The 57,671-nt window shown below is 48.6% G+C and carries 49 protein-coding genes and 6 tRNA genes (1 of these 55 running past the window's edge); 37 read left to right on the forward strand and 18 right to left on the reverse strand.

The genetic code is table 11. From position 1 onward, the window contains the following. Nucleotides 1–239 (forward strand): IS66 family transposase (locus F566_RS0122965; protein ID WP_020405052.1); only part of this gene is annotated, 239 nt, incomplete at its 5' end. A gap of 296 nt (nt 240–535) precedes the next feature. Here the strand turns inward: F566_RS0122965 and acnB are convergent. Further along, complete coding sequence (gene acnB / locus F566_RS0122970) at nt 536–3,124, reverse strand: bifunctional aconitate hydratase 2/2-methylisocitrate dehydratase (RefSeq protein ID WP_020409383.1); 2,589 nt, start codon at nt 3,122–3,124, stop codon at nt 536–538. 471 nt (nt 3,125–3,595) lie between these two features. Between acnB and F566_RS0122975 the strand changes: the two genes are divergently transcribed. After that, entirely contained in the window at nt 3,596–4,225 is a 630-nt protein-coding gene (locus tag F566_RS0122975; protein ID WP_020409384.1) for a MiaE family protein, read from the forward strand. A 20-nt stretch (nt 4,226–4,245) separates the two neighbouring features. Here F566_RS0122975 and F566_RS0122980 read toward each other — a convergent pair whose 3' ends face one another. Beyond that, a complete protein-coding gene (locus tag F566_RS0122980; protein ID WP_020409385.1) occupies nt 4,246–4,980 on the reverse strand; it encodes a UDP-2,3-diacylglucosamine diphosphatase in 735 nt (244 codons plus the stop codon). Nucleotides 4,981–5,072: 92 nt separating this feature from the next. Then, complete coding sequence (locus tag F566_RS0122985; RefSeq protein ID WP_020409386.1) at nt 5,073–5,567, reverse strand: peptidylprolyl isomerase; 495 nt, start codon at nt 5,565–5,567, stop codon at nt 5,073–5,075. A 223-nt stretch (nt 5,568–5,790) separates the two neighbouring features. Between F566_RS0122985 and F566_RS0122990 the strand changes: the two genes are divergently transcribed. Continuing rightward, nucleotides 5,791–7,476, forward strand: a complete 1,686-nt coding sequence (locus tag F566_RS0122990) for a glutamine--tRNA ligase/YqeY domain fusion protein (RefSeq protein WP_020409387.1) — start codon at nt 5,791–5,793, stop codon at nt 7,474–7,476. 55 nt (nt 7,477–7,531) lie between these two features. Then, nucleotides 7,532–8,944 (forward strand): cysteine--tRNA ligase, encoded by a 1,413-nt coding sequence (gene cysS, locus F566_RS0122995; protein WP_020409388.1) that lies wholly within the window; start codon nt 7,532–7,534, stop codon nt 8,942–8,944. A 55-nt stretch (nt 8,945–8,999) separates the two neighbouring features. Here cysS and folD read toward each other — a convergent pair whose 3' ends face one another. Beyond that, nucleotides 9,000–9,860: a bifunctional methylenetetrahydrofolate dehydrogenase/methenyltetrahydrofolate cyclohydrolase FolD gene (gene folD / locus F566_RS0123000; protein WP_020409389.1), complete on the reverse strand. Its 861-nt coding sequence runs from the start codon at nt 9,858–9,860 to the stop codon at nt 9,000–9,002. Between the two features lie 365 nt (nt 9,861–10,225). Between folD and F566_RS0123005 the strand changes: the two genes are divergently transcribed. The 15 genes from F566_RS0123005 (at nt 10,226) to F566_RS0123075 (ending at nt 24,668) form a co-directional block, all read left to right on the forward strand. Further along, nucleotides 10,226–10,302: transfer RNA gene (locus tag F566_RS0123005), tRNA-Pro, on the forward strand. A 56-nt stretch (nt 10,303–10,358) separates the two neighbouring features. Next, nucleotides 10,359–10,435 (forward strand) — tRNA-Arg (locus F566_RS0123010). A 143-nt stretch (nt 10,436–10,578) separates the two neighbouring features. Next, nucleotides 10,579–10,654: transfer RNA gene (locus F566_RS0123015), tRNA-His, on the forward strand. 76 nt (nt 10,655–10,730) lie between these two features. Beyond that, nucleotides 10,731–10,815 (forward strand) — tRNA-Leu (locus F566_RS0123020). A gap of 116 nt (nt 10,816–10,931) precedes the next feature. After that, nucleotides 10,932–12,266, forward strand: coding sequence for a trigger factor (tig, locus tag F566_RS0123025; RefSeq protein WP_020409390.1), 1,335 nt, complete (start codon nt 10,932–10,934; stop codon nt 12,264–12,266). Between the two features lie 136 nt (nt 12,267–12,402). Then, the gene (gene clpP, locus F566_RS0123030; RefSeq protein ID WP_026180259.1) at nt 12,403–13,020 is read left to right on the forward strand and encodes an ATP-dependent Clp endopeptidase proteolytic subunit ClpP; all 618 of its coding nucleotides are present in this window, start codon (nt 12,403–12,405) and stop codon (nt 13,018–13,020) included. Nucleotides 13,021–13,093: 73 nt separating this feature from the next. Then, entirely contained in the window at nt 13,094–14,377 is a 1,284-nt protein-coding gene (clpX, locus tag F566_RS0123035; RefSeq protein WP_020409392.1) for an ATP-dependent Clp protease ATP-binding subunit ClpX, read from the forward strand. A gap of 189 nt (nt 14,378–14,566) precedes the next feature. Continuing rightward, entirely contained in the window at nt 14,567–16,999 is a 2,433-nt protein-coding gene (gene lon / locus F566_RS0123040) for an endopeptidase La (protein WP_020409393.1), read from the forward strand. Nucleotides 17,000–17,208: 209 nt separating this feature from the next. After that, nucleotides 17,209–17,481 carry a nucleoid-associated protein HU-beta gene (gene hupB, locus F566_RS0123045; RefSeq protein WP_020409394.1) on the forward strand — a complete coding sequence of 91 codons (273 nt, stop codon included), beginning with the start codon at nt 17,209–17,211 and terminating at the stop codon, nt 17,479–17,481. 31 nt (nt 17,482–17,512) lie between these two features. After that, nucleotides 17,513–17,589, forward strand: a tRNA-Asp gene (locus tag F566_RS0123050). Nucleotides 17,590–17,770: 181 nt separating this feature from the next. Beyond that, nucleotides 17,771–19,627: a SurA N-terminal domain-containing protein gene (locus F566_RS0123055; protein ID WP_020409395.1), complete on the forward strand. Its 1,857-nt coding sequence runs from the start codon at nt 17,771–17,773 to the stop codon at nt 19,625–19,627. Between the two features lie 280 nt (nt 19,628–19,907). Beyond that, nucleotides 19,908–20,717 carry a C39 family peptidase gene (locus F566_RS0123060; RefSeq protein WP_020409396.1) on the forward strand — a complete coding sequence of 270 codons (810 nt, stop codon included), beginning with the start codon at nt 19,908–19,910 and terminating at the stop codon, nt 20,715–20,717. 30 nt (nt 20,718–20,747) lie between these two features. After that, complete coding sequence (locus F566_RS0123065; RefSeq protein WP_020409397.1) at nt 20,748–21,761, forward strand: pilus assembly protein FilC; 1,014 nt, start codon at nt 20,748–20,750, stop codon at nt 21,759–21,761. Between the two features lie 26 nt (nt 21,762–21,787). Continuing rightward, nucleotides 21,788–23,407: an OmpP1/FadL family transporter gene (locus F566_RS0123070; RefSeq protein ID WP_020409398.1), complete on the forward strand. Its 1,620-nt coding sequence runs from the start codon at nt 21,788–21,790 to the stop codon at nt 23,405–23,407. A 1-nt stretch (nt 23,408) separates the two neighbouring features. Continuing rightward, nucleotides 23,409–24,668: a MalM family protein gene (locus F566_RS0123075; RefSeq protein WP_020409399.1), complete on the forward strand. Its 1,260-nt coding sequence runs from the start codon at nt 23,409–23,411 to the stop codon at nt 24,666–24,668. Nucleotides 24,669–24,675: 7 nt separating this feature from the next. On the opposite strand, the gene F566_RS0123080 is transcribed toward F566_RS0123075, so the two are convergent. The 3 genes from F566_RS0123080 to F566_RS0123090 form a co-directional block, all read right to left on the reverse strand. After that, on the reverse strand, nt 24,676–25,755 hold the full coding sequence (locus tag F566_RS0123080; RefSeq protein WP_020409400.1) for a polysaccharide deacetylase family protein: 1,080 nt from the start codon (nt 25,753–25,755) through the stop codon (nt 24,676–24,678). Between the two features lie 18 nt (nt 25,756–25,773). Beyond that, nucleotides 25,774–26,406 carry a DNA-J related domain-containing protein gene (locus tag F566_RS33800; RefSeq protein WP_169334460.1) on the reverse strand — a complete coding sequence of 211 codons (633 nt, stop codon included), beginning with the start codon at nt 26,404–26,406 and terminating at the stop codon, nt 25,774–25,776. 97 nt (nt 26,407–26,503) lie between these two features. Then, nucleotides 26,504–26,737 carry a hypothetical protein gene (locus F566_RS0123090; protein ID WP_020409402.1) on the reverse strand — a complete coding sequence of 78 codons (234 nt, stop codon included), beginning with the start codon at nt 26,735–26,737 and terminating at the stop codon, nt 26,504–26,506. A 72-nt stretch (nt 26,738–26,809) separates the two neighbouring features. On the opposite strand from F566_RS0123090, the gene ttcA reads away from it, so the two are divergent. Continuing rightward, nucleotides 26,810–27,679: a tRNA 2-thiocytidine(32) synthetase TtcA gene (ttcA, locus tag F566_RS0123095; RefSeq protein ID WP_020409403.1), complete on the forward strand. Its 870-nt coding sequence runs from the start codon at nt 26,810–26,812 to the stop codon at nt 27,677–27,679. A 189-nt stretch (nt 27,680–27,868) separates the two neighbouring features. Here ttcA and F566_RS0123100 read toward each other — a convergent pair whose 3' ends face one another. From F566_RS0123100 to F566_RS0123115, 4 genes are all read right to left on the reverse strand, one after another. Continuing rightward, nucleotides 27,869–28,594 carry a sulfite exporter TauE/SafE family protein gene (locus tag F566_RS0123100; RefSeq protein ID WP_020409404.1) on the reverse strand — a complete coding sequence of 242 codons (726 nt, stop codon included), beginning with the start codon at nt 28,592–28,594 and terminating at the stop codon, nt 27,869–27,871. Between the two features lie 119 nt (nt 28,595–28,713). Continuing rightward, a complete protein-coding gene (locus tag F566_RS0123105; protein WP_020409405.1) occupies nt 28,714–29,280 on the reverse strand; it encodes an NUDIX domain-containing protein in 567 nt (188 codons plus the stop codon). Nucleotides 29,281–29,291: 11 nt separating this feature from the next. Continuing rightward, the gene (locus F566_RS0123110; RefSeq protein ID WP_020409406.1) at nt 29,292–29,900 is read right to left on the reverse strand and encodes a lytic transglycosylase domain-containing protein; all 609 of its coding nucleotides are present in this window, start codon (nt 29,898–29,900) and stop codon (nt 29,292–29,294) included. A 23-nt stretch (nt 29,901–29,923) separates the two neighbouring features. After that, nucleotides 29,924–31,645, reverse strand: a complete 1,722-nt coding sequence (locus F566_RS0123115) for a proline--tRNA ligase (protein WP_020409407.1) — start codon at nt 31,643–31,645, stop codon at nt 29,924–29,926. A gap of 261 nt (nt 31,646–31,906) precedes the next feature. Here F566_RS0123115 and F566_RS0123120 point away from each other — a divergent pair, with 261 nt between their 5' ends. Both F566_RS0123120 and F566_RS0123125 read left to right on the forward strand, forming a co-directional pair. Continuing rightward, nucleotides 31,907–32,341 (forward strand): PaaI family thioesterase, encoded by a 435-nt coding sequence (locus F566_RS0123120; RefSeq protein ID WP_020409408.1) that lies wholly within the window; start codon nt 31,907–31,909, stop codon nt 32,339–32,341. Between the two features lie 201 nt (nt 32,342–32,542). Then, nucleotides 32,543–33,184, forward strand: coding sequence for a TetR/AcrR family transcriptional regulator (locus F566_RS0123125; protein ID WP_033416781.1), 642 nt, complete (start codon nt 32,543–32,545; stop codon nt 33,182–33,184). A gap of 77 nt (nt 33,185–33,261) precedes the next feature. On the opposite strand, the gene F566_RS0123130 is transcribed toward F566_RS0123125, so the two are convergent. Then, nucleotides 33,262–34,155 carry a TIGR01777 family oxidoreductase gene (locus F566_RS0123130; RefSeq protein ID WP_020409410.1) on the reverse strand — a complete coding sequence of 298 codons (894 nt, stop codon included), beginning with the start codon at nt 34,153–34,155 and terminating at the stop codon, nt 33,262–33,264. A 29-nt stretch (nt 34,156–34,184) separates the two neighbouring features. Further along, nucleotides 34,185–34,616, reverse strand: coding sequence for a sirohydrochlorin chelatase (locus F566_RS33805; RefSeq protein WP_020409411.1), 432 nt, complete (start codon nt 34,614–34,616; stop codon nt 34,185–34,187). Between the two features lie 202 nt (nt 34,617–34,818). Between F566_RS33805 and F566_RS0123140 the strand changes: the two genes are divergently transcribed. The 6 genes from F566_RS0123140 (at nt 34,819) to F566_RS0123170 (ending at nt 40,817) form a co-directional block, all read left to right on the forward strand. Then, a complete protein-coding gene (locus F566_RS0123140) occupies nt 34,819–35,424 on the forward strand; it encodes a DUF924 family protein (RefSeq protein WP_026180262.1) in 606 nt (201 codons plus the stop codon). 176 nt (nt 35,425–35,600) lie between these two features. Continuing rightward, nucleotides 35,601–35,676 (forward strand) — tRNA-Gly (locus F566_RS0123145). A 479-nt stretch (nt 35,677–36,155) separates the two neighbouring features. Further along, nucleotides 36,156–37,082 (forward strand): chemotaxis protein CheV, encoded by a 927-nt coding sequence (locus F566_RS0123155; protein ID WP_020409413.1) that lies wholly within the window; start codon nt 36,156–36,158, stop codon nt 37,080–37,082. Between the two features lie 154 nt (nt 37,083–37,236). Next, on the forward strand, nt 37,237–38,034 hold the full coding sequence (locus tag F566_RS0123160) for an MOSC domain-containing protein (RefSeq protein WP_020409414.1): 798 nt from the start codon (nt 37,237–37,239) through the stop codon (nt 38,032–38,034). Between the two features lie 52 nt (nt 38,035–38,086). Next, on the forward strand, nt 38,087–39,997 hold the full coding sequence (locus F566_RS0123165; RefSeq protein WP_020409415.1) for an ATP-binding cassette domain-containing protein: 1,911 nt from the start codon (nt 38,087–38,089) through the stop codon (nt 39,995–39,997). Nucleotides 39,998–40,124: 127 nt separating this feature from the next. Further along, nucleotides 40,125–40,817, forward strand: coding sequence for a DUF6901 family protein (locus F566_RS0123170; RefSeq protein WP_020409416.1), 693 nt, complete (start codon nt 40,125–40,127; stop codon nt 40,815–40,817). A 47-nt stretch (nt 40,818–40,864) separates the two neighbouring features. Here the strand turns inward: F566_RS0123170 and F566_RS0123175 are convergent, their stop codons facing one another. Then, nucleotides 40,865–41,293 carry a universal stress protein gene (locus F566_RS0123175; RefSeq protein WP_020409417.1) on the reverse strand — a complete coding sequence of 143 codons (429 nt, stop codon included), beginning with the start codon at nt 41,291–41,293 and terminating at the stop codon, nt 40,865–40,867. A gap of 159 nt (nt 41,294–41,452) precedes the next feature. Here F566_RS0123175 and F566_RS0123180 point away from each other — a divergent pair, with 159 nt between their 5' ends. Further along, nucleotides 41,453–41,902 carry a hypothetical protein gene (locus F566_RS0123180; RefSeq protein ID WP_020409418.1) on the forward strand — a complete coding sequence of 150 codons (450 nt, stop codon included), beginning with the start codon at nt 41,453–41,455 and terminating at the stop codon, nt 41,900–41,902. Between the two features lie 23 nt (nt 41,903–41,925). On the opposite strand, the gene F566_RS0123185 is transcribed toward F566_RS0123180, so the two are convergent. Then, nucleotides 41,926–42,750 (reverse strand): hypothetical protein, encoded by an 825-nt coding sequence (locus F566_RS0123185; RefSeq protein ID WP_020409419.1) that lies wholly within the window; start codon nt 42,748–42,750, stop codon nt 41,926–41,928. 612 nt (nt 42,751–43,362) lie between these two features. On the opposite strand from F566_RS0123185, the gene fadB reads away from it, so the two are divergent. Together fadB and fadA are read left to right on the forward strand one after the other, a co-directional pair. Then, the gene (gene fadB, locus F566_RS0123195; RefSeq protein ID WP_020409422.1) at nt 43,363–45,507 is read left to right on the forward strand and encodes a fatty acid oxidation complex subunit alpha FadB; all 2,145 of its coding nucleotides are present in this window, start codon (nt 43,363–43,365) and stop codon (nt 45,505–45,507) included. 31 nt (nt 45,508–45,538) lie between these two features. Further along, nucleotides 45,539–46,714 carry an acetyl-CoA C-acyltransferase FadA gene (fadA, locus tag F566_RS0123200; RefSeq protein ID WP_020409423.1) on the forward strand — a complete coding sequence of 392 codons (1,176 nt, stop codon included), beginning with the start codon at nt 45,539–45,541 and terminating at the stop codon, nt 46,712–46,714. 117 nt (nt 46,715–46,831) lie between these two features. Here fadA and F566_RS0123205 read toward each other — a convergent pair whose 3' ends face one another. Further along, on the reverse strand, nt 46,832–47,563 hold the full coding sequence (locus tag F566_RS0123205; protein ID WP_020409424.1) for a hypothetical protein: 732 nt from the start codon (nt 47,561–47,563) through the stop codon (nt 46,832–46,834). A gap of 461 nt (nt 47,564–48,024) precedes the next feature. Here F566_RS0123205 and topA point away from each other — a divergent pair, with 461 nt between their 5' ends. Beyond that, nucleotides 48,025–50,643 carry a type I DNA topoisomerase gene (topA, locus tag F566_RS0123210; RefSeq protein ID WP_020409425.1) on the forward strand — a complete coding sequence of 873 codons (2,619 nt, stop codon included), beginning with the start codon at nt 48,025–48,027 and terminating at the stop codon, nt 50,641–50,643. 123 nt (nt 50,644–50,766) lie between these two features. Here topA and F566_RS0123215 read toward each other — a convergent pair whose 3' ends face one another. Continuing rightward, a complete protein-coding gene (locus F566_RS0123215) occupies nt 50,767–51,681 on the reverse strand; it encodes an NAD(P)-dependent oxidoreductase (protein WP_020409426.1) in 915 nt (304 codons plus the stop codon). 155 nt (nt 51,682–51,836) lie between these two features. Then, entirely contained in the window at nt 51,837–53,111 is a 1,275-nt protein-coding gene (gltA, locus tag F566_RS0123220) for a citrate synthase (protein WP_020409427.1), read from the reverse strand. A gap of 522 nt (nt 53,112–53,633) precedes the next feature. On the opposite strand from gltA, the gene sdhC reads away from it, so the two are divergent. From sdhC to F566_RS0123245, 5 genes are all read left to right on the forward strand, one after another. Next, nucleotides 53,634–54,008, forward strand: a complete 375-nt coding sequence (gene sdhC / locus F566_RS33810; protein ID WP_033416774.1) for a succinate dehydrogenase, cytochrome b556 subunit — start codon at nt 53,634–53,636, stop codon at nt 54,006–54,008. Beyond that, entirely contained in the window at nt 54,002–54,349 is a 348-nt protein-coding gene (gene sdhD, locus F566_RS0123230) for a succinate dehydrogenase, hydrophobic membrane anchor protein (protein WP_020409429.1), read from the forward strand. Before sdhC ends, sdhD begins: the two co-directional genes overlap by 7 nt. Nucleotides 54,350–54,352: 3 nt before the next feature. After that, complete coding sequence (gene sdhA / locus F566_RS0123235; RefSeq protein WP_020409430.1) at nt 54,353–56,125, forward strand: succinate dehydrogenase flavoprotein subunit; 1,773 nt, start codon at nt 54,353–54,355, stop codon at nt 56,123–56,125. A gap of 20 nt (nt 56,126–56,145) precedes the next feature. Next, nucleotides 56,146–56,850, forward strand: a complete 705-nt coding sequence (locus tag F566_RS0123240; RefSeq protein ID WP_020409431.1) for a succinate dehydrogenase iron-sulfur subunit — start codon at nt 56,146–56,148, stop codon at nt 56,848–56,850. 304 nt (nt 56,851–57,154) lie between these two features. Then, a protein-coding gene (locus F566_RS0123245; protein WP_020409432.1) for a 2-oxoglutarate dehydrogenase E1 component crosses the window boundary here: on the forward strand, nt 57,155–57,671 show its 5' end (the start). The gene runs 2,327 nt beyond the window's last position; the window shows 517 of its 2,844 coding nt (coding positions 1–517); its start codon is at nt 57,155–57,157; its stop codon lies off the right edge, out of view.

Genomic DNA, 57,671 nt, shown 5'->3' on the forward strand with positions numbered 1-57,671 from the left:
ATTGGGTGGAAAACCAGATCCGGCCTTGGGCGCTGGGTCGTTCCAACTGGTTGTTTGCCGGATCGCTGCGCAGTGGTCAGCGGGCAGCGGCAGTAATGAGTCTGATCCAATCGGCCAAACTGAACGGACATGATCCCTATGCTTATCTGAAAGATGTACTGGCGCGTCTGCCGACGCAGAAGAACAGTGCCATTGCTGAATTACTGCCTCACAACTGGAGCGGTCCGGTCAACCTGTGATAGCCGGACGCTTACGTTTAATTTTTTCTATGACTTCTTCATTTTTGAGTTGGCTTTTTTGCGAAGATTGGAGTGTGGTATCCACTCGGTATTGAGGTCGGAAATGTACATGCCTATCCTGGGCTCTTCGACGGAGTTGTGCTTAATCATTAGATTTGTTACTTGGGCGTCGAAAAAAAATCAATCCTTGATACTCAAATGTAGATAATTCAGGTTTGTTCTTCCAGTGATTCACTGCGGAAGGTTGGAGGCAAAAAAAAGCCCCGGTTAACCGGGGCTATTGGATGCATTTTGAATCAGGCGTCAACTGAGGCCTTGGAAGCTTTCTCGGTGTAGTCTTCCATTTTGTCAAAGTTCAGGTAACGGTATATATCTGCAGACATACTGTTGATATTGTTTGCGTATTTCATGTACTCATCAACTGAGGGTAGCTTGCCGAGTACTGCGCCGACGGCGGCGAGTTCAGCAGAGGTCAGATAAACGTTTGCTCCATCTCCCAGACGGTTAGGGAAGTTTCTGGTCGAGGTGGACAGAACAGTTGTACCTGGTGCGACTCGTGCCTGGTTACCCATGCATAGAGAGCATCCTGGCATTTCGGTGCGGACACCGGATTTGCCATAGACGTTGTAGTAACCTTCTTCCATCAGCTGGGCTTGGTCCATCTTGGTTGGAGGAGACATCCAGAGACGGGTTTTCAGCGGATCTTTGTTCTGCTCAAGAAGTTTACCAGCGGCGCGGAAGTGGCCAATATTGGTCATGCAGGAGCCGATAAACACTTCGTCTACTTTATCGCCAGCAACATCTGACAGAAGTTTTGCGTCGTCAGGGTCGTTCGGGCAGCAAACGATAGGCTCTCTGATTTCGGACATGTCAATCTCAATGACATGTGCGTACTCGGCATCTGCGTCGGCGCGCATTAATTGCGGATTCGCCAGCCATTCTTCCATTGCTTTGGCACGACGTTCCAGTGTGCGAGGGTCGCCGTAGCCTTCGCTGATCATCCAGCGCAGCATAACAATATTGGACTTCAGGTACTCAGCTACCGAATCTTCGCTCAGGGTAATGGTGCACCCGGCGGCAGAACGTTCGGCAGAGGCGTCGGAAAGCTCAAATGCCTGCTCAACGGTGAGATCTTCCAAGCCTTCAATTTCCAGAATGCGACCGGAGAATTCGTTGATCTTGCCTTTCTTCTCAACAGTCAGGATGCCTTGCTTGATGCCGTAGTAAGGGATTGCATGGACCAGGTCCCGCAAAGTGATGCCGGATTGTCTTTCACCTTTGAAACGTACAAGAATCGATTCCGGCATATCCAGTGGCATGACACCGGTTGCCGCAGCAAATGCGACCAATCCGGACCCGGCAGGGAACGATATGCCCATCGGGAAGCGGGTGTGAGAGTCTCCGCCGGTTCCGACTGTGTCAGGCAGAAGCATGCGGTTCAGCCAGGAGTGAATGATACCGTCTCCTGGGCGCAGTGCGACACCGCCACGAGTTCGGATGAAGTCGGGAAGAGTGTGTTGCATTTCTACGTCAACAGGCTTCGGATAAGCTGCTGTGTGGCAGAAAGACTGCATAACCAGATCGGCAGAGAAGCCCAGGCAGGCCAAATCTTTCAGTTCATCTCTGGTCATCGGTCCAGTGGTGTCCTGAGAGCCAACAGTGGTCATCTTTGGTTCGCAGTATTGACCGGGGCGAACACCGTCAACGCCACAAGCCTTGCCGACCATCTTCTGGGCCAAGCTGTAGCCTTTGCTGCTGCCTGCTGGGTCAACCGGGCGACGGAAAGCGTCAGAAGCGCCAAGGCCCAGTGCTTCGCGAGCCCTGTCTGTCAGTCCGCGGCCGATGATCAGAGGGATACGACCGCCTGCTTGTACTTCATCAAGCAGAACATCTGATTTGAAGCTGAACTCAGATAGAACTTCGCCGGACTCGGACAGAATTTTTCCATCATATGGACGAATTTCAATAATGTCGCCCATGTTCAGGTTGTCAACAGGTGCTTCGAATACCAGTGCGCCGGCATCTTCCATTGTGTTGAAAAAAATTGGAGCGACTTTGCTGCCGATACAGATGCCGCCAGAACGTTTGTTGGGCACTCCAGGAACATCTTCGCCGAAGAACCAGAGAACAGAGTTGGTGGCGGATTTCCGGGAGGAGCCGGTGCCGACAACATCACCGACAAATGCAACGGGAATGCCTTTGGATTTGACTTCTTCAATTTGCTTCATTGGCCCAACAACACCAGGTTCTTCAGGTGTCAATCCTTCGCGAGGCATTTTGTACGCTGCGCGTGCGTGCAAAGGAATATCCGGGCGTGACCATGCATCCGGAGCAGGTGAGAGGTCATCAGTATTGGTTTCCCCTGAGACCTTGAATACTGCAACTTTGATGCTTTCAGGAACTTTTTTGCGGTTGTTGAACCATTCGGCGTTGGCCCATGATTCCAGAACTGCTTTAGCATTGGCATTCCCGGCGTCTGCTTTCTCTTTAATGTCGTGGAAAGCGTCAAATACCAGCAGGGTGTGTTTCAGTTCTTCTGCGGCCAGTGAAGAAAGTTCGCTGTCATCCAGTAGTTCAACCAGAGTGGCGATGTTGTAACCGCCTTGCATCATACCAAGTAACTGAACGGCTTTTTCTTTGGAGATCAGGGGAGATGAGTCTTCGCCTTTTACAATGGCGGAAAGAAAGCCCGCTTTGACATATGCTGCTTCATCCACACCGGGGGGAACGCGGTTTTCAAGGAGATCCAGAATGGTTTGCTCTTCACCGGCAGGAGGATTTTTCAGCAGTTCAACAAGACCGGCGACTTGTTCTGCATTCAGGGGTTTGGGAGGTACGCCTTCAGCGGCGCGTTCTTCTACATGTTTACGATATGCTTCAAGCACAATTTAAACCCTCATCAGTTACGATAGCCGTCCTTTTGGGACAATGTTGTAAGTAGGGTGGCCACTAAGGAGCCACTGCACAGCACATGAGCGCTTTTGGCGAGTCGATCTTATAGTAATAATTCAGTTTTTATCTGAATTTCAGTGACATAGGCTTTGCAGTAACCCCTATATGTGCACCAGAAATTGGGACCCGTATTCTACGGCATCAGGCAGGTAAAGTTAAGTTGAGAACTTCGATAAGTAATTACACTAACGTCGCAATATGGCCTGATGAAAACGGGGTGCTGGAAATTTAGCCGTATGCAGGGCTATAAAGCAAATAAATGATGGAAATGGGTGGAATAAACATAATCAATAAAGGTCGGAGGTTTTTCCTGTAGGCTGGTTTTGATGTTGGATCTGTTATACTGCGCGCCTTCTACAAACCCTAATGATTTAAACCTGAATAGAGAATGACGGCTGGTAACGATGACGGTTGAAGTGCCCCTGGATATTGAGCAGTTTTTAGGATGCAAGACACCTGTAGCCTGGTTGGAAATGGCAGCGGGTCGTTTGCCCGAGCTTTTGGTGGATCATGCTCAGTGTGAGAAAAAAGCGGCATCGTCAGCCATGCAGTTGATGTTTCGTTATCCGGACGATGAAGAGATGGCGAAGCGTATGTCGAAGCTGGCCAGGGAAGAGCTGCGCCATTTCGAACAGGTGCTGAAACTGATGCAGGCCAGAGGTGTTCGTGATCAAAAGCAGACCGCAGCCCGTTATGCTGCCGGTCTAAGGGAGCATGTCAGAAAAGGTGAGCCGCAGAAGCTGGTGGATATGTTGATCATCGGCGCTTTCATCGAAGCGCGTTCATGTGAAAGATTTGCCGGCTTGATTCCCTATCTGGAATCCCAGGATATGGAGTTGGCTCAATTTTATCGTGGGCTTCTGGAATCTGAAGGACGTCATTACCAAAACTACCTTAAGCTTGCTGAGGGGCGTTTTAATAAAGCTAGCGGTGAGGATTTTGCCGTCAGAGTTGAGTATTTCCGCAAGGTGGAAGCGGAATTGATTTCATCACCGGACAGTGAATTCAGGTTTCATAGCGGCTGTCCGGTCTGATCGCTGTCTGAAAAATCGGGTTACTGCAAATCTGATATTCGAAGCTTAATCAGGCCAATTTTGTCTTCTGTGGCAATAATATAATGAGTGGTATCGTGCCAGTCACCCAAGACAATGCGTTGCGCCGTTTTGTTTCCGAGGTCAATCTCGTGTGTCTGAGGTCGGTGCGTGTGGCCGTGAATCATCAGGTCCACATCGTATTGGTCTAGTACTTTCTCTACTTCTTCCTGGTTAACATCCATGATTTCTGCGGACTTCTGCTGATTTTTCGCCATGCTTAACTGACGCATCTGTTCGGCCATTTTCTTGCGCTCATCAAGGGGGCGTCCCAGCACTTGTTGTTGCCAGGCCGGATTGCGGGCAAAGCTGCGAAATTTCATGTATTCCTTATCGTCGATACAAAGGTTGTCGCCGTGGGAAATTATTGTCCTGCGGCCATTGATATCGATAATTGTCGGGTCGTCCAGAAGCTTGGCTTCACACTGTGCCGCAAACTGCTCCCCCAGCAGAAAGTCTCTGTTACCGTGCATCAGGAAGATTTCCGTTCCCCTGTTGGCCTGGTTTGCGAGACAGTCGGCGACCTTTACCTGTAATGGTGTTTGCTCATCGTCGCCTATCCAGGCTTCAAAAAAGTCCCCCAGAATAAAAAGTCGATCCGCATCAGAGGCGATCTTATTCATAAACAGAAAGAAAAACTCTGTGATTTCAGGGTGGCTTTCATCCAGATGAAGGTCGGAGATAAATAGTTGCTTCATGTGTGTCTGCAAATTATGAGTTGAGGTTTGTTGGCAGGTGGTGTGAACCGGAAGCCTTCAAAGCAGGCGGCTTCCGGTGTGTGTCGCTGGAGTTAATCTTCAATTGTTGCGGACTGGATGATGACGTCATCTTCAGGTACGTCCTGATGCATACCTTTGAATGTCGTACGCACCTGTTTGATCTTGTTGACGATATCCATGCCTTCGACAACTTTGCCGAATACTGCGTAGCCCCAGCCTTCGGTTGTTTTTGCGGTGAAGTCCAGGAATCCGTTGTCTGCAACATTGATAAAAAACTGCGCGGAAGCGGAGTGTGGGTCCATTGTGCGGGCCATCGCAACGGTCCCGGTCATATTGCTGAGACCATTGTCAGCTTCGTTTTTGATTGGGTCGCGCGTTTGTTTGGGGATAAGGCCGGGTTCGAAGCCGCCTCCCTGAACCATAAAGTTGGAGATTACCCGGTGAAAAATAGTGCCGTCGTAGAATCCGTCTTTGACGTACTGTTCGAAGTTTTGGGCAGTGTTGGGGGCGTTATCATGGTCCAGTTCGATTTTGATATCACCAAAATTGGTTTTTAAAACGATCATCGAGTTTCCTGTTATTAATTCCTGATGGATGGGTGTGCGCCACAGGTCGTTTAATCAATCTATTGCGATAAAGGGATTTTAATGCAATACCGGTGTTTGCCGAAAGGAAGAATTGATATGGTTTTCCGGTTGGCTAAAAATTGGCGTAGCCAATATTATTGGTTCTGCCAATATTCTATAATTGCGCGTTTTTAAATCTCTGTTTCATAACCTTAAGGCTATTATGACTGTGTCGGACACAAAACTGCCTCCAAGTTTTATTACTCAAGTTGTTCAGGATGATATTGCTGCTGATGTTCATGGTGGAAAAGTGCTTACTCGTTTTCCGCCAGAGCCCAATGGCTATTTGCATATCGGCCATGCCAGATCCATCTGGCTGAACTTTGGTATTGCTGAAATGTTTGGCGGAGAGTGTAATCTTCGCTTTGACGATACCAATCCGGAAAAGGAGGAGCAGGAATATGTCGATGCTATTAAGGAGGACGTTTCCTGGCTGGGGTATCAGTGGGCAGGAGATGTTCGTTACGCGTCTGACTACTTTGACCGCTTTCATGAGTGGGCGCTATATCTGATAAAGGCTGGTAAGGCCTACGTTTGTCATCTAACTGCTGAGCAAGCCAGTGAGTATCGTGGTTGGGCGACTAAACCGGGCAAGGAAAGTCCGTATCGCCAGCGTTCAGTAGAAGAAAATCTGGAATTGTTCGAGAAGATGCGGCTCGGAGAGTTTGCTGAAGGGGAGTGTGTTTTACGGGCCAAGATCGATATGACCTCTCCCAATATGAACATGAGAGATCCGATTCTTTACCGGATTCGCAAGGCGTCCCATCATCAGACTGGCGATAAGTGGTGTATCTATCCCAGTTACGACTTTGCGCATGGTCAGGAAGATGCGATTGAAGGGGTGACCCATTCGATCTGTACACTTGAGTTTCGGGATCATCGGCCACTGTACGATTGGTTTATCGAGAATCTGCCTGTCCCGAGTCGGCCTCGCCAATATGAGATGGGGCGTCTCAATCTCAGCTATACAGTGACCAGTAAGCGAAAATTGAAGCGATTGGTGGATGAAAATATCGTTGCCGGATGGAACGATCCTCGTATGCCGACTATTTCAGGCATGCGTCGCCGAGGGTTTACGCCTTCTTCGTTACGCAAATTCTGTGAAATGGTACCGGTTAGCGATAAGAACAACAGTGATGTTGATCTGGCGATCCTTGAACGGGCCATACGTGATGATTTAAATGAGAGTGCGGCTCGCGCCATGTGTGTCATGGAGCCGCTGAAAGTCACGATTTTAAACTTCCCGGAAGGTGAGGTTGAAACCATGACGGCACCCTGCCATCCGAATAAACCGGAGATGGGGGAGCGGAAGTTGTCATTTACGCGAGAGATTTATATTGAGCGTGATGACTTTAATGAGGATAGCTCACTGTCCCGTAAAAAGTTCAAGCGTCTGGTGCTTGGTGAATGGGTGAGGTTGCGAAGCGCGTACATTATCAAAGCCGAGGAAGTGGTGAAGAATGAGCAGGGTGAGATCGTGGAAATCAAAGCGACACTTGTCCCGGATACCGTCGGGGCAGATGCGCCGGAAGGTGTGCGTCCACGCGGCGTGATTCACTGGGTGTCTGCAAGTCAGTGTGCCGAGATCGAAGTTCGCAAATACGACCGTCTGTTCAGAACTGAGTCGCCGGATAGGGCCGAAGGAGAGTTTAGTGACCAGATTAACCCGGAGAGTCTGAAGATTATGAAGGGATATCTGGAGCTTGATGCGGCAAATGCCGAGCCGGAAACGCATTTTCAGTTTGAGCGGGAAGGTTATTTTGTAGCGGATCAATATGATCACTCGGCAGAGACCCCGGTGTTTAACATGACCATCGGGTTGAAAGACACCTGGAGCTCGAAGGAATAATTAAAGACAGTCTTTGCGGCAAGGCACGTAAAGACTGCCAATCTTAGGTAATAGCATGGCGTTAAAAATATATAATTCTTTGAGTGGGCAGAAAGAGTTGTTTGTTCCCAAAGAAGATAAGAAGGTAAAAATGTATGTCTGCGGGATGACGGTGTATGACTACTGTCACCTTGGGCATGCCAGAGTTCTGGTGTCCTTCGACATAATTACCCGCTATCTGCGTGCCAGTGGATACGATGTCACCTATGTGCGCAATATTACGGATGTGGATGATAAAATTCTTGCCCGTGCAGCGGAAAACGGAGAATCGGTGGATGCGCTGACGGAGCGTTTTATCAATGCGATGCATGAAGATGAGGCGGCGTTGGCAGTTTTAAGGCCGGATATCGAGCCCAGGGCCACCGCGTATATTCAGCAGATTATCGATATGACGGCGACCCTGTGCGATAAGGGGTATGCTTATCATGCACCCAACGGAGACGTCTATTATGCTGTCGATCAGTTTGCAGATTACGGCAAGCTGAGTAAAAGGAAGCTGGACGAACAACAGGAAGGTGCCCGGGTAGAGGTCGATGAGAATAAACGGAATCCATTCGATTTTGTGCTCTGGAAGTCGGCAAAACCTGGTGAGTTGAGTTGGGAGTCCCCCTGGGGAGCTGGTCGTCCTGGCTGGCATATCGAGTGTTCAGCTATGTCCACCAATTGTCTGGGGGATTCTTTTGATATTCATGGTGGTGGGCCGGATTTGAAGTTTCCGCATCATGAGAATGAGATCGCGCAATCTGAAGCGGCAACCGGGTGTCAGTATGTCAATTACTGGATGCATGCTGGAGCTGTGCGGGTTGATAAGGAAAAAATGTCAAAATCGCTGGGTAATTTTTTTACCATTCGCGAAATCCTTGAGGAATACCCGGCTGAAGTGGTGAGGTACTTTATTGCTTCCAGCCATTACCGCAGCTCCATTGATTACTCCAAGGATGCTTTGGTTGAAGCTCAAAGCTCCCTCGAGCGCCTTTATACGGCTATCAGGGGAGTGGAGTCGTCATCTGATTCTGTGCTCGATTCATCTGAGCTTCAGGATTACGTGGTGCGATTTAATGACGCCATGGATGATGACTTCAATACTGCGGGTGCAGTGTCTGTGCTGTTTGAGTTGGCTAAAGCTGTGAATCTGGCAAAGCGTTCTGACTCGGAGGCTGAGCGCCTGAAGGCGGCTGGATTGGCTCGTGGATTGGTGGAGTTGGGGAATGTGTTGGGTGTTCTGCAGGATCGTCCTGATGATTTTCTGCAGGGCGGAGAATCTGAAGGTGAGATCTCTGCTGCTGAAATTGAACAGATGATTGCTCTCAGATATCAGGCACGTCAAAACAAGGATTGGGCGGAATCAGACCGGATCAGGGATGAATTGAAGGTGAAAGGAATAGTGCTGAATGACTCAAGAGAGGGGACGACCTGGCAGAGAGGTTGAGGTCGTTGGTATGCTGCAGGGCCTCGCATAAAACGCGCAGGCCCTGCATTAACCGTTATTTTTTATGTAGATGGTTGGCTGCGTAAAGGGTATTTTCCATAAGAGTGGCGACCGTCATCGGTCCTACGCCGCCAGGTACTGGGGTGATCCAGCCGGCCCGTTTTTCTGCTTCTTCGAACTCTACATCCCCAACCAGATGCCCGTCTGGTAGCCGGTTAATTCCCACGTCAATAACTACGGCTCCAGGTTTGATCCATTCCCCTTTTACCAGGCCGGGTTTTCCGGCGGCAACTACGACTATATCCGCTTGGCTCACTTTCTCAGGAAGGTTTAGAGTGAACCTGTGCGTGATTGTTACTGTGCAACCGGCCAAAAGCAGCTCCATGGCCATCGGTCTGCCAACGATGTTGGAGGCGCCTACAACAACGGCTTCCTTTCCTCGCAGCTCGATACTGGTGGTGTTGAGGAGAGTCATGATCCCCTTCGGGGTGCAGGGTCTGAGAAGTGGCATGCGCTGTACAAGCCGGCCAATATTGTAGGGGTGAAAACCGTCGACATCTTTGTCTGGGAGAATTTCTTCCAGAATGGACTCTGCATCTATATGGCTGGGAAGTGGAAGTTGTACCAGAATGCCGTCGACTGCTTCGTCCTGGTTGAGCTCTTCTATTAATGCCAGAAGTTCGTTCTGGCTGGTGCTGCTGCTCAAGTGGTGTTTGACTGAATGGAAGCCCACTTCTTCGCAGGCTTTCGTCTTGTTTTTCACATAGACTTCAGAAGCGGGATCTGTTCCCACCAGGATGACAGCCAGGCCTGGTGGCCGAAGTCCTTGTTGTATTCTCTTCTGGACGCCGAGAGAGACATGTTTGCGGACATCTGCTGCGACTTGCTTGCCGTCAATGATCTTAGCCGTTGTCATAATAGTAGAAGCCTGTATATGGACGGGTGAGGGCGTTAAGTTTCTGCTACCGGAAATATAGTGGCATTTTCCGGATGCTTCCCCTTTTTGTCTTCGAATAGTGACCTGACCGGCCTGTTTGGTGACCAGATCTTGCCTGCAGTCAGGATATATGTCGAAGGCTGGGGGCTTTGTCAGTAGTTACTGATGAAGCGAGGGCGCATATTTTACTTAATTTGCGATAAGTCTCAATGTATACACTATAAACAGTGTGAGGCGGCCGTTATTATCCAAATGAATTATTTCAGGAAATGTGGTTGACGCCTCCAAAAACCGCGGGTATTATTCGCGCCAGCTTTCGCTAGAGACTCCTGGTCTCGATAAGGCGGGGTATAGCGCAGTCTGGTAGCGCGCCTGCTTTGGGAGCAGGATGTCGGGAGTTCGAATCTCTCTACCCCGACCACTTTTTGATCTTGTAAAAGGTTGGGAGTGGTGGTCGATGTCGCAGCAGTCTGAAGAGCGCTCGTAGCTCAACCGGATAGAGCATCGGCCTTCTAAGCCGAGGGTTGCAGGTTCGAGTCCTGCCGGGCGCGCCATTCGATGTGTGAGTGGCTGGTGGAAGTTTGCGGTTGATATAAGGTTTGTTAGGTCTAGCATTGCTTTGTTGTGATGCAGGTTTTAGGGTGAGGCCCTAAGATGAAAAGGCTATAATGGGCTTGAGTCATTGCATAGTATAGTGGTGGGCGTAGCTCAGTTGGTAGAGCTCAGGATTGTGATTCCTGCGGTCGAGGGTTCGATCCCCTTCGTCCACCCCATTTTCAACTTGTGGTCTTAATGAGTTGAAAATAAAAGCAAATATCTGAAAGAGGATATTGCGGTCTTTTTTAAAGTGCGAAAGTGGCGGAACTGGTAGACGCGCTGGATTTAGGTTCCAGTACCGAAAGGTGTGAGAGTTCGAGTCTCTCCTTTCGCACCATCTTTATCATCGATTAAAATCCCTTTTTTGTTCCTATCTCTTGCGCATGAGGCCAACGCTACGTAATATTTGCGTCCTCTTTTTTTTAAGTCGCGTTTCAGAACCGAGGATAATTCATGCAAGTTTCTGTTGAAACCACTTCCCCAATTGAACGTCGAATGACTATCGGCGTGCCGGCTTCAAAAGTTGATTCTGAAGTTGAAAAGCGTTTGCAGAAAACCGCTCAGACTGTGCGTATGAACGGATTCCGCCCAGGTAAGGTTCCTATGAGTGTTGTTCGTCGTCGTTATGGCGAAGGGGTGCGTCAGGAAGTGATCGGTGAGGTGATGCGCGATGCATACATCGATGCACTGCAGCAGGAAAAACTAAATCCTGCAGGCTACCCGAAATTTGAGCCTCAGCAGATGGATTCCGGACAGGATCTTGAGTTTACGGCCATATTTGAGATTTATCCTGAGATCCAGGTCGGGGATCTTGGTTCGCTGACTCTTTCCAAAGAAGAAACTGAAGTTGTTGATGCAGATATCGATAATATGATCGAAATGCTTCGTAAACAGTCTCAGGGTTGGGAAGAGAAGGACGCTGCTGCTGAGGATGGTGATCGCCTCACGGTGGATTATAAAGGTACCTTGGACGGTGAGGCTTTCGAAGGCGGGAGCGCTGAAGATGCCACCATCCAGATTGGTTCGAATAGGATGATTCCAGGGTTTGAGGAAGGTCTGGTTGGGGTGAAAGCGGGTGAGGAGAAAACTCTTCAACTGACTTTCCCAGAGGACTATCACGCTGAAAACCTGAAAGGAAAAGCGACAGAGTTCGCTGTTACCGTCAAAAAAGTTGAAGAGCCTAAGCTTCCTGAAGTTGATGAAGAGTTCTTTGCTCAATATGGCGTTCAGGAAGGTGGTATGGATGCTTTCCGTGCCGAGCTCAAAAAGAATATGGAGCGTGAAGCTAATTTTGCTGTGGCCAACAAGGTTAAGCAGCAAATCGTTGATCAATTGATTGGGCTTCACGAAATCGAAATTCCAGCAGCTTTGACTCAGCAAGAAGTTCAGAAAATGAAGCAGGACGCCTTACAGCGTTTTGGTGGAGGTCAAATGGACCCTTCCCAACTGCCGGATGAGCTTTTCAAGGACCAGGCTGAAAAACGCGTAAAAACCGGTCTTATCTTTGCTCAGATTGTGAAAGAGCAGGAGCTGAAAGCCTCTGATGAGCAAATTGAAGAAAAGATTCGTGAGCTGGCGGCCAGCTACCAGGAGCCAGATCAGGTTGTAAACTGGTACATGAACAATGCTGAGCAGAAGGCGCAGATTGAATCTGTTGTACTGGAAGATGTTGTTGTTGACTTCGTTCTGGATAAAGCCAAAGTGGAAGTTAAATCCGTATCTTATGATGACGCGGTAAAACCGGCTGCAGCCTCAGCGGCTGAAGAGAAAGAGTCAGGCGACGAATAAGAAAATATTCGCAGGTTTAGGCTGAGAAGGGCTTAAAACTACGCTAGACTGATAAACAGCCGGTATTCCCGGCTGTTTCTTTTTATACCGTTGATGGAGAATGTTTGAGACTATGGTCCGTGATGCCAGCACTGAAATGAAGAAGAATTTGGAAGTGGCGAATGCTCTGATTCCTATGGTTGTTGAGCAAACTGCCCGAGGTGAGCGTTCTTACGATATTTATTCCCGTCTGCTAAAAGAGCGGATCATTTTCCTGGTTGGTCCTGTTGAGGATCATATGGCCAATCTGGTGGTTGCGCAGATGCTGTTCCTGGAGTCGGAGAATCCAGACAAAGATATTCATCTGTATATTAATTCTCCCGGGGGATCTGTAACCGCAGGTTTGTCGATTTACGACACTATGCAGTTTATTAAGCCGGATGTTTCTACCATGTGTATTGGGCAGGCTGCCAGTATGGGGGCGTTGCTGCTTGCCGGTGGGGCTGCCGAAAAGAGGTTCTGTCTGCCACATTCTCGGGTCATGATTCACCAGCCTCTGCTGGGCGGATTGCAGGGCCAGGCGTCAGATATTGAGATTCATGCCAAAGAAATTCTGACTTTACGTGAGCGTTTAAACACAATTTTGGCCAATCATACTGGTCAAACCATTGAAAAAATTGGTAAAGATACCGATAGAGATAATTTCATGGATGCCAACGCGGCAAAAGCGTATGGCTTGATTGATGACGTGTTGGATAAACGTGTAACTGGTTAGGTTTTGAGAGTTGTGGTATAGATAAGCCGAGTGGTTTTTCAGACCTGACGAAACGAATTTTAGGGGTAATTTAATGGCTGATGATAGAAACGGAAAAGGAGAAGACGGCGGTAAGCTGTTGTACTGCTCCTTTTGCGGAAAAAGCCAACACGAAGTTCGCAAACTGATTGCAGGGCCGTCCGTATTTATATGTGATGAGTGTGTGGACTTGTGTAATGACATCATTCGCGAGGAAATTCAGGAAGCGACAACGACTGACAGCAGTGATCGTCTGCCTACGCCACACGAAATCAAGGAAACGCTTGATGAATATGTCATCGGGCAGTCTCGTGCCAAACTGGCTCTGGCTGTTGCCGTGTACAATCATTACAAGCGTCTGCGCTATGAAGACAAGAAGGGAGATGTTGAGCTTGGTAAAAGCAACATTCTTCTGATCGGTCCTACCGGTAGTGGTAAGACCTTGTTGGCAGAAACGCTGGCCAGGTTGCTGGATGTGCCATTTACCATTGCGGATGCCACAACTCTGACAGAAGCCGGCTATGTCGGTGAAGATGTCGAGAATATTATTCAGAAACTGTTGCAGAAGTGTGACTATGATGTCGAGAAAGCTCAGCGCGGTATTGTCTATATCGATGAGATCGACAAAATTTCACGCAAGTCTGACAATCCCTCTATTACCCGTGATGTGTCTGGTGAAGGGGTTCAGCAGGCCTTGCTGAAATTGATTGAGGGTACTGTTGCATCGGTTCCTCCACAGGGCGGCAGAAAGCATCCGCAGCAGGAGTTCCTGCAAGTGGATACCAGCAATATTCTGTTTATTTGTGGTGGCGCATTTGCAGGGCTTGAGAAGATTATTCGAGACAGGTCTGAGAAGGGTAGTATCGGGTTCTCCGCTGTAGTTAAGAGCCAGATCAGCTCGAAGTCCGTTGGGGAGACTCTGAAGGACGTTGAAACCGAAGATTTAATCAAGTTCGGCTTGATACCTGAGTTTGTCGGGCGTCTGCCTGTGATTGCGACTCTGGATGAGTTGGATGAAGAGGCTTTGATTCAGATCCTGACTCAGCCGAAAAACGCTCTTACCAAGCAGTATGAGAAGCTGTTTGATATGGAGGGAGTTGAGGTCGACTTCCGTGAAGATGCCTTGCTGGCAATCGCCAAGAGGGCTATGGAGCGCAAAACAGGTGCGCGTGGTTTGCGGTCGATTCTTGAATCTGTGTTGCTGAGTACCATGTATGACATTCCTTCAGAAAATGATGTCTGTAAGGTAGTTATTGATGGTGGTGTGATTTCGGGTGAATCAGATCCAATTAAGATTTACAAAAACAATGATCAGGCGAAGGCGGCGGCTGAAGACTGATCAATGTGAGTGATATCTGAACAGCTTTTGTTGAGAAGGGGCGTATGCCCCTTTATTTTTTTGGGTTGGCGCCTCTTTATTTAATTTTTTTAATTGTAATTTGTGGCCATTGTCCCCATGTTGCTGTTTAGTAGAATGTATATGTATTAGACGTTACTTTTGTTTCGTCGATTCAGTCTGAGGTGTTTTATGTCAGAACCTTCTGTGGTTTCAGAAATTCCCCTGCTGCCGCTACGGGATGTGGTGGTGTTCCCGCATATGGTCATCCCGTTGTTCGTAGGGCGGGCAAAATCAATAGAGGCATTGGAGCAGGCGACTGGGTCGAGCAAAGAGATTCTTCTGGTGGCGCAGAAAGATCCCGCTGATGAAGATCCAGAGCAGGATGCAATGTACACCGTGGGTACTGTTTCCACGATCCTGCAAATGCTCAAATTGCCTGATGGCACGGTTAAAGTGCTGGTCGAGGGTAATTACAGAGCCAAGATCGAGCATATAGAAACTTCAGGCTACCATCGGGCCCGTATTACGCCCATTCGGGAGGATGATCAGGTCGCAGGTGGGTCTGACGCTTTGGCGCGATCTCTGCTTTCTCAGTTCGAACAGTATGTCAAGCTGAGTAAGAAGATTCCCAGCGAGCTTTCCGAATCATTGGGAAATATCACAGAAGCAGGCCGTTTGGCCGATACCATTTCAGCCCATCTAGAGCTTAAGCTTGAAACTAAGCAGGAGTTGCTGGAGGTTCTGGATGTCAAAGAGCGCGTAGAAGCGCTTATGCAACGACTGGAAAACGAGATAGATATTCTTCAGGTAGAGCAGCGGATTCGCGGCCGCGTGAAGAAGCAGATGGAAAAAAGTCAGCGTGAGTACTATCTGAATGAGCAGATGAAAGCTATTCAGAAGGAAATGGGAGACCTTGGAGAAGGCGCTAACGAAGTTGAAATGCTTGAGCGCAAGATCAAGGAAGCGGGCATGCCGGAAGAGGCTCGGAAAAAAGCTGAGTCTGAATTGTCCAAGCTGAAGATGATGTCGCCAATGTCAGCTGAGGCGACGGTTGTGCGTAGCTACATCGACTGGATGGTCAGCATTCCCTGGAAAAAGCGCAGTCGTGTGAAGCACGATCTACAGGCAGCCAGGAAGATCCTGAATGAGGACCACTATGGGCTTGAGGAGGTCAAAGAGCGCATTCTTGAGCACTTGGCGGTACAAAGCCGAGTGAAGAAGATGAAAGGGCCTGTGCTTTGTCTGGTGGGGCCTCCTGGTGTCGGTAAGACCTCTCTGGGGCAGTCAATAGCCAAAGCCACTAACCGCAAGTATGTCCGTATGGCGCTTGGCGGGGTGAGGGATGAAGCAGAGATTCGTGGTCACAGAAGAACCTACATCGGCTCATTGCCTGGTAAGTTGATTCAGAAGCTGGCAAAAGTTGAGGTTAAGAACCCGCTGTTTCTCTTTGACGAAATAGATAAGATGGGAATGGACCATCGTGGTGATCCTGCTTCAGCATTATTGGAAGTACTTGATCCAGAACAAAATCACACCTTCAATGATCATTATCTTGAAGTGGATTATGACCTTTCTGAAATCATGTTTGTTTGTACCTCGAACACCATGAATATTCCGCCTGCACTTATGGACAGGATGGAAATCATTCGTATCCCCGGATACACGGAAGATGAGAAGGTCAATATAGCAGCCAAGTATCTGATTCCAAAGCAGATGAAGAATAATGGGCTGCGCAAGAATGAGATGTCTCTTGAAGAGGATGCGGTCAGAACTATTATCCGTTACTACACCAAGGAAGCAGGTGTTCGTGGTCTCGAGAGAGAGATTGCGAAGGTGTGCCGGAAGGTGGTAAAAGAGAGCATTCTGGAAAAAGATTCCTCAAAAGCCACAATAGAGGTTGAAAGTTCCACGCTGGAGAACTACCTTGGTGTACGCAAGTTCAGTTACGGTAAGGCTTCCGAGCAGGATCGGGTTGGTCAGGTTACCGGACTTGCCTGGACGCAGGTTGGTGGTGAACTACTGACAATTGAATGTACATCGGTTCCTGGTAAAGGTAAGGTCGTTAAGACCGGTTCTCTGGGTGATGTCATGCAGGAGTCAATCCAGGCGGCCCTGACAGTGGTTCGGGGTAGAGCTGATAATCTGGGGATTAACCCGGATTTTCACGAGAAGAATGATATTCACGTACACGTTCCCGAAGGCGCGACGCCGAAAGACGGGCCTAGTGCAGGGATTGGTATGTGTACGGCACTGGTTTCCAGTCTGACGAATGTACCTGTTCGTGCCGATGTGGCTATGACGGGGGAAATTACATTACGTGGAGAGGTGTTGGCTATTGGCGGTTTGAAAGAGAAACTGCTGGCAGCCCACAGAGGAGGGATCAAGCGAGTTATTATCCCTCAGGAGAATGTCAGGGACTTAAAGGAAATTCCTGATAACATTAAAAACGATCTTGAAATCTTGCCTGTCACATGGATAGACGAGGTTTGGAGAAATGCACTCGCCGGTGAGGTAGGATTACAGGCTGGAAGTGCAAAAGAAAGTTTGCCCACAAAGGGGAAACGTTCGGTGAAGAAAGGTGGTGAGTCTTCGGACAACTCAGATCGTATAAATACCCACTAGCGTGAGATCGCGCTTGACACGGTTTTGTTGCTGTTGGTATAAATGATCGCGTTGTCAGGCAGCGCCCCGTAAGGGCTGCCGGTCATATAAGATAGAAGAAGAAAAAAGGGATGTGCTCGCACAATGGTTTTATTTTTGTGTGTAGTTACACCTGTATTCCTTCATCACCAGTCAATTAATCAATTCATAATTATCTTAAGGGGTTTAGTGTGAATAAATCGGAATTGATTGATGCTGTTGCTGCATCTGCAGACATCTCTAAAGCGGCTGCTGGCCGTGCACTTGATGCTGTCGTTGAATCAGTTACTGATGCATTAAAAAAAGGTGAACAGGTTACCTTGATCGGTTTTGGTACGTTTTCTGTCAAAGAGCGCGCTGCCCGTACTGGTCGTAACCCACAAACAGGCGATACCATTAATATTGCTGCCGCCAAAGTTCCCAGCTTTAAAGCAGGTAAAGCTCTGAAAGATGCAGTTAACTAGTCGGTAGACCTCAAGGTCTATCGCGCATTAGGGAGCGGTAGTTCAGCTGGTTAGAATACCGGCCTGTCACGCCGGGGGTCGCGGGTTCGAGTCCCGTCCGCTCCGCCAGGATCCAAGGCGCCTTTGAGCGCCTTTTTTCATATTTTGTACTTAGTGGTTTCTCAATCGATCAGTAGTGGTTGTGCAGGTGAGGTGACGTAAGTTGCCTGAATATAGTTACCTGAAGTTATGCTCTGATCAGTTAGAAATAATAATGATTGATTTGATGTGCAGGAATTAAGAGGGGCGCATGCTTCAGAACATTCGCGATAATGCTCAGGGAACTATCGCCAAAATTATTGTGGGACTGATTGTCCTGACATTTGCACTTTTTGGGGTTGAATCTATCGTAGGTGGGCTGAGTGGTGAGCCCGAAGTCGCTAGTGTCAACGGTGAATCCATTACCGAGGTTGAATTTCAGCGTCAGTTAGAGCTGAGAAGACGTCAGGCCATTAATCAGATGGGTGAAAACTATGATCCCAGTTTGATCGATGAGGGCGCTATCAGAAGCGCTACCATGACAGATCTGATCAGCAGGGAAGTGCGCTTGCAGGAAGCACTTGGCAAGGATATGGCGATTTCTGATGCTACTATAGATAATTTTATTTTGCAGTGGCCTCCTGCTCAGGTTGACGGAAAGTTCAGTCGTGATCAATTCCTGGCAGTGTTAAGAAATATCGGCATGCCGCCGCTGGAATTCCGTGAGCAACTGAAAAAAGACTTGATTATTAATCAAATGAGAATGGCTGTCGCACAGTCCTCATTTGTTATTGATGAAGAATTGTTGGCTCTTCTGAAAATAGAAAGGCAAAAAAGAACGTTTGATTATAAGGTTCTTGACGCCGAAACAATTGCTGAAGGCGTCGAGGTATCTGACGCTGAGATCGAGGCATTTTATCAGGAGAATCAGGAAGACTATCGTTTACCTGAGCGTTTGGTTGTCAACTTTATTGAAGTAAAAAAAGACGATCTTGCTCAGGATATCGAAGTGACCGACGAAGAAATCCAGCAAGCCTACGATGAAGAAGTTGGTGGGTTTGAAGCTCAGGAGCAGCGTCGTGGATCACATATCCTGGTCGAAATATCTGACTCTGTATCCGAAGAGCAGGCATTGGAAAAAATCAATGCAGTAGCGGAGCGTCTAGCCGCAGGAGAAGACTTTGCTGAAGTGGCTAAGGATGTTTCTGACGATCTTGGTTCAGCCCAGGAAGGTGGTGACCTTGGTTTTGCGGGCAAAGGGGCGTTTGTGCCTGAGTTTGAAAATGCACTTTTTGCTTTGCAAAAAGACGAGATCTCAGAGCCTATTAAAACAGAATATGGCTACCACATTATCAAATTGACTGATATCTCCACTCAGGAACCTCCAACGCTAGAAGAAGCAAGAGATAGGATTCTCTCCCAACTGCAAAGTGATAAGGCTGAATCTCGCTTTGTGGATTTGTCGACTGAGTTGACTGATATCACGTACAGCGCTCAGGATTTGCAAGGACCTGCGGAGGAGCTTGGGCTGGAAATTCAGACCAGTGAGCCGTTTGCCCGTGATGGCGGTGAGGGTATTTTCTCCAACCCGGCTATATTGCTGCAGGCTTTTTCAGACGACGTCCTGAAAAATGAACACAACAGTGAAGTGGTGGAGATTGGTCGGGATACGCTTGTGGTTATTCGTAAAAATGAGCTTATCCCTTCTATGATTCAGCCACTGGAAGAGGTTTCTTCCTCGATTGCTGAAAAACTTGCACTTGAGAAAGCGAAAGAGCAGCTGACAGCAGATGTCGAGCAGGTTCTTGCAGCGGCCAATAACGGTGACACTTCCGGTGAAGGTTGGACCTCTGCAGAAGCTGTGCGTCGGGGTAATCCTGCTCACGGAGAGGCGGCGAAGTTTGCCTTCAAAATGCCTGCTCCAGGGGCTGATGCTGTTGTCGATAAGTTTGAAACCGAGGGTGGTTTCGTTGTGATTGCTCTGAAAGCTGTCGAAGATGGCGCCGAAGAGCTCAACGATACAGAGAAAAAGACTTATAAGTCTTTCCTCGCCAATCGCCAGGGGTCTCAGGATTTCGAATATTTTGATTTATCATTGCAGAACAGGGCTGAAATCGAAAAGCTCTAGTACGATAGGTTAAATCCTTCGGAAAAGGTCCAAACGCTGTTTGGACCTTTTTTTTGTGCCGAAAAAAGTGTAGGCGCTGGTTTGGGTTAATAAGAAGCTAATAATTAGTGGCAAATTTGCACTGGCTCACATTCGTTTGTTTGATTGAGCTTGTGTGGCTTTCGGCTTGCAAAGAATTGTGTACTGGTTATCTTTACCTGATATTCAAATACTGTATCTTTAGTTTACAAACAGTTACGTGGCTTTTTGTTTGCTTGTAGGACGAACAGGTTAATCATCGATGTTACTTATCCTTGCTGGATCACTGCTGACATTTCATATGGCAGAAGAGGCAACTATCACAGAGCCTTTTAAGAAGGGCGTGGTTGTCTATCAGGAATCCATATTGACCGGCAGAGATGAGCGTACATTTGTACGATATGACACGTTGGTAGAACCGGCTAAAGAGCAGAGATTCAGAAACATCACTACGCAGGCTTATGACTACAGTTGTGGTTCTGCAGCATTAACGACAGTCCTGGAACACTATCTGGGAAGGACGTTTGAAGAGCGCCAGATTATGGAAGGCTTACTTCATTACGGTGACGCGGAAAGAATCGTTGAGCGGAGAGGTTTTTCCATGCTCGACTTCAAACGGCTGGTGACGGCGCTTGGGTTTCCGTCTGGGGGATTCAGAGCAGAGATAGAAGACCTCAAGGAGCTTGACCACCCGGCTATTGTCCCGATACGTTATGGCGGCTTTAAACATTTTGTCGTGGTGAGGGCGGTTCGAGAAGGTCGCGTCTTTATCGCAGATCCCTCGTTGGGGAATACCACTTTCACAATAGAGTTGTTTAAAGAGCACTGGGATCAGAACGTTCTTTTTATTGTCTTTCCCGGAAATGCGAAACCGGTGGATGGTCTCGAACTGCGGGAAGAAGACATGAGGTTCGTGGATGAGCAGACTTTTACACTGAATGCTTATCGTGAGTTTCCTGTATTTCATGAAGCTCTGCAGTTTCGAATTCAGAATACGCTCGAGTCACTCAAGAATAATGCAGATGGCAGCGTAAACAATACAACAAAAAGGTTGCACTACAAGCGCAACTAACCGGATTTAAAGAAGAATAAGGGATAGCTGATGAAGCGTTGGGTTGTATCCAGCATATGTTTTGCGCTGACACTATCAAGTGCTTATTACACTAATGCCGCTGAAGAGAGCAGTGTAGATAAAGCCCGCGAAGCATTGACCAAACAAGACGAAGATGCCGATTCAGCCAAGCAACTTGAAGAAGTGTTTCAGGCGGCTGAAAAAAACTATTCTCTTTTGAAAAAAGGGAAAATGTCACTGACCTATGGCTTTGATTACAGCTACTTTGGTGATCAGCGTCTGGATATCGACGTAGTTGAGGGGCGCTTCAGGAATTTTGATATCACACCTTCTGCCCAGCACACATTTACCAACTCCTTTTCTTTTGATTACGGATTGCTGGATAACCTGACGCTGTCGACACGAGTACCCTTAGTGGCCAAGTACGATACCCAGGATGAAAAATCCGCCACTGAATTTGGGGATATTTCTTTCACCACCCGCTGGCAGCCTTTTGCGTATGTTCCGGGAAAACCTTCCTACACAATATTCGGAACCTTTAAATCCAAAACAGGGGTGAGTCCATACGAAATTGATGTTAATCGTCAGTTGTCTACAGGCAGTGGATATTATTCCTTCAGTGTGGGGGGTAGCTTTTCAAAGGTACTGGACCCGGTCATCGTGTTCAGTTCGCTTAGTTTCAGTTATCCCATCAAGGAGGAAGAGCTGAATCAGGTACGTGGAGGCACTGTCCTAACAGAAGTTGAGCCGGCAAACTCTTTATCTCTCTCTGCTGGTTTTTCGTATGCGCTTTCCTATGATGTGTCGCTAAGTGTTTCGTCTCAATTCAGTTATTCGGATGAAACCGTCTTAAGGTTTCGGGGTGGTATCGAATCGGTTGTGCAGGATCAGGTCAGCAGCCTAATGAGTTTTGCGCTGGGGATTCGCGTCAGCGACACCAAGATCATCAATACCTCTGTTGGCTTCGGGCTCACTGAGGATTCCCCCGATGTGACCATGGGAGTCTCTATACCGATCAACATTGCCGGTCTCAAAGAAGAATAAAATCATCCTGGAACAACAATGGGGTTATGATGACTTCGTCAGCAAGCAGACAACTCAAGTTTCTGGGATGGGCGTGCGCGCTGGCCGTTTGGAGCGGTCAATCGTGGGGGCAGCTTTCACAGAACCTGATAATCGACTCCAAGGCTATTGCCTTGGGGAATGCGGTGACCGCAGACCCTCCGGGGGTGGCATCTATCCATTACAATCCGGCCGGTTTAGCCAAACTGAAAGGGCGCCAGTTTGAAATCGGCGTTACTAATATTGTTTTTAACTTCCAAACAGATTTTTATGCGCCAGATGATTACTCTGTTTTTAACATAGACGGTGTAGAAAACGATCCCATTTTTAACGGTGATACGGTGGCGCGCAGCCGGACAGGAACGTTGGCTCTATACGTGCCGGGGTATGGCCTGCAAAGATTACCGAAAGGTCCGGGATTGTTACCGTCAGTCGGATTCACCATTAACCCGCCCGGATCAAAGTTCACTTTCGGTAACTTCATCTACGGCCCTGACGTGGTGGGGTATTACCGAAAGAAGGACGATCCGGCACGCTATCTGGGTAAATCTCTGGCATTGCAGAGATTTACTTACCTGTCTCCTTCCTTCGGGTATGAAATCAATGATGAATGGTCGGTGGGGGCGGGCATTATGTTCTCTCACCAGGCTTTGGCCATGGACACCTATCTGAGGGCTCCTAATCTGTTGCTTGGTTTCGCTGAGCAGGTTCAGGAAGCATTTGACTGTGAGTCTGGAGGGGTTTCTCTAGGGCCATTCCTGAATGTCTGTGGCGGTAATATCGGGCCTTGGGATGACATTGGTGGCTTGAGCATTCAAGTTCAGGAAACCGTCTCTCCCAAGTACCATGTCGGTGTGCTGTGGGAGCCCACAGACTGGTTCGCCTGGGGCGCCAGTTATCAGAGTGAAGCAGATATGCAGATGAAGGGCACCTATGACCTTCGCTACACAGATGATTGGGCTGGCTTCTGGCAGGGATTCAATGGCTCGGTGATTGGTGCAATTACTTCCGGTATTTTCAGTCTGCCTTCAGGGGTTCCACGGGAATATGGAAACCTGTCCATCGACTTGACGCATCCTCAGCACTTCCAAACAGGGGTTAGCGTTAAGTTGAACCACCTGTTGACCTTGAATGTTGATGTTGGCTGGACTGACTATAGTGAGTGGGATGCATTTCTGCTGAAGTTTGACCGTGATCTCGAGTTCCTTGGAGCGGCCAGATTGCTGAGTACCAACGCGACCACCAACACTCTGAAGATTCCTCTGGAATATGAAGATGTCTGGAACTGGGGATTTGGGCTTGAGCAGCACATTACCAGTCGACTGGATTTACGGCTGGGGGTCGAGTTTCGTAATTCGCCTATCCAGGACAATCGTCGAGATTCTTTAAACCCCCTGAATGATACTGTCAGGTATGGTACCGGTCTGAGTTATCAGTGGGATCGGGATACCGTTCTGGATTTTCATCTGAGTTATCTCAGAAGTAGGGAGTTTATCCCTGCCGGGACCAGTGATAATGTCAATGCGACAGACATTCAGAATATTGCCTATAACCCTTATGCGGGTACAGATGTGGAAACCAATCTGAAAGTTATCACTTTTGGTTTTTCGTTCCGGACTCAATTCTAACATGAATAGACTGTTTCGACTGACACTGGCGTTGATGTTAATACTGGCGATACCCCTGGCTCAGGCTGATCGCTATTACACCTGGGTTGATGAAAATGGCGAAGTTCGTCATACCTTGATCTCAGATCCTGCTTCAGAGAAAACTGTCCCTGAAAAGCACAGGGATAAAGCGAGTGAGAAAAAGGAAGTCGAAGTTAAGCAGGTTGAATCAACTGACCGGGATAAGCTGATCACTGCTGATACGGACCAGGTGCTATTGGACAGAGATAGCGAGCTGGAGAAAAATCGCAAGGAACTGCCGGGGACTGACCAGGAAAGTGCGGCTGCCAATAATGCAGGGCCAGCAAATGAAGCGCTTGATTCTGGTGATAATGCTGTTCGCTCAGAGAACGAGGCAGAAAGAATTGCTTCCGGTCTTGCTGATTCTACTTCAGCACAAGATACGTCATCTTCCGAGGTCACCACTGAGGTAAAAGGCTTTTCCAGTGTCAGGCGTTTTGAAGGGGAAGAGTATGTGGATGCAGAGGAGCTTGAGGCAAACGGTTTCCGGCCGGCAAAGCAACAGCGTTTCTATACTGTCATTGATTCTGATGGCCGCTTCCGCAATATACCTTACCCCGAAGACGCGGAGCTAAGTACCCAGGCTCAGCTGCAGCCGGTAAAGCCGGAGAATTTTCAAGTGGTGGCGAAGGAGCAGTCTTTCATAAACAGGGTGCCGGAGCAGGCGGATTCCTATGCAACCAAACTCCTTGGTCTTGAATCAAGCTCGCGGGAAATCGATGTGTTGTTAGACCATTGTTGCGAGTCACTTGAAACTTATGACAGAGTGGAATTGGATCTCGAAGAAGGCAATCTGCTGGAAATCAATGAGAAAGATTATAGTCACCAGTTTGGTGTTGGCAGCAGTCTGCTACGAATCTTAGAGCTACCCGTCGTCGAGGGCGAACTGACGCTTGAATTAAGGACTTACGCCAATCCCAGAGTGTTTTACCCTTCGGTATTGGTGTTGGATGAAAACTTCTCACCACAGCGCCTGCTTCAGGATATTGTCTATGTTTACGAGCCTGAGAATTGGTTCCGGTACGGTTACCTGGAAGGTTATCTCAAGGTCGATCCTACACAGTCCAGGTATCTGGTGATATTTACCACCAAGCTTGATGAGCGTAAGAGAACGGTTGTGGAAGGTATCGAAGAAAAGCCAATTATCATGGAGCATGCCGGCAAGGGCATTATTCATGTTTCCCTTGCCGGTAAGCGCTGATTGATTTCTAGTCGGATATCTCCGGATTAATCCAGGGGAATGAGTGCCAATAAAAATATCCATTTCCTGCCGGTGCGGTGCAGTTGTACCGGAAGCGACGAGAACTAAATGCCTGATTGCCGGTGACGGTAATCAGGTTTCCTTCAAGTTCGACGTTGATTCTGCCCTGTCCTGAGCCGTAACAGGCTACCAATTTTGCTGAGACTGCTGAAGGGGTGAAAGTCAGTGTCGGTGGATTGGTGTTCCTGACTACAACAGAAGTAGGCTGGGTATCGACGGGGTAAAGAGGCAGCGTTTTCAGTTTCTCTTTGAAGCTGTTCATGTCGCCATAGTCGTCAGGAAGGGGAAATCTTGGGATGGTCTGCCAATCGGAATTAGCGCCCACTGGACCCGACTGCTGGCCAAAACCGATATAGCCCAGCTGATCTATCAATTGAGTTAATTCCCGATCAAACTCACCGTAAGGGTACGCCAGCATTTTCAGTGAGTAGCCCAATTTTTGCTGAATTTGTTGTTCTGCATCCTCTACGTTTTCACTGATTCTCTGTATCCACTGAGCATTACTTTCCTCTGGCTTCTTGTCGATCATATGAATGTGGCCGATGGTATGATTGGCGAACTCAGCGCCTGATGAGGCCAACTCTTTCGCTTGATCCCATGAGATAAATTCTTTTGAGCCAGAGTTCAGTGCATCCGGATTGATAAAAACGGTAAAAGGAAAGCCATGGGGGCGAATTATGGGGAGCGCTTTCTCGTAAATGCTGCGATAGCCATCGTCGAATGTGATCGCCACCGCTTTGTCCGGCAACTTGCCTCCCTGCTTCATTGTGTCGATGGCTTCACTCAATCGAACAACCTTATACCCTTCGGTTTCCAGATGGATAAGGTGCTTTTCAAAAAGCAGGGGGGTTGTCGAGGTGGACCTTGGGGTGTTCGTATCAATATGGTGATATTGCAGAATATGAAGCACATCAGAGTCTGCGTAACTACTGCTGTGTGCGAATAAAAGAGAGGCGACTAAGCTGGCGATGCCTGCTGCAATAGTTCGGTGTCGGGCTCCTGAGGTTCGGGAATGTTGCTTGTTCACAGTTGATTCATCCAGGCGTTATTGTTTTCGATACAACTTCAATATTTCATACGCCTCCCGGATAGCGGTAAAAGTCTGAGAATTTCCGCCTCTGTCCGGGTGATGTTCCATGGCCAGTTTCCGATATTGACCCTTTATCGTAGGCCAATCTGCATCGGATTCACAGTCCAGGATTTTCAATGCGCTCTGTCGCTGGCTGGGATTGAGGTACGCTTCCCAGAAGTTGTTTAAAAGTTTGTCGACATCAGACCTTGATGTATCCGTCAGATTGCTGAGATCCAGATAATAACTCTGCAATGGGTCTGCCTTTCCGACCACCTGTAACCTGGCAGCATTGTCAGAAGCTTGCGGGCTGGAACTGGCTGCTATACTGAGGGGGGATATTTCTATCCAGGTGCCATGGTTCTTCCAACGGCTCTCTCGTAGCAGATACAAGGCATGAAACAAGACAAAATGGGTCTGAAACAGATTCAGTTGATCACTGAGTGCCTGTTCATCAAAGATGCAATAGGGCTCGTCGCTGAGCTTTTTGATCAGCTCGTACTCGCTCATTGAAAGGGCTTGCTCTACGAGGATAGTTTCAAGTGCCTTGCTCAGCCTGCCTATCAGGATTTCCCAGGCTTCTTCAAATAAAGAGTCGCTATCTGCCATATTACTGATCATAAACGTCGTGATATCTGGTCAGGGTGTCACTCAACCGGTGATTATTGAAATATAAGCGGTCTGGGCTATATGTCGAAACAAGTGGTCAGGGTAGCTGGTTGTCGATGAATATTCCAATCCCCTGCGCAGATGCGGCGTAGTGTTTTATGGAGGTTTGACGTAAGCGTCTGTCGGTTATCGATTGATAGCGGCTGCCTTCTGCTGGCTGGTCGTTGTGATCACGGCTTTCGACTGAACTGTCAGATGCCAATAATAGGTTGGCTGAAATATGATCAAGGTAGTGTTGTATTGCCTTTCTTGCGATATAATGCGCACCCATTTTTTAAGTCCCGGCGCAATTTGATTTAAGTTGTCCGGGAAAATTAGATCTCGTAGATGCAAGGTGTGATACATGACAGCCGCAATGAAGTCGGAAATCGGTCAGCGTGAACGATTGGAGCGTAACAAGCTTCAGAAACTGCTACGCCGGAATGTTGGGCGTGCGATCGCTGATTTTAATATGATTGAAGACGGTGACAAAGTCATGTGCTGCTTGTCCGGTGGTAAAGACTCTTATGCCATGCTGGATATCCTGTTGAATCTGCAGAAACATGCGCCGATCAGTTTTGAAATCATCGCTGTTAACCTGGATCAGAAACAGCCCGGTTTCCCAGAACATGTTCTCCCGGATTATCTCAAGTCTATTGGGGTTGAGTTCTATGTCATTGAGCGGGATACCTATAGCATTGTGAAAGATAAAGTCCCGGAGGGAAAAACCACCTGTGGCTTATGTTCGCGTTTACGCCGTGGAATACTCTATGATTTTGCAGTCGAACATGGCTGCACAAAGATCGCCTTGGGCCATCACCGGGATGACATCATGGAAACGCTTTTCCTGAACATGTTCTATGGCGGCAAAATGAAAGCCATGCCTCCCAAGCTGAAGAGTGATGATGGTCGGAATATTGTCATTCGGCCGATGGCTTATTGTCGTGAAAAGGATATTGAGCGGTATGCTCAAATCAGAGAGTTCCCCATCATTCCCTGTAATCTTTGTGGCTCTCAGGAAGACCTTCAAAGACAAAATATCAAGATGATGCTGCAGGATTGGGATAAGCGATTCCCAGGACGTCTCGAAAATATGTTCCGGTCTATGCAGAATGTGCTGCCTTCCCACCTTGCGGACACTTATTTGTACGATTTTAACAAGTTGGAGCACTATAAGCGGGATGACGCCGCTGACATGGGCGGATTGGAGCCGATTAATATTCTCAATATTTAGTTGCTCTGCACATTCGTAAGACCCAGAGCGGTTCTCAAATATTAGCTGCGAGAGCAGAAGTGACGTGTGATGGGAAAGGCTCTGAGTGTCTCATCAATTGTTAATGGGAGTTATTTGATTTTGTCCCATTAATCGAGTTTCTGTTTGCACAAATTGCAGCTAGGTGAACCAGCCTTTGGGCTGGTTTTTTTATGTCAGGCGATAGATGGCGCCAGAGAGGGCAGCAATTCCTGAAATACAGCATAGCCAGAGCATAATGGGGCGGAATCTCCCTGCATCCACAAATCCTCTTGAATGCTGACCGAAATAGAAGCCAAGCAGTGCACATGGCAAAAAAGACAAGCTTTCCCAGAGTAGCTCGTTGGTCAGCAAACCGGTTAGGGCATAGCTGATCAGACTCACGACGCAGCTGTAGGTGAAATAGAGTGACAGGTTGGCTCTAACGGTTTTCGGGGCATCATGCTGCATGATGAGTGCCATTGGCGGACCGCCGATTGAGGTCGTCGTACCTGTTATTCCGCTGACAAAACCGGCAATTCCCAGTCGGGTCGGAGTTGCTTCAAATCGTGTGCCTTTGATGCTGATAATGACGGCTGAGATAACACAGGCTGATACAAATACCTGCAGCCAGGCGACGTTCAACTGTATTAGTAGCCATGCTCCAATAGCTGTTCCTGGAAGGCGTGCAATAAACGGAGATAGCATCCTGCTGGCTTCCAAATGTTGTCGTTGGTTCCAGGTGTTGATAATACTGAGAAATAACGCTGTGACGGTTATGGTTACGGGAACCCAGTCAGGGTTTATGAGTACCATAATCGGGGCTGCAATCACTGCCATACCGAAACCGGCAGCTGTCTGAATCCAGCATCCCAAAAACAGACTGACGGCAGAAATGATCCAGGGTATCAGTTCCATAGGCTTTCCCGGTGACGCGTTGCGTCATTGTCAGGTGGGGAGGGGCGACAAGATATAAAGTAGCCTGATGCTGCAGAATCGATAATACATGCAGGAAGGCTTGGTGCATGAATATCAGTCTATGGCTTAGAATCAGTTCCTGCGATACGCAGATATGCTAATTTCAGTAGAGCAGCCAGACTTAATCCGTCGGTAATCTGACCGTTTAGTGCCATGCTGATAGCGTCGTCCAGAGGAAGTCTCCTGACTGTCAGCTGTTCGGTATCATCGGGCTCCCAGCCCGCCTGGGTGAGCTTGCGGGCAATATAGACAATGCCCTGTTCATCCGTAACACAGTTGCTCGTATGTGCCTGGAGTAATTCCTCAAATTCATCGGCGATCAGGCCGGTCTCTTCTCTGAGTTCCCTTCGGGCTCCCTCGATTACCCATTCGTCGGCGGGAACTCCGCCCATGGGAATTTCCCAGCTGAAGTTGTCTGTAGCATATCTGTATTGGCCAACGAGCCAGGTATGATCCTGCTCGTCAACCGGAATAATGCCGACAGCCCGGTGCTTCATGTGAATGAGGCCATATATGCCCGGCTTGCCTGTAGGAGCAATAACTTCGCGATGCTCTACACGAATCCAGGGGTTGTCGTAGACCTGGTTGGTTGACAGCGTTTGCCAGGGATTTTCTGGTTTGGTCATAAGTTGGGGGGTCAGTATTTTACGAACCAGTAGCGTTCCCAGGCATTCATGACCTTTTCCGGATACCAGGTCTTGCCAAGACTGCCATTATACCGGGCCAGGGCTCTTATTAGATTGCCTTTCTCTCGATCAAGATAGTGCTTGAGGATGGTGCACCCATACCGAAGGTTAGTGCTGGTACTCATCAGGTTGTCACCAGGACGTCCGATTTCTTCTTTCCAGAAAGGCATAACCTGCATAAACCCCTGAGCGCCGACCCGACTGATTGCAAACCGGTTGAAAAGGCTCTCAACATGAATCACCGAGAGAACCAGTTCTGGACTGAGGTCGGCTCTACTGGCCTCCAGGTGAACGAGTTTGAGAAACTCCAATCGATCCTTGGGGTCTTTGATGTATCTTTCCATCCGCGTGGACATATCTACGAGCCAGACTTCTGCATCAAAACGGTCGACGAAACTCTCTGTTTCATTGACGGTTTTTATTAGCGTTTTCCGAAGTTCTGGATCCGGCTGCTGCTGATTTGCCTGCGCATATGCCAGAGGCAACAGCAGCATCAGAAAAAGAGCCAGTGCCCGAGATATCAAATGGCGCCTTCCCGGACGCCTGGTCAGATCTTTCATTATTTGCTCTTGTCGTACTACGATTATTGAAGCTTGCTCAGTACAAAGTCTAGTACATTATCCACATCGATATCTGTGCTGTCGGTATCACGGCGGCCCTTGTATTCCACCGTACCCTGGCCGAGCCCGCGATCACTGATGACCACACGGTGAGGTATACCAATCAGTTCCATATCGGCAAATTTTACGCCGGGCCGTTCGTTGCGGTCATCCAGGAGAACATCGATACCTGCTTTCTGCAGGTCTGCATAAAGCGTTTCTGCTTTATCCCTGACGACTTCAGATTTGTGCATGTTCAATGGCACCAGCACCACTTCAAACGGTGCAAGAGCAGAGGGCAGTATCATGCCTTTATCATCATGGTTCTGTTCGACAGCGGCAGCAACCACGCGACTGACGCCAATGCCGTAGCAGCCCATCTGCATAACAGTGGCCTTACCATTTTCATCCAGAACGGTTGCGTTCAATTCTTTGCTGTATTTATCTCCGAGTTTGAAGACGTGGCCGACTTCGATACCTTTTTTGATGACCAGCGTGCCCTTGCCATCAGGGCTTGGATCACCTTCCCGCACATTGCGCAGGTCTGCGATTTCCTGTAATTCACAGTCGCGGCCCCAGTTGACATGGGTAAAGTGGAAATCATCTTCATTGGCCCCGCAGACGAAATCAGCCAGTATGGCTGCACTGCGGTCAACAATGGTGCGAACAGGAAGGTTCACAGGGCCAATTGAGCCGAGTGTACAGCCGAGTGCATTTTTGATGTCTTCTTCGCTTGCCATCGTTAGTGGGCTTGCCACGCCGGGAATTTTTTCTGCCTTAATTTCGTTCAGCGTATGGTCTCCACGGAGAACCAGTGCTACCAGTGGGGTGGGTTTGCCTTCCTCGGCCTCGCCCTGAACGATTAGAGTTTTCACAGAAACTTCTGTGGGAAGGTTCAGAAATTTGCTCAGCTGCTCGATTGTTTTCTGACTGGGAGTGGCAACTTTCTGCATTTCACCGCCGGGAGCAGGGGCTTCTGCTGCTGAAGGAAGGGCTTCAGCCATCTCAATGTTGGCGGCGAAATCGCTTTCGGTACTGAATGCGATGAAGTCTTCACCTGAGTCAGCCAGAACATGAAACTCGTGTGAAGCGGAGCCGCCTATGCTGCCGCTGTCAGCCTGTACCGGGCGAAAATCCAGTCCGAAGCGCTGAAATATCCGGGTATAAGTGTCATACATGACCTGATAGGTCTCATCCAGTGAAGCAGCATCAATATGGAATGAATATGCGTCTTTCATAAGGAATTCCCGAGCCCTCATGACGCCGAAGCGCGGACGCCGCTCGTCCCGGAACTTGGTCTGAATCTGATAGAAGTTGGCCGGCAGCTCTTTGTAGCTTTTCAGCTCGTTTCGCACCATGTCGGTTATCACTTCCTCATGGGTCGGTCCGACACAAAAGTCCCGGTCGTGGCGATCCTTGATGCGCAGAAGCTCTTTACCGTATTGCTCCCACCGGCCGGATTCCTGCCATAATTCCGCAGGTTGTACGGCAGGCATCAGAACTTCCTGAGCTCCTGAACGGTCCATTTCCTCGCGAACGATTCGCTCCACCTTGCGAAGCACTTTCAAGCCAAGCGGCAGCCAGGTGTATAAGCCTGATGCCAGTTTACGGATCATACCGGCCCTGAGCATTAGCTGATGGCTGATGACTTCCGCATCTGCAGGGGTTTCCTTGAGGGTGGCTATCAAATATCGGCTTGCACGCATAGAATCTGGCCTTCTGGTATACAGGAGTTGTTATATCCGGTTGACGTTGAGATTGTCGGCGCCTGAAGTCTGTCGTTAAAATATATGCGCTGGCAATCTCGGTAATTATTTCCTGAATATTTTGTCAGGTAATTTGAACTTGTCCTCAGACGACAAAATCCAAGCCCGTTATTGTAAGAATGATTGGTTGGCGCGTACAGTAAGCAAACCAATAAAATAGTATGCTGGCCAATAAAAAATGAAAGTATGCAGGAACTGTCGATGAAGTTGACGGCACAGGAAATTGAAAGCCTGATCGGGGAGGGCGTCCCCATGGCCGGTTTGATCGGGTTTCAGGTGGTAAATGTGACTGCAGAACACACGGTGACCAGGATACCGTTTAATGACAACTGGATTCGGCCTGGAGGTACTATTTCAGGCCCGGTGATTATGGCGCTGGCGGATGCATCCATGTATGCCATTATTCTGGCGGCACTGGGTAAAGCCGAGATGGCCGTTACGAGCAATATCAATATCAATTTTTTGCGCCGGCCGGATCCTGCAGATTTATACGGTAAGGCCACACTTTTGAGGCTGGGAAAGCGTCTTGCCTTCTGCGAAGTGAATTTATTTACTGGCTCCGATCGTGAACTGGTGGCGCATGCTACCGGTAGCTATGCCTTGCCAGGCAAGGGTTTCGGGGCTGAAATGGAATGATTTGTTAAGAGAAAGGAGGAAAACTAAAGAATTTGTAATTTAGCTAATAGTCTGAATCTGGCGACAAAGTCAGAAAGCACCGTATAATATCGCCTGAGCAGCAACCTATAAAACCTCCGAACAGGGCTTAAAGACGTTACGGATAATGTGTACAAATGCTGCCGGAACCTTAAAGTATAAATGCCAATGGATGACAATATTATGAATTATACCGCCAGTCATCCGGGTGAGACACTGTCGCATTTAGAGCAGCGTCGCACACCGGTACAGGATCGTAGTCGCGAAAGAGTCGAATTAATCCTAAATGAAGCGTCACAATTAATCAGCGAGGTAGGGGTTCAGGGAATAAAAACCTCAGAGATTGCTCGGAGAGCAGAGATTTCCTTGGCCTCTCTTTATCGCTACTTTCCCAATAAAGCTTCCATCGTCAAAGCGCTTGCTGAACGACATATGGAGAAGCTTGCCAGTGTGCTCAAAGAACTGGTCGATCAGCTCAATTTCGACGATGGTTTTGATCAATTGATCGATACCTATGCCGAATTCTACCGCTCTGAGCCCGGATACAAGGAAATCTGGTCCGGCGTTGAGGCAATGCCTGAACTGCAGGAGCTGGATTTGGGCGAGCTGTTTGACAATGCCCAACTGATTTCCGAAAAAGTTCAGGCGCTATGTCCTGAAATGGATAAAGAGCGGTTGTGGTTAATGTGTGTCATGATTCCCCGTACTTGCTCTGGCATCATGAGACTGGCCATGACCATGGAGCCTCAGCAAGAGGAAATCATGCGTAATGAACTCAAGATGATGGTTCGTCATTATCTGAGGGCCAGGCTTAAAGATTGCTGATCTGTATTTTTGATCAGGAGTCAGCGTAAGGGCGGGTATTTCAATCTACCCGCTCTTGCCGATTTCACTGAATCAGATCAGACGACATCTTTCAGTGCATCTTCCAACGTATCAAATTTAAAAGTGTAGTGTTCCTCGTCGAGGAGACGTTGCGGCACAGCTTTTTGTCCAGTGGTCAGCAGCCTGCCCATTTCACCGAACATCAAGTTGATGGCCATGGTGGGCATGGGGATGATAGAAGGGCGGTGCAAAACTGAGCCCAGTGTCTTGGCAAATTCGGCGTTTGTTACAGGTGTGGGGCCAACGGCATTGTAAGGGCCTTTGCATTGTGAATGGTTGAGCAGGTAAAGAATGATGCTGACCAGATCCTGAATATGAATCCATGGCATCCACTGTCGTCCTGATCCCATTTTCCCTCCCAGACCTATTTTGAAGGCTGGCAGCATCTTGTCTAAAAAGCCGCCTTTTCCAACCACCAGACCAATTCTAGGTATGGCGACTCTTATGCCAAGAGCCTCTGCTCTTAGGGCTTCATTTTCCCAGTTGCTACACAATTCATGGGTGAATTCCTGGTTAGGTGGGGTGCTCTCGTTAACTATGTTGTCTTTTTGGTCACCGTAAAAGCCGACCGCAGAAGCTGATACTAAAACGCTAGGTTTGGTGGGAAGTTGTGTGAAAAATTCATTAAGTTGATGAGTAATACCGCGTCGGCTTTCAATCAATAGCTCTTTTCGCTGCTTCGACCAGCGTCGATTGGCGATAGGTTCGCCGGCAAGGTTTACCGCAGCGTCCACATGGCTGCCAATCAGGTTGGTATTCAGGGACTCGACGCCCCTGAATTTATCTCCCAGAACTGAGCGAATCTTGTCTGACTTGCGACTTAAGACAGTCACCTCGTGCCCGTCAGCCAGTAATGCCCGGCAGACCATGCGGCCAATAAATCCTGTTCCTCCTGTCACTAGAACATGCATGAGTCGCTCCTTGAATATCTGTGATATTTCTAACGATACTCCTGCTGGGAGGCTTCGCCAATATCTGCTTGCTGATGCTCTGATAATAGGCTTCCGACCAAGTGTTTGATCATGGATCTGAACTGTCTCTGCTCTCCAAGGGCTGGGAGGAGATCAATGTTGACGTTAAACCGTTCCTGTAGTGGTGGGAGCATGGCCGGAACATCAAACTTTAAATGTTTCCCAGTAGCAAAGAACAGAGGAAGAATGGCAATGCGCTTTGCGCCTTTGGCGCTGGCCTCCTGAACTGCTTCATCGATATTGGGGGTAGAGAGCTCCATAAAGGCAACGGAGACAGAGGGGAAGTCATTGATCAGTTGTTTTTCGAGCTCTTTAAAAGGGGCTGCCCATTCCGGGTCCCGACTACCGTGCGCGAGCAAAATAGTGTGGTCATATTGGCAGGGTTGGTTTGATTCGCGCAAAATGCCTCCAGTGTATTAATGAATGGTTTTACCTTAATACGAGCTTTGTATGTTGTTGGTTTCGTTGACGGTTTAAAAAATGGCATTATACCTTTACCGGTATGAAAAGCTGACCCCGTTGATTATTTAGGGTAAATGCCAAATCATTGGTTGGGATGATGGATCAACATCTGGTAATAAAGTATGAGAGGTGCATAGCACTGTGTGGTCGTCTGATGAGTTTCTTCAGTATTGGTTTGGACCTGATAGAGGAGTGGGAGTGCCTGATTCCCAGGCTCAGAGCCGGTGGTTCAGCGAAGATAAAAAGTTTGATCGCGAGCTGCGTCGGCGATTCCTGACGACTGTGGTGTTAGCGTCTGAAGGCGGGCTGGATCGCTGGCTCGAACAACCTGAAGGCTATCTTGCAATTGTGGTGCTTCTGGATCAGATTTCTCGTCATATCTATCGTGGAACATCAATGGCATACGATAATGATAGAGTTGCCCGTCAGTACGTGCGGCGAGGTCTGGAAGAAACTGTGGATCAGGAGCTGTCAGTAGTGCAGAGAGTGTTTTTCTACCTGCCATTGACCCATTCGGAAGTTCTGGAAGATCAGAAGCAAAGTCTGCAGCTTCATGAGGTTTTGGGTAAAGTTTGTGGCGATCGGGAAAAAGCCTTTGTCGACGCTTATCTGCAGGATGCTCGCACGCGTTATGATGTTATCAGGCAGTTCGGCAGGTTCCCGCATCGAAATAAGGTGTTGAAGAGGGCAAGTCGCCCGGAAGAAGATGTATATCTGGGTGAAACCAGGCATGTATTTAATGCCTGAGGACCGATCCATTTTTTAAAAAGCAGTAAAAAAGTGAATTTTGATGCTTGCGCAGTGATAAAAGAGTCACTATAATGCGCCCTCGTTTTCGGTGATCAGCAATTGATTGTCGGGCTAACTGGTTGAATAATATAGGCGATTCAGTCTATTTCAAAAGGTGTTGGCCAAACGTATTTGCGGGAATAGCTCAGTTGGTAGAGCACAACCTTGCCAAGGTTGGGGTCGCGAGTTCGAGTCTCGTTTCCCGCTCCAAATTATCCTCCTCGTCTGTATTCTAAGTATTTTGTCTCCGTTAGAGGTGACCCCGCTTTTTTGTTTTGGGTCGCGACCGGGGCGCCGGCCGGTCTGGATGGCCAGCCCCGCAGTCTCGTTTCCTGCTCCAAATTTTCCTCCTCATTTGTATCTGGCTATCTTGCCTTTGATGTGGGCGACCCCGTTTTTTATTTTTTGGGTTGCGACCGGGCGCTGGTAGGTCTGGATGGGCAGCCCACAGTTTTGTTTTCTTGCTTTAAATTACCTCTCTTGGTTTTATCTTCAGGTATTGCTCCGATAGATGGGATTTGTTGGCCGAGCTGATCTATTGGGCCGTGTGGCTATTCTTTTTGTGTGAGTGGGAGCTGGAAGAGTTTCGAGCTGAAGGACAGCTTCTTCGAGCCTTTTTAAAAGGAGGAAGAATGTCTGTAATCGTCTAAACTAGTTAAAGAAACTGTTACAAATGATTGAGGTTGCGGATGTCCAAGGTTTTGGAGACGGTTGATCAGCGCACCAAGCTGGTGGGAGAGAACCGGCTTGAGCTGTTGTTGTTCAAGTTTGGGGTTCGTCAGATTTTCGCGATTAATGTCTTCAAAATTCAAGAAGTGCTTCGGCTGCCCAATCTGACCAGAATGCCTCATCGTCATCCTGTTGTGGTTGGAGTGAGTCATATTCGGAATGTTACCGTTCCGGTCATAAATCTGGCTCAGGCTATTGGCCTGAAGCCGCTTGAGGTCAATGACGACTCCACTATTATTGTCACGGAATATAATCGAACTGTTCAGGCTTTCCTGGTAGGGAGTGTTGATCGCATTGTGAATATGACCTGGGAGCAGATTCTCCCGCCGCCGCAGGGAGCGGGTAAATCTCACTATGTGACGGCGATTACTCACTACAATGATCAAATTGTGGAGATTATCGATGTAGAGCGGGTCCTTGCTGACATTAAGCCATACAACATTCAGGTGTCCTCGGATGTGCTGACCACGGATTTGATCCAGGTTGCCCATGGCAAGGAAATTATGTTGGTTGATGACTCACCGGTTGCTATTGGGCAGGCGATCGGAACTTTGTCTCAGTTGGGGATTAAGGTTACAACGGCAAAAAATGGTCTGGAAGCCTATAATCTCCTGAAGCGATGGGCTGATGAAGGGATTAATGTTCCTGAAAAGCTGCTGATGGTGGTGACCGATGCAGAGATGCCTGCAATGGATGGCTACAGGCTGACAACGGAAATACGCAATGATCCCAGATTGAAAGACCTGTTTGTGGTTTTGCATACGTCTCTCAGCGGTGATTTCAACAAGGCGATGGTTGAAAAGGTCGGATGTAATGCCTTTCTGTCCAAGTTTCAGCCAGATGAATTGGCAAAAGTGGTTGAGTCCAGGTTGAAAGAGACTGGCTAGTGTGGCATTTAACATAAAGCCTCCGACCTACTGATGTTTCCCCCTTCGTGAATGTTTTCTGCTAGCTGAAATACGATTTTAAGTTGTATTGGCTATTGTTCTGTCCACTATCCCTGCTTAGACTGCTAGCCCAGATTAGAGCAAGGAGTCCTGCATGTCCTCACTAAGTGTTACCGAATTGCATTTATACCCCGTTAAATCCTGCGCTGGCATATCTGTTGAGCAGTTGTCAATCACAGAGTGGGGGCCTTCCGATGATCGTCGGTATATGCTTGTTGATGAGGCTGGCAAGTTCGTCACCGGGCGTAAGTTCCCCAAGATGGTTTTGTTTAAAACCGAGTTGCTTCCAGAGGGATTGATGATCACCAGTCCCGCCGGGGATCAGAAACTGGCGAGTATCCCGGACGCACCTGAAAGGGTTGAGGTGGAGATCTGGAAGGATCGTGCAGAAGCCATCGTCGCCTCGCCAGAGGTCAATGACTGGCTGAGTCGTGCCCTCGAGGCCAATGTCAGGTTGGTACACATGCCGGAAGACAGCTTTCGACAGGTGGATCGGGACTACTATGCCGCTGATCAGCGCATACCGTTTTGTGATGGCTATCCTGTACTGATGACGAATGAGTCGTCACTGACAGAATTGAATACAAGGCTGGATGAAACTATTGTGATGAAACGCTTCCGGCCGAACGTTGTGGTTAATGGCTCAGCAGCCTGGGAGGAGGACCATTGGAAGCATGTCAGGATCGGTGAGGTAGAGTTTCAAGTGGTGAAACCATGTAGCCGTTGTGTGTTTACAACCGTGGATCCGGAGACTGCAGAAAAAGGGAAGGAACCACTGCGAACGCTGGCAGGATATCGGCGACATGAGCTTGGAGTAATCTTCGGGCAGAATCTTGTGCAGCTGAATCAAGGCGTTATCAAAGTCGGGGATGAAGTTCAAATTCTCGCCTGATGTGCGGTCTGGTTTACTGAAAGCTTAATTACTTACTCATTATTTGGAATTTATGTCGTTACTTAGAATTAAAGAGGCATCTCTGGCCTTTGGTCTGGCACCTTTGCTTGATAAAGCCGAACTGGTTGTCGAGCCTCAGGAGAGAATTTCCCTGATCGGTCGAAACGGCGCAGGAAAATCTACCCTGTTGAAGGTGATTTGTGGGTTGATCCAGCCGGATGACGGTGAGGTCATGCGATCAACCGGCCTAAAGGTGGCCTACCTACCCCAGGAAGTTCCGTCTCAGGATGAAGAAACGGTGTTTGAGGTTGTGGCAGATGGATTGGGTGAGGTAGGCGGATGGCTCAAAGAGTATGAGAGGCTCGTCAGTGATTCTGAGCATGCGGACCTGGATAAACTTGAGCATCTTCAGCATCGGATTGAAGCGAATGACGGATGGCAGCTGAGGCAAAAAGTTGAAGCGGCGATGCAACGCCTGGAAATACCTCAGGAGACAACCATGGGGCAGCTGTCCGGTGGATGGAAGCGTCGTGTCTTTTTGGCTCGTGCGTTGGTGCAGGAGCCAAATTTACTGCTGCTTGATGAGCCGACCAACCATCTGGATATCGAAATGATTCAGTGGCTGGAGGATGAGTTGCTTCAGTTTCGCGGCGGGCTGTTGTTTATCTCCCACGACAGGATGTTCATCGACAAGATCGCCACCCGAATTATAGAACTGGACCGGGGAAAACTGAGCTCCTGGCCGGCGCCTTATGAGGCATACCTGGACAAGAAAGAGCAGCAACTGGCGGCAGAGGAAAAAGAGTGGGAGCGTTTCGATAAGAAGCTTGCTGAGGAGGAAGTCTGGATTCGGCAGGGAATCAAGGCCCGTCGAACTCGGAACGAGGGACGCGTTAGGGCTTTAAAGGCGCTTAGAGAAGAGAGAACGCAGCGGCGTGAGCGTGTTGGTCAGGTCAATCTTCGGATAGGTGGAGAGCAGTCTTCAGGAAAAATAATCGCCGAATTCGCTAATGTCAGCTTTGGTTACGATGATAACAAAATTATTGATAATCTGACCTGGACCATGTTGCGTCAGGATAGGGTCGGGCTTATTGGCCCTAATGGCTGTGGTAAGTCGACTTTTATCAAGTTGGTTCTGGGGCAACTGGAAGCGGATGACGGCAAAATCAAGCGAGGAACCAAGCAACAGGTTGCCTATTTTGATCAAATGAGAGGGCAGATTGATCCTGAAGCTTCTGTGTGGGATAACGTTGCCAAGGGTAAAGATTTTATCACGTTGAATGATCGGGAGGTCCATGTAGCCGGCTACCTACGGGATTTCCTGTTTCCACCTGAGCGACTGAGAACGCCAGCCAAGGCACTCTCTGGCGGTGAAATCAATCGCCTTCTTTTAGCCAAGCTATTCACCCAACCAGCAAATATCCTGGTGCTCGATGAGCCGACCAACGACCTGGATATGGATACGCTTGATTTGCTGGAAGAGTTGCTAGGGAATTTCAAAGGTTCGATCATACTGGTATCGCACGATCGGACTTTCCTTGATAACGTGGTCACAAGTTCTCTTGTGTTTGAAGGTGATGGTCGGGTTGTCGAGTATGCTGGTGGATATAGCGACTGGTTGCTGCAGCGTCCTGAAGCCCAGTCGGCGAAGGCCGCGAAGGAGAAAGCATCCAAACCGGAGTCAGCAAAGCCATCCGGGAATAGCGATGAGAAGAAAGACAAGGGAGCGGGGCAGAAGAAAAAGTTAAGCTATAAACTTCAAAGAGAGCTGGAGCAGCTCCCGTCCTTGGTTGAGGATCTCGAAAAGCTCGTGGCTGAGCTGCAGGCTGAAGTAAGCGCCCCGGAATTTTACGAAAAGCCCCATGAGACGGTGGCAGAAAGGTTGGCGCTTTTAGAATCTCGGGAGAAAGATCTTGAGCAACTGATGGAGCGATGGTTGGAGTTGGAGGAAATGCAGGGCTGACAAAGGTGGATAAGTGATTTTCGGAAATTAACAAACGGATTTGATTTGAGAGCTAGACTTAATCGAAAGGCAGTTTCTTTCAAAGATAATAAAAAAGTGTGCAAACCGTTTGGAGTATTAGAAACAGATGCGGGTTCGTTACGATTTCCGACTAGAGGACGGCCGTTCAATTGATCATGTTGTGGAAACGGATCGTGAGAGCAAGCCACCGGCAAACCGGGAGGCCGCAGATTGGGCTGAGTTGAAGCATTGCCAGTGCAGCAATTGTCCTCTGGATTCCTCTGAATACCAATATTGCCCGGCGGCTATTGATATTCAGGGCCTTGTTGATACATTCAGCAAAGAGCCTGCATTCCAGAAGGTCGAGGTTATCGTATCGACCAGGGAACGTAATTATCAGAAGCGTACCGGGCTGGAAGAGGCCTTGAGATCGTTGATGGGATTGATTCTCGCTACCAGTGAATGCCCAATTTTGGGAGAGTTGAGGCCAATGGCGATGCATCACATGCCGTTTGCGACCAATGAAGAGTTTATTCTACGCTCTGTATCCATCTATCTCGTGCAGCAATATTTTAGTATGAGGGACTCCCGGGAAGAACAGCCTGATTGGGAGTTGAAAGGGCTGGTGGAACGAAACAGGCGACTGCAATTAGTCAATCAGGCGTTGTGGCAGCGCATACATGAGACCTGTGAAGCGGATTCGAATCTTAAAGCGTTGTTGAGTTTCTTTTCGTTGGCTTCAAGTGTCACTTTTTCGCTGGAGAGCCAACTGCAGAAACTGCGGCACAGCTTTGAGGCGGGTGAATGGAATAGTTCCTGATGTCTGGGTTGGCAGGGTATCGTCTGATGATTCCCTGCCTCTTTAGATTATTGGTGGACTCTTACTGCCAGGACATCACACTTGGCGCCGTGAAGCACGCCGTTGGCGGTGGAGCCAAGCAGTAGTTGAAGTCCGTGGCGACCATGGCTTCCGACGACTATCAGATCAACGTTGTTTTCCTCGGCAAAATGATGGATTTCACTTTCCGGTCTGCCTACCAGTACTGAACAGTCAGTATTGGTGAGTTGGCGACTGTTTTTGAGTTCTTCCAGTTTATTGGTGCTGCGGTCTTCCAGTTGTTGCTGCACTTCACCAAGATCCATTGGGATGTCGCCACCATAGGCATAGCTGATGGGCTCGATGATATGAATCATGCTTAACTTGCAGGAAGATACCTGTTGTAATGCCACCGCTTTGTTCAGGACGGTATCTGTTTCCTTTCCAAGGTCCAGGGCTACCAGAATGTGGTTGTACATGGCTCGATCCTCCAGCGCAGATGATAGGTCTAATATCAGTTTCCTGATTTTGTCGTCTGTATGTTGTGATCTGGGGCAAAATTCTGCCCTGATGTAATGTCTGTCATTATAGAATATTTAACGTCTGTTTTTTCATGCCGTCCTTGTTAGGAGAGTTTTGTGAGCACCCCTGTCATTATCGTACTTGCTGTGTTGGGATTTGTCGTTGGATCAATTTTCTGGATTCTTCCAAGCCCGGCTGAGCGCCGCCGCATGAAGCTGAGGCAGGTTGCATATAATCGAGGATTCAGAGTGAAAAAGCAGACCCTGAATGATCTTCACTCATCGTTGAGCAAAGAGACAGAGGAATCGACTTATTACTATTTTTCCCTTGGAAAGTTTCCGGGTGTTGGTGGCAGGCAGGTCTGGGTGAGTGAGCAAGGGGCATGGCGCTGTGCAGGAGAGGCCTCTCAGGGCGAGAAGGATCTGAGCTGGTTTTCCGATGAGGTGGAAGGCCTGTGTGCGGTTTTGATGTCCAGTAGTGAGATCGGGTTCCTGTGGACCGAGAGAGGAACTCCGGAAAAGGTCAACGAGGCTCTGGATAAATTAACTAAGATGGCAGAAGGGTAACAAAGTTTCCCTTCTGCGGCTTGTTACGAGCTCTGCTTCAGTAGCTCATCCAGCGCGTCAATGATGCGATAAGAGTAAAGGTTGACTACATAGGAGACGTTGTCTTCGTTGTAATTCTTATAGGAGTTGCGGATAAAGTTCCACTTTGTGGAAATAGAGTCCAGCAGTTTTGCAGACTCGCCTTTGTTCAAATCCGTTTTCATCAGTTCAGCCAGGCGTTTATCAAAACGGTCAGCCTGCACATCCATGGGTTCTTCCGTTTTTGCGCCCTGGAATATCTGCGACACAGTGGAAGCGCTTCTGGCCGAATATTTGGTCATCATACTGACCAGCAGCAGTTTGCTGTCTCTTAAGGCTGAGACAAGGTTGCTGGGTTTGAACCCGGAAAGGTCCTGGGCTCTGTCATAGGCTCGTTCTATCGAGCCGACCAAGTCTATATTGGACTGAGCCATATCAGCCAACAGCCGTAGATCTGGATAACCCAGTTTAATCGCGTCCTCTATATTGGTATTCAGCAGGTCTTTGTACTTTACCCACTGTTCATTGACAGACGCCAGTTCACCCTGAATATCGACAATTCCCGCACTGGATTCCAAAGTGGTAAGAGCATTCTCCAGATCACTCATTTCAGTGAGTATCTGGCTGTGGAGCTCTTTATCTCCTGGGTTTAGGCTGAAATTGTAATAAGAGTTGATTGCCTGATAGGCATGAATCTGTAAGTGATGAAAGTGCTCCAGAATGGGCTTTGTTTCTTCTTTTGTCAGTGCCTGTGTCAATGGGGCGATAATTAGCAGGCTCAGAAAGAGCCCGACAACCTTCAGGTTTCGGTCATACACCGAATAATCCATAAATCCGCTCTCCCGTAATCTTTCCCGGTGGCGCCGGGAATACTCCAGATCTGTTGTTGTATTTGTGATGCCGGATACTTCGACTAGAGGTTTGACGACTCCGAATTATGGGTTGTTGGGAAGTTCTTTTGCCCCTGCAACTAATAAGCCGAAATGTCACATACCTTAATGAAGTGAAGTGAACGCAAGCGTCGGTTTATTAAAGAAAAATAGGCCTAAATCCGTGATCGGTCAAAGGGTCTAGGCGGAAATTATCATAGATAATCGGGCGAAAAATGGGAACCTTATTCACGTTTTTTCTTTTCCCTACCGTTAAATTTGAATTTTATGTTTTTGAATTTACTGAAGAAAAAATCGTTTTTGATGGCGTTTTCTGAAATGAGTATTGCAAATATTTTCATATGAATAGCCAGAAAAAATTGACAAACGAAGCAAATTTATCCATGTTGTCGCTTACGAATTCAAACGAGCGTATGAATTTTTCTCCAGGAGTTATCCTGATGGGGAGGATTTCTACGAATCTGTTGATCGGAGCCCGGGCCGGAAGCGGAAGCTTCTGAGCTTCGCGGCATATAACAAAACCAGTGCTAATCAACGCTTGGAGATCCTTTGATGATTTACGAAGGTAAAGCCATCACAGTCAAAGAGATCGAAGATGGTATCGCGGTACTGACCTTCGATTTGCAAGGCGAGTCTGTAAACAAATTCAATCGTCTGACGCTGGAAGAATTGCGTCAAGCGACAGATAAATTGAAAACACAGGACCTGAAAGGTCTGGTCGTTACAAGTAATAAAGATTGTTTCATTGTGGGCGCGGACATCACCGAGTTCCAGGATCTGTTTGCCGGTCCTGAAGAGGAGCTTGTTGCCAACAATCTATACGCTAACCAAATTTTTTCCGATATCGAAGATTTGCCGTATCCAACTGTGACGGCAATTAACGGTATTGCGCTGGGTGGCGGTATGGAAATGTGCTTGTCCACTGATTACCGTGTCATGTCTACCAAGGCAAAAGTCGGTTTGCCTGAAGTTAAGCTGGGTATTTTTCCTGGTTTTGGCGGTACGGTGCGTCTGCCTCGTCTGATTGGTGCCGATTATGCTATCGAGTGGATTTGTGCCGGTGGTGAAAAAAGGCCGGAGCAGGCACTGAAAGAAGGTGCTGTTGACGCCGTTGTCGGGCCAGAGCAGTTGATGGATGCCTCCCTGGCGATTCTCAATCAGGTAGTCGATGGTAAATTCGATTATCTGGCTCGTCGTGAAGAGAAGAAAGGCAAGCTGAAGCTGAACCCCATGGAAAGTATGATGGCGTTTGAAACCGCCAAGGGGTATGTGGCCGGTCAGGCTGGTAAAAACTACCCGGCGCCGGTTGAAGCGATCAAGGTAATGCAAAAGCATGCCGGTATGACCCGCGATAAGGCTTTGGAAGTTGAAGCCAAAGGTTTCGCAAAAATGGCGAAAACCTCCGTTGCGGCCAGCCTGGTTGGCTTGTTCCTGAATGATCAGGAACTGAAGAAAAAGGCCAAAGAGCTGGAGCCGGTTGCCGGTGATGTTAAGCAGGCGGCAGTTCTGGGTGCGGGTATTATGGGTGGCGGTGTTGCCTATCAGTCAGCGCTGAAAGGTACGCCGATTATCATGAAAGATATCGCGCCTGCAGGTATTGAGCTGGGCTTGAAAGAAGCTAAGAAACTGCTGGTCAAGCGTGTCGATAAAGGTCGTATGAAGCCAGAGCAAATGGCTGATGTGCTTAACTCGATCACTCCCGCGTTGAGCTATGGCGACTTCAAGAATGTTGACCTGGTAGTTGAGGCAGTTGTTGAAAATCCCAAGGTTAAAGACATGGTCTTGTGTGAAGTTGAAGATGTTGTCCGTGAAGACACCATTCTGACTTCCAACACATCTACCATCTCCATCAACCGGCTGGCGAAGAACCTGAAGCGCCCTGAAAACTTCTGCGGCATGCACTTCTTCAATCCGGTTCATATGATGCCTCTCGTCGAAGTTATCCGCGGTGAAAAAACCAGCGAAAAAGCCATTGCCACGACTGTCGCCTATGCCAAGGCTATGGGTAAAACACCTATCGTTGTTAATGACTGTCCGGGCTTCCTGGTTAACCGCATCCTGTTCCCATATTTTGGTGGATTCAGTCTGTTGGTTCGTGACGGTGCGGACTTCCAGAAAGTTGACAAAATCATGGAGCGCTTCGGATGGCCCATGGGACCAGCCTACCTGCTGGATGTTGTGGGTATGGATACGGCCAAGCATGCTGGTGATGTAATGGCTGAAGGCTTCCCGGAACGTATGAAATACAGCGAGAAAACCGTTGTAGAAGCGATGTTTGAAGCTGAACGTTTCGGTCAGAAAAACGATAAAGGCTTCTACGCTTATGAGCTGGATAAAAAAGGCAAGCAGAAGAAAGTTATCGATCCTTCTGTTGAAGCACTGATTAATTCCGTTCAAGGTGAAGCAAAAGATTTCTCCGATGAAGAAATCATCGAACGCATGATGGTGCCGCTGTGTATCGAGACTGTTCGTTGCCTGGAAGATGGCATCGTTGATAGTCCTGCGGAAGCGGATATGGGTCTGATCTTTGGTATCGGGTTCCCTCCATTCCGTGGTGGTGCGCTGCGCTACATCGACTCAATCGGGGTTGAAGAGTTCTGTAAGATCGCTGACAAATATGCTGATCTTGGGCCTCTGTATCACCCGACTGATGGAATGCGAGAAATGGCCAAGTCTGGCAAGAAGTATTTCGGCTAATTGCTGATCGAGAATTGACGGAGAATAGAATATGAGTCTGAATCCAAGAGACGTCGTCGTCATCGATTGCGTGCGCTCCCCGATGGGGCGCGCCAAGGCGGGCTGTTTCCGTAACGTGCGGGCTGAAACCCTGTCAGCAACGCTGGTCGATGCATTGTTCGAGCGTAACCCAAATGCGAATCCGGCTGAGGTGGAAGATCTGATTTGGGGATGTGTTAACCAGACCCTGGAGCAGGGTTTCAATGTGGCCCGGCAGATTTCACTGCTGACTAAGGTCCCACACGAAGCTTCAGCGCAAACTGTGAACCGTCTGTGTGGTTCTGCCATGACTGCGATTCATACCGCCGCTCAGGCGATTATGACCAATAATGGTGATGTATTTGTTGTTGGTGGTGTGGAGCACATGGGGCACGTGCCCATGACACAAGGATTTGATCACAATCCTGCGGCCAGTAAATACTCAGCCAAAGCCTCCAATATGATGGGATTGACTGCTGAAATGCTGGCGAAAATGCACGGTATTTCCCGTCAGCAACAGGATGAGTTTGGTGCGCGTTCACACCGTCTGGCGCATGCTGCGACAGTGGAAGGTCTGTTCAAGAATGAGATCGTTCCTATCCAGGGGCATGACGATAATGGCTTTTCCGCGCTGATTGAGAATGATGAAACCATTCGTCCTGAGACGACTGCAGAAAGTCTTTCCCAGTTGCGTCCGGCATTTGATCCGAAGAGCGGGACCGTGACTGCGGGGACGTCCTCCCAGTTAACTGACGGGGCGGCTGCAATGCTGTTGATGTCGGCGGAACGTGCAGAAGCACTTGGTTTGACGCCAATTGCCCGTATTCGCTCAATGGCAACTGCTGGTTGTGATCCCGCTATCATGGGATACGGACCGGTTCCAGCGACCAAAAAGGCACTTAAGCGTGCGGGTCTGAAGGTGGAAGATATTGATTTCTGGGAGCTGAATGAGGCGTTTGCGGCTCAGTCTCTGCCTGTAATCAAAGATCTTAAGTTGATGGATGTTATAGACGAGAAGGTCAACCTGAAAGGTGGCGCTATCGCTCTGGGTCATCCTCTGGGCTGTTCCGGTGCCAGAATCTCCACCACCTTGTTGAATGTGATGGCAGAGAAGGGCGGTACACTGGGTGTATCCACCATGTGTATTGGTCTTGGGCAGGGAATCGCGACTGTCTGGGAACGCCTCTGATCTTTTTGATTGAGTTGAGAATCCCCGCTTCGGCGGGGATTTTTTTGTCTTGAAAATTGTATCGACAGAATATTACTTCTAGCTCGAAGTGCGGCCTTAATGGCTGGATTTAAAGTCTTAATGATTAGGTGTGTTTTCCTGGCGATTGGGGGAATCTTTCCCTTCGCTGGGTCGTGCCGTTGTGCCTTGTTTTTGGAGACTTTCGATTTTTTCAGTCAATTCGCGAATCCTATCGTTCTTGTCTGGAAGTTCCACTCTTGTTCGTTTGATGGTCTGTCGAGCTTGTTTGAGGCGATTGATGGCGCGGCGCGTGTCATTGTTCTGTTCCAGTTGTAGCGCCTGTTCCAGGTAGACATTCAACTCGATCTCGTAAGCGAGCTTTTGTAAATGATACATATGCTCTTCGTAATCGGATGGGGATAGCGTCCCCCGAATCTTGTATCTCTGCAACAAATGCCCGACATCGTTAAGAGTTTTCAAGTGGGCGCTGAGTTGATTGTCGTTAGTCACTGCCTTCTGGTTCTGTGGGCACAATTTGCCTTGCCTGATTGATTGTATTCGGGCGAGTTCGTTGTCGTGCATGATTTTGTAGTCTTCTGACTTTTTTTCCAGCTTAACCAATGCCTGAGTGATGTCTGCCAGATTGTGCGCCAGGATCAGAGAGATGTTGGGCGTATCATCGACTTTCAGCATAAACTTCAGTAGGGCGTTAACTTCAGCATATTTTTGTCTATTGAGCTTGATCTGCCCTTGCTTATACGCGAGTGCCTGCTGCCGGGAATACACAATGCCGCTGATAACGATCGAGGCAATTAGAATAATAAGTAATGTGATGATGAGTATTGTCATATTGTTTCAGCCGAAAGCGTCGTGCCATCATTTGCACAGTAATTCCATAACTACCGATAAAGTATAGGTTTTAATATTGAGTTTTGTTACTGATATGCGCTGTTGATTGCTGAGAGTCTCATGGTTTGTCCTTATTTTTCAGGTGGCAGAGGAAGCGTTTCCGGGTCTATCCTTTGCTCACAGTAGTCTTAGGCGCTTGAGCCAGAAAAGTCCTAAATCAGAAAAATGAAAGTTAGAAAATTGAACGCAAACCACTTATAGTGGCCGGCTTTGCAGCAAAACATGCTGGTGCAGTGGGGTGCGGACGTGAATGTAATGGAAGATGTACAAGGCCGCACAGTGTAATGTTTTGGAATCTCGGCGACGATTTGGAGAGATTTCTGTTCTAATTACTTGACCCGCTGTCTTCAAGCACTTATATATGACCGCTATTTGAATCCCGGAGTAAAGAACCACTTGTTATGGCTAAATCGCTCGTAATTGTAGAGTCACCCGCCAAAGCGAAAACCATTAATAAATATCTCGGTTCCGAGTTTATTGTGAAGTCCAGTGTCGGGCATATTCGTGATTTGCCGACGAGTGGTAGTGGCGAAAAATCCTCACCCAAGGAGCGCGCTGCAGAAGCAGCCAGGATGCGTAAGCTGGATCCTGAAGAGCGCGAACGCATCAAGAAGCGCAAGGCTCGTGAGCAGTTGGTTGCCCGTATGGGGGTGGATCCCGAAAATGACTGGGTTGCCAGATATGAAATATTGCCCGGTAAGGAAAAGGTCGTCGAAGAGCTCAAACGGCTGGCAAAAAATGCCGACGAAATTTATCTGGCAACGGATTTGGACCGTGAAGGGGAGGCTATTGCCTGGCATCTGAAAGAGGCTATTGGTGGCGATGAAGATCGTTATCGCCGGGTGGTCTTTAATGAGATTACCAAGACGGCTATCTCAGAAGCATTCAAAACCCCGGGTGAGTTGGACTTAAATCGTGTATACGCACAGCAGGCCAGACGTTTCCTGGACCGAGTCGTCGGTTTTATGGTGTCTCCGCTGCTGTGGGCCAAAATCGCGCGAGGCCTGTCTGCCGGTCGTGTGCAGTCGGTGGCGGTGAAGTTGATCGTCGAGCGGGAGCGGGAGATTCGCGCTTTCACGCCGGAAGAATTCTGGCAGGTCGATGCCTATCTGGCCAAAACCAAGCAGCAGGCCAAGTTCGAGGTCTCGAAGTACCAGGGTAAAAACTTCCGTCCAACAAACAGAGAAGATACCGAAAGACTGGTCGCGTTACTGGAAAATCAGTCTTTTCAGGTGGCAAAGAGGGAAGACAAGCCTTCGGTCACCAAAACACCAGCACCTTTTATAACCTCAACGCTTCAGCAGGCGGCAAGCAACCGTCTGGGCTTTAGCGTCAAGAAAACCATGATGCTGGCCCAGCGACTCTATGAAGCTGGTTATATTACTTACATGAGAACCGATTCGACCAATCTGTCGGCCGACGCGGTAAATGCCTGTCGTGATTTTATTCAAGACCGGTATGGTGAAAGTTATCTGCCTGAGGCTCCCAAGCGCTATACCAGTAAAGAACAGGCGCAGGAAGCTCACGAAGCAATCCGGCCATCGGATATAGCCATCAGCGCATCTCAGATATCTGGCCTGGAGAAAGATGCTGAGAAGCTTTATGACCTGATCTGGCGGCAGTTTGTTGCCTGTCAGATGGAGAATGCTCGATTTATCAGCACTAGTGTGTCTGTCGAAGCAGGTGATTTTGAATTGCGTACCCGGGGTCGATTAATTCAATTTGATGGCTTTCTGAAAGTGTTGCCTGCCCAGGCGAAGAAAGATGATGAAATTGAATTGCCTCCTTTCGAAGTGAAGGATGTACTGGATCTGGTGAAACTTGATCCATCCCAGCATTTTACCAAGCCTGCACCTCGCTATACTGAGGCGACGCTGGTAAAAGAGTTGGAAAAAAGAGGGATTGGGCGTCCGTCGACCTACGCAGCAATTATTTCCACCATTCAGGATCGTGGGTATGTGAAGATCGCAAATCGTCGGTTCTATGCGGAGAAGATGGGAGATATCGTTACAGATCGCCTGAATGAATCCTTTTCGGACCTGATGGATTATGGCTTCACTGCCAGAATGGAAGAGGAGCTGGATGAAATTGCCCGTGGTGATGAGGACTGGAAACGAGTTCTGAATGAGTTTTACGGTGATTTCAGCGGCAGACTAGAGCGGGCGGAGATGTCTGACGGAGGAATGAGGGCAAATATCGCGGTGGAAACCGATATTGAATGTCCTTCCTGTGGCCGTCCAATGCAAATTCGAACTGCCAGCACTGGTGTGTTTCTTGGTTGTTCGGGCTATTCGCTTCCACCTAAAGAGCGCTGCAAGACGACGATAAATCTCGTGCCCGGTGATGAGGTGATTCGCGCAGATGATGACGAGGCGGAAGCCAATGCACTTCGTGTGAAACACCGTTGTGGGAAGTGCGGTACGGCGATGGACAGCTATTTGATAGATGACACTCGCAAGCTGCATGTCTGTGGTAACAACCCTGACTGCGAAGGCTTTGAGATCGAAACAGGTCAGTTTAAGCTGAAAGGGTATGATGGGCCTGTACTTGAGTGTGATAAGTGCGGCTCAGAGATGCAGTTGAAAAATGGTCGCTTCGGTAAATATTTCGGTTGTACCAACGAAAACTGTAAGAATACCCGTAAGTTACTGAAAAGTGGTGAGCCGGCACCTCCGAAGATGGATCCGGTGCCAATGCCTGAGCTGGCTTGTGCAAATGTGGAAGATACCTTTGTTCTGCGTGATGGGGCTTCTGGATTGTTTCTTGCGGCGAGTAAGTTTCCTCGTAATCGGGAGACAAGAGCGCCATTGGTGAAAGAGTTGATTCCTCACAAGGCGGAAATTGACAGCAAGTACCACTACCTGCTTACTGCGCCTGTTGCGGACCCTGATGGTAATCCATCGGTAATTCGCTTTAGTCGCAAAACCAAGCAGCAGTATGTGATGTCTGAAAAAGAGGGTAAGCCGACCGGTTGGTCTGCTTTCTTTAAGGATGGGAAGTGGGAAGCGAAGTCAAAGTGATTCCAGGTTAGAGATAAAGAAAAGGCCGACATGAATATGTCGGCCTTTTTTGTTTGGGCTTTCCCGCTCTGAATGCGCTTCCCCTTATTTTGGGGTAAGCATTTCAGGGTAAGCCGGAGAGAGTTATTCAGCGTCGTTTTGATTGTTGGCTTTTTTGAAAAGCTGAAGTCTCTTCAGGAGGCTGGAAGTGTCCCAGCGTCCGCCGCCCATGTCCTGTATGTCGCCATAATACTGATCAACCATGGCGGTAATGGGGAGTCTTGCGCCCTGTTCATTGGCTTCTTTCAGGCAGATGCCGAGATCCTTGCGCATGTGATCAACGGCGAAGCCGTGGTTGTATTCGTCTGCAAGCATGGTTTTGTGGCGGTTTTCCATTTGCCAGGATTGCGCTGCGCCTTTTGAGATCACTTCAATAACCTGGTGGCAGTCCAAACCGGAAATCTGTGCAAAGTTCAATGCTTCAGACAGCCCCTGAACCAGTCCGGCGATCGCAATCTGATTAACCATTTTTGTTAACTGGCCGCTTCCGGCGGATCCCATTAGGGCGCAGGCCTTGCTGTAGACTTCAAGAATAGGTTTGGCGCGGTTGAAGCCGGATTCGGTGCCGCCGCACATGATGGTCAGGGTGCCATTCTCTGCTCCCTGCTGTCCGCCGGAAACTGGTGCGTCAAGAAAGTCGATACCTTTCTCTGCTGCCGCCTCGCTGATTTCGCGGGCAACACCGGCAGAAGATGTGGTGTGGTCGATGATGAGGGTGCCTTTGCTCAGCTGTCTTATCAGGCCTTCTTTGCCCAGGTAGGTGATACGGAGATCGTCATCGTTTCCGATGCAGGAAATAATGACATCTGATTGCGCGGCATCTTTGAGTTTGCGGATGAACTTTCCATTGTATGTCTTGAACCACTGCTCCGATTTCTCAGGGGAGCGGTTGTAGACGGTTACCTGGTAGCCGTTTTGTGCCAGATGTCCGGCCATAGGGGAGCCCATGACGCCCATGCCGATAAAACAAATGCGTGGTAAAGGTTGTGCCGTTTCCATTGGGTTGCCTTGGTAGTATGCCTGGTTTCGGGTTGACAAAGTATAATGCCCAATAGTGGGTGAGGGGAAGTCCGTTGATGGATGTTGCTGATAGTAACTTGTCGTTGTGGTAAATGAAAACCGGAGCCAGGGCTCCGGTTTTTTCAGAGCGCTGCTCACTTCTGGGGATATTCTCTTGGAGTATGTCCTGTATACAGCTGTCTTGGGCGGCCAATGCGGTAGGAGCCGCTGACCATTTCGTGCCAGTGAGAGAACCAGCCGATGGTTCTGGCCATGGCAAAAATAACCGTAAACATGGATACAGGAATGCCTGCAGCGCGAAGAATGATGCCGCTGTAGAAGTCTACATTGGGGTAGAGTTTCTTCTCGACAAAGTATAGATCTTCCAGTGCGATTTGTTCCAGCTTCATGGCGATTCTGAACAGGGGGTCATCTTCACATCCGAGTTCATTCAGAACTTCGTCACAGGTTGTTTTCATTACCTTGGCGCGGGGGTCAAAGTTTTTGTAGACACGGTGCCCGAAGCCCATAAGACGGAACGGATCGTTCTTGTCCTTGGCGCGCTCAATGAACTCAGGGATACGTTCCTCATCGCCGATTTCCATCAGCATGTTTAGTACGGCTTCGTTGGCGCCACCGTGTGCTGGTCCCCAGAGTGCGGCTATACCGGATGCGATACAGGCGAACGGGTTGGCTCCTGAAGAGCCTGCCAGTCGAACGGTGGAAGTTGAGGCGTTTTGTTCATGGTCCGCGTGCAGGGTAAAGATTTTATCCATGGCACGGGCCAGTACGGGGTTGACCTTGTATTCCTCGCAAGGAGTGGCAAACATCATGTAAAGAAAGTTTGACGCATAGTCCAGGTCGTTGCGCGGATACATGAATGGCTGTCCCATGGAGTACTTGTAGCACATGGAAGCCAGAGTGGGCATTTTGGCAATCAGACGGAATGCAGCAATCTCGCGATGCAGCTCGTCACTAAAGTCCATAGTGTCATGGTAAAACGCTGATAGTGCGCCGACAACGCCACACATAATGGCCATGGGGTGAGCATCACGGCGGAAGCCGTTAAAGAAGTGGTTCAACTGTTCATGAACCATGGTGTGGTTTTTAACCGTGTTGCGGAACTTTTCTGCCTGGGCTGCTGTTGGTAGTTCACCATAAATAAGCAGATAACAAACTTCGAGATAGTCAGACTTCTCTGCAAGCTGCTCGATGGGGTAGCCGCGGTGAAGTAAAACACCTTTGGCGCCATCAATGTAGGTGATTTGAGATTCGCAGGCTGCAGTGGAAACAAAGCCTGGGTCGTATGTAAACAGACCTTCTTGTACCAAGCCTCTCACGTCGATGACGTCTGGACCAGCTGTGCCCGAGTAAACAGGTAGCTCAATTGTCTTACCATTGACCGATAACGTCGCTTTCTTGTCAGCCATGGTGCTCTCCTATATCTACTTGATTTAATGCGAATGCATAGCAAAGCGCTGTTGATTTTGGACCTTAGCATTATGCGAGCTACTGCCGGATTAGAGGTGCGCTCTTTTCTTGTTTTCTTGGTCTCTGCCTTGTAAAAGCCGCCTCATAATAATGGTCTGGCACAGTTTTTTTAAGACCTTGTAATCAAAAACTCACTTTTTTAAGTAAAAATGGGGAGTTCAGCCGTCAAATTTCTACATTCTGATTACAATATCTTCGTTTGTTTTCATTGATATCGGGTGGTTCTGGTTAAAAATAAAACAGTGTCGCATTCGGTTGGGGTAAAAAAACATCATATTTATACTTAGGGCTAGATAAAGGCTTGTTGTGTTTGTAATTTGATAGTCGTGAACCTATAATCTGCAACCCGTAAGCGGAGCCTGGAAGCCCTTTAGGCTCTTGCCATCGCAAAGGTCCATTCTTATAACGCCCGGAAGAGGTGTTTGTCTCTTGCGGCATAAATAATCGAGTGTGAAGCGGCTGTGAATAGCAAAAGACCTGTCAATTTAGACTTAACCAAGTTTCATTTTCCTCTACCTGCTATAACTTCAATTCTTCATCGTATATCCGGTGTTATCATTTTTGTTGCCATAGCGTTTTTGCTTTGGGGGCTGGATATGTCCCTTGAAAGCGAGCAGAGCTTTAACAGCTTGTTGGCTGTTCTGGATGGCTTCCTGGCCAAACTGATTCTCTGGGGCATCCTGGCCGCACTCGCATATCATTTTGTGGCTGGTATCAAGCATCTGGTGATGGATGCCGGCATCGGTGAAGATCTGGAAGGTGCGCGTCTGTTCGCCAAGATCGTGATTGCCGCCTCGGTTGTACTGATTGTTTTGGCAGGAGTATGGGTATGGTAACCAGTGTAACTAACTTTGGACGTAGCGGCGCCTACGATTGGATGGTGCAGCGTGTATCGGCGGTCGTGTTGGCCCTGTATACAGCATTTATGGTCGGTCTGGTTCTGTTTACACCTGACTTGACCTATGAGGTATGGTCCTCACTGTTTGAAAAAACCTGGATCAGAATTTTTTCACTCCTCGCTTTGATTGCGCTTGGTGCGCATGCCTGGATTGGTCTTTGGACGATTACCACAGACTATATTAAAGACGGCTTGATGCGATTTCTCAGTCAGGCGGTGTGTGGTTTGGTGATGTTTATCTATCTGATTTGGGGCGTGCAAACGCTTTGGGGGCTGTAATCCATGGCAAAAGTTAGAACTCTTTCCTACGATGCTATCGTAATCGGTGGCGGCGGTGCAGGTATGCGTGCTGCGCTGCAATTAACTGAATCCGGTGTTAACACGGCCTGTATCACCAAAGTATTTCCGACTCGTTCTCATACGGTATCGGCACAGGGCGGTATTACCTGCGCAATCGCAAGTTCGGATCCCAATGATGACTGGCGCTGGCATATGTTCGATACCGTCAAGGGATCGGACTACATCGGTGACCAGGATGCTATCGAATATATGTGTTCAGTCGGTCCTCAGGCGGTATTCGAACTCGAACATATGGGGCTGCCTTTTTCACGAACTGAAACCGGTCGTATTTATCAGCGTCCATTTGGCGGTCAGTCAAAAGATTTCGGTAAGGGTGGTCAGGCTGCCCGTACCTGTGCAGCCGCAGACCGTACCGGTCATGCTCTTCTGCATACCCTGTATCAGGGTAATCTGCGTGGCGGAACGACTTTCCTGAATGAATGGTATGCCGTGGATCTGGTTAAGAATCAGAAGGGCGCGGTCGTTGGTGTGACGGCCATTTGTATCGAAACCGGTGAAGTGGTTTACGTCAAAGCCAAGGCGACAGTATTGGCGACTGGTGGTGCCGGTCGAATCTACGCATCTACAACCAATGCTCTGATCAATACCGGTGATGGTATCGGTATGGCCTTGCGTGCAGGCTATCCTGTACAGGATATGGAAATGTGGCAGTTCCATCCAACCGGTATTGCCGGAGCTGGTGTTCTGGTTACAGAAGGCTGCCGGGGTGAAGGTGGATATCTGGTTAACAGTGAAGGTGAACGCTTCATGGAGCGTTATGCTCCGAACGCAAAAGACCTGGCTGGCCGTGATGTTGTTGCCCGTTCCATGATTATGGAAATCCTTGAAGGCCGTGGTGTTGGTCCTAACAAAGATCACGTATTGTTGAAGCTGGATCATCTGGGTGAAGAAACTCTGAACCTACGTCTGCCGGGCATCGTTGAGTTGTCGAAAACATTTGCCCACGTGGATCCAGCCAAAGAGCCAATCCCTGTTGTACCTACCTGTCACTATATGATGGGCGGTATTCCGACTAACATCGGTGGTCAGGCGCTGACCCAGGATGCCAATGGCAATGATATTGAAATCGACGGATTGTTCGCCTGCGGTGAAGCTGCTTGTGTGTCTGTACACGGCGCCAACCGTTTGGGTGGAAACTCTCTGCTTGATTTGGTCGTATTCGGTCGTGCAGCTGGTCTGCATATCGAAAAAATGCTGAAAGACGGTTACGGTACTGACGACGCAGTTGAGTCTGATATCGATAACTCTCTTTCTCGTCTGAGCAGACTTGACGCCTCCAGTCAGGGCGAATCAATTGCAGAAGTGCGCAAAGATCTGCAGGACACCATGCAGCTGTATTTCGGTGTGTTCCGCGATGGCGAAAGTATGCAGAAAGGACTCAAGCTGTTGGACGAGCTGGGTGAACGGGTTAAGAATACCCACTTGGAAGACAAGAGTCAGGCGTTCAATACCGCCAGGATTGAAGCGCTTGAACTTGAAAATCTTTATGAAGTTGCTTATGCAACTGCCGTTGCAGCCGAAGAGCGTAAGGAAAGTCGTGGAGCTCATGCCCGTAACGACTTTACCGAGCGGGATGACGAGAACTGGCTGAAACATTCAATTTATTTCCCACTGGAAAAACGTGTTGGGAAGCGGGATGTCAATTTTGCGCCAAAAACCATGGACGCATTTCCGCCAAAAGCACGTAGTTATTAAGAGAACAGGGGAGATAGAAAATGTTGGTAAGTATCTACAGATATAATCCTGAATCCGACAAAGCACCATACATGCAGGATGTGGAGTTGGAAATTCCTGAAGGTAAGGATCTGATGGTGTTGGATGTTCTTGCTCTATTGAAAGAGAAAGACTCCACGCTGGCATATCGTCGTTCATGCCGCGAAGGGGTTTGCGGTTCTGATGGTATGAATATGAATGGCAAAAACGGACTGGCGTGTATTACTTCACTGTCTCAGGTGGTGAAGGACAACAAGTTGGTGTTGCGCCCTTTGCCTGGTTTGCCGGTTATTCGGGACTTGGTTGTTGATATGTCACTGTTCTATCAGCAATACGAGAAGATTAAGCCTTATTTGCAGAACAATTCGCCGGCACCGGCGATTGAGCGTCTGCAGACTCCGGAAGATCGCTCCAAGCTTGATGGCTTGTATGAGTGTATCCTGTGCGCATGTTGTTCAACGTCTTGTCCATCTTTCTGGTGGAATCCTGATAAGTTTGTAGGTCCTGCGGGATTGCTGCAGGCTTATCGCTTCCTTGCGGATAGTCGGGATACGGCGACTGACGAGCGACTGGCCGGACTTGATGATCCATTTAGCGTGTTCCGCTGCAGAGGTATCATGAACTGTGTTAGCGTGTGTCCAAAAGGGTTGAACCCAACCCGGGCGATTGGTCACATCCGGAATATGCTGTTACAACGCGCCACATAATTATTAAAAAAGCTATAAATAATAGCTATAACTAAAATAAATTTTACTGTTACGGTCGTTGCTGAATTAGCTGTCTATACTAAGTAGCTAATTGCATGCTGTCGCCTGCCTGAAAGGCAGGTGGCAGCAATAAAGTAGTCAGGTAGGTTCGCGGTAAGGCGGAGCTGCCTACTGGTGTAAACCTATGGGGAAGCGGAATAGTCCGCAGACTTGATGGGTGTGGCTCTTGCGCGCACAAAAAACGACTGTTTGTTCAAGATCTACACTCTCCATCAGCTCCCCACTTCCTAGCAAGGCGAGCGATATGCACGAAAGCACGATGGAGCAGCTATGGCAGACTTCCCATTTGGCGGGAGGGAATTTTGCCTATGTTGAGCAACTCTACGAGACCTATTTAACTGATCCGAATGCGATCCCTGAAGAGTGGCGGAATTATTTCGACAAGCTTCCAATCGACCAGGGTCTACCCTCCCAGGATATTCCCCATTCCGTCATCCGTGAACAGTTTCTGAAACTTTCCAAGCGCCGTTCTGTTGCCGTAGAACCTAGTCCGGATTCTATGGTCAGCACTGAGCACGAGCGTAAACAGGTTAAAGTTCTCCAACTGATCAATACCTACCGATTCCGTGGTCACCAGATTGCCAAGCTGGATCCATTGGGTCTGATGGAGCGTGAAAACGTCGCAGACCTTGAACTTGAGTATCACGGTCTGACGAAGGCTGACGTAGATACTGTATTCCAGACGGGTTCTTTGTGTTTTGGTGTCGAGACCATGACACTCGGAGAAATTCGTAAGGGGTTGGAATATACCTACTGTGACA

The organism is Hahella ganghwensis DSM 17046, from assembly GCF_000376785.1.
Taxonomy (GTDB): domain Bacteria; phylum Pseudomonadota; class Gammaproteobacteria; order Pseudomonadales; family Oleiphilaceae; genus Hahella; species Hahella ganghwensis.

Bases quoted from the DNA above. Each gene is read 5' to 3' on its own strand.
- F566_RS0123105 (WP_020409405.1), bottom strand. From the start codon at position 29,280: ATGACCAAACCAGAAAATCCCTGGCAAACGCTGTCAACCAACCAGGTC.
- ttcA (WP_020409403.1), top strand. From the start codon at position 26,810: ATGACAGCCGCAATGAAGTCGGAAATCGGTCAGCGTGAACGATTGGAG.
- sdhD (WP_020409429.1), top strand. From the start codon at position 54,002: ATGGTAACCAGTGTAACTAACTTTGGACGTAGCGGCGCCTACGATTGG.
- clpP (WP_026180259.1), top strand. From the start codon at position 12,403: ATGAAGAAGAATTTGGAAGTGGCGAATGCTCTGATTCCTATGGTTGTT.
- F566_RS0123155 (WP_020409413.1), top strand. From the start codon at position 36,156: ATGTCCAAGGTTTTGGAGACGGTTGATCAGCGCACCAAGCTGGTGGGA.
- clpX (WP_020409392.1), top strand. From the start codon at position 13,094: ATGGCTGATGATAGAAACGGAAAAGGAGAAGACGGCGGTAAGCTGTTG.
- F566_RS0123065 (WP_020409397.1), top strand. From the start codon at position 20,748: ATGAAGCGTTGGGTTGTATCCAGCATATGTTTTGCGCTGACACTATCA.
- F566_RS0123170 (WP_020409416.1), top strand. From the start codon at position 40,125: ATGCGGGTTCGTTACGATTTCCGACTAGAGGACGGCCGTTCAATTGAT.
- tig (WP_020409390.1), top strand. From the start codon at position 10,932: ATGCAAGTTTCTGTTGAAACCACTTCCCCAATTGAACGTCGAATGACT.
- F566_RS0123125 (WP_033416781.1), top strand. From the start codon at position 32,543: ATGAATTATACCGCCAGTCATCCGGGTGAGACACTGTCGCATTTAGAG.
- F566_RS0123060 (WP_020409396.1), top strand. From the start codon at position 19,908: ATGTTACTTATCCTTGCTGGATCACTGCTGACATTTCATATGGCAGAA.
- F566_RS0123115 (WP_020409407.1), bottom strand. From the start codon at position 31,645: ATGCGTGCAAGCCGATATTTGATAGCCACCCTCAAGGAAACCCCTGCA.
- cysS (WP_020409388.1), top strand. From the start codon at position 7,532: ATGGCGTTAAAAATATATAATTCTTTGAGTGGGCAGAAAGAGTTGTTT.
- gltA (WP_020409427.1), bottom strand. From the start codon at position 53,111: ATGGCTGACAAGAAAGCGACGTTATCGGTCAATGGTAAGACAATTGAG.
- F566_RS0123130 (WP_020409410.1), bottom strand. From the start codon at position 34,155: ATGCATGTTCTAGTGACAGGAGGAACAGGATTTATTGGCCGCATGGTC.
- F566_RS0123120 (WP_020409408.1), top strand. From the start codon at position 31,907: ATGAAGTTGACGGCACAGGAAATTGAAAGCCTGATCGGGGAGGGCGTC.
- F566_RS0123100 (WP_020409404.1), bottom strand. From the start codon at position 28,594: ATGGAACTGATACCCTGGATCATTTCTGCCGTCAGTCTGTTTTTGGGA.
- F566_RS0122990 (WP_020409387.1), top strand. From the start codon at position 5,791: ATGACTGTGTCGGACACAAAACTGCCTCCAAGTTTTATTACTCAAGTT.
- F566_RS0122980 (WP_020409385.1), bottom strand. From the start codon at position 4,980: ATGAAGCAACTATTTATCTCCGACCTTCATCTGGATGAAAGCCACCCT.
- F566_RS0122985 (WP_020409386.1), bottom strand. From the start codon at position 5,567: ATGATCGTTTTAAAAACCAATTTTGGTGATATCAAAATCGAACTGGAC.
- F566_RS0123165 (WP_020409415.1), top strand. From the start codon at position 38,087: ATGTCGTTACTTAGAATTAAAGAGGCATCTCTGGCCTTTGGTCTGGCA.
- topA (WP_020409425.1), top strand. From the start codon at position 48,025: ATGGCTAAATCGCTCGTAATTGTAGAGTCACCCGCCAAAGCGAAAACC.
- F566_RS0123075 (WP_020409399.1), top strand. From the start codon at position 23,409: ATGAATAGACTGTTTCGACTGACACTGGCGTTGATGTTAATACTGGCG.
- F566_RS33800 (WP_169334460.1), bottom strand. From the start codon at position 26,406: ATGGCAGATAGCGACTCTTTATTTGAAGAAGCCTGGGAAATCCTGATA.
- F566_RS0122975 (WP_020409384.1), top strand. From the start codon at position 3,596: ATGACGGTTGAAGTGCCCCTGGATATTGAGCAGTTTTTAGGATGCAAG.
- folD (WP_020409389.1), bottom strand. From the start codon at position 9,860: ATGACAACGGCTAAGATCATTGACGGCAAGCAAGTCGCAGCAGATGTC.
- F566_RS0123055 (WP_020409395.1), top strand. From the start codon at position 17,771: ATGCTTCAGAACATTCGCGATAATGCTCAGGGAACTATCGCCAAAATT.
- F566_RS0123160 (WP_020409414.1), top strand. From the start codon at position 37,237: ATGTCCTCACTAAGTGTTACCGAATTGCATTTATACCCCGTTAAATCC.
- fadB (WP_020409422.1), top strand. From the start codon at position 43,363: ATGATTTACGAAGGTAAAGCCATCACAGTCAAAGAGATCGAAGATGGT.
- F566_RS0123185 (WP_020409419.1), bottom strand. From the start codon at position 42,750: ATGGATTATTCGGTGTATGACCGAAACCTGAAGGTTGTCGGGCTCTTT.
- fadA (WP_020409423.1), top strand. From the start codon at position 45,539: ATGAGTCTGAATCCAAGAGACGTCGTCGTCATCGATTGCGTGCGCTCC.
- F566_RS0123070 (WP_020409398.1), top strand. From the start codon at position 21,788: ATGATGACTTCGTCAGCAAGCAGACAACTCAAGTTTCTGGGATGGGCG.
- F566_RS0123110 (WP_020409406.1), bottom strand. From the start codon at position 29,900: ATGAAAGATCTGACCAGGCGTCCGGGAAGGCGCCATTTGATATCTCGG.
- F566_RS0123215 (WP_020409426.1), bottom strand. From the start codon at position 51,681: ATGGAAACGGCACAACCTTTACCACGCATTTGTTTTATCGGCATGGGC.
- F566_RS0123240 (WP_020409431.1), top strand. From the start codon at position 56,146: ATGTTGGTAAGTATCTACAGATATAATCCTGAATCCGACAAAGCACCA.
- F566_RS0123205 (WP_020409424.1), bottom strand. From the start codon at position 47,563: ATGACAATACTCATCATCACATTACTTATTATTCTAATTGCCTCGATC.
- sdhA (WP_020409430.1), top strand. From the start codon at position 54,353: ATGGCAAAAGTTAGAACTCTTTCCTACGATGCTATCGTAATCGGTGGC.
- F566_RS0123090 (WP_020409402.1), bottom strand. From the start codon at position 26,737: ATGGGTGCGCATTATATCGCAAGAAAGGCAATACAACACTACCTTGAT.
- F566_RS0123175 (WP_020409417.1), bottom strand. From the start codon at position 41,293: ATGTACAACCACATTCTGGTAGCCCTGGACCTTGGAAAGGAAACAGAT.
- lon (WP_020409393.1), top strand. From the start codon at position 14,567: ATGTCAGAACCTTCTGTGGTTTCAGAAATTCCCCTGCTGCCGCTACGG.